General features: G+C 64.1%; 55 protein-coding genes (2 of these 55 running past the window's edge). 28 read left to right on the top strand and 27 right to left on the bottom strand.

Annotation, left to right across the window (positions count from 1 at the left end; translation table 11 throughout):
- Positions 1–1853: the 3' portion of a MutS-related protein gene (locus tag BDK88_RS03805; protein WP_130499228.1), read on the top strand. The gene continues 133 nt to the left of window position 1, outside the view; the window shows 1853 of its 1986 coding nt (coding positions 134–1986); the start codon falls outside the window, past its left edge; the stop codon is at positions 1851–1853.
- Between the two features lie 24 nt (positions 1854–1877).
- Here BDK88_RS03805 and BDK88_RS03800 read toward each other — a convergent pair whose 3' ends face one another.
- The 6 genes from BDK88_RS03800 to BDK88_RS03775 form a co-directional block, all read right to left on the bottom strand.
- Entirely contained in the window at positions 1878–2132 is a 255-nt protein-coding gene (locus tag BDK88_RS03800; protein WP_130499227.1) for a hypothetical protein, read from the bottom strand.
- 65 nt (positions 2133–2197) lie between these two features.
- A complete protein-coding gene (locus tag BDK88_RS03795; RefSeq protein WP_130499226.1) occupies positions 2198–3121 on the bottom strand; it encodes a methyltransferase in 924 nt (307 codons plus the stop codon).
- Between the two features lie 43 nt (positions 3122–3164).
- The gene (locus tag BDK88_RS03790) at positions 3165–4253 is read right to left on the bottom strand and encodes a glycosyltransferase family 4 protein (RefSeq protein WP_242611607.1); all 1089 of its coding nucleotides are present in this window, start codon (positions 4251–4253) and stop codon (positions 3165–3167) included.
- 4 nt (positions 4254–4257) lie between these two features.
- Entirely contained in the window at positions 4258–4635 is a 378-nt protein-coding gene (locus BDK88_RS03785; RefSeq protein WP_130499225.1) for a 6-pyruvoyl trahydropterin synthase family protein, read from the bottom strand.
- A 70-nt stretch (positions 4636–4705) separates the two neighbouring features.
- Positions 4706–5770: a zinc-binding dehydrogenase gene (locus BDK88_RS03780; protein ID WP_130499794.1), complete on the bottom strand. Its 1065-nt coding sequence runs from the start codon at positions 5768–5770 to the stop codon at positions 4706–4708.
- A 4-nt stretch (positions 5771–5774) separates the two neighbouring features.
- Positions 5775–6545: a GTP cyclohydrolase IIa gene (locus BDK88_RS03775; RefSeq protein WP_165396901.1), complete on the bottom strand. Its 771-nt coding sequence runs from the start codon at positions 6543–6545 to the stop codon at positions 5775–5777.
- A gap of 151 nt (positions 6546–6696) precedes the next feature.
- On the opposite strand from BDK88_RS03775, the gene BDK88_RS03770 reads away from it, so the two are divergent.
- The gene (locus BDK88_RS03770) at positions 6697–7392 is read left to right on the top strand and encodes a hypothetical protein (protein WP_130499224.1); all 696 of its coding nucleotides are present in this window, start codon (positions 6697–6699) and stop codon (positions 7390–7392) included.
- A gap of 156 nt (positions 7393–7548) precedes the next feature.
- On the opposite strand, the gene BDK88_RS03765 is transcribed toward BDK88_RS03770, so the two are convergent.
- Positions 7549–7863: a hypothetical protein gene (locus tag BDK88_RS03765; protein ID WP_242611606.1), complete on the bottom strand. Its 315-nt coding sequence runs from the start codon at positions 7861–7863 to the stop codon at positions 7549–7551.
- A gap of 131 nt (positions 7864–7994) precedes the next feature.
- On the opposite strand from BDK88_RS03765, the gene BDK88_RS03760 reads away from it, so the two are divergent.
- Positions 7995–9125 (top strand): ORC1-type DNA replication protein, encoded by a 1131-nt coding sequence (locus BDK88_RS03760; RefSeq protein ID WP_130499223.1) that lies wholly within the window; start codon positions 7995–7997, stop codon positions 9123–9125.
- A 65-nt stretch (positions 9126–9190) separates the two neighbouring features.
- On the opposite strand, the gene BDK88_RS03755 is transcribed toward BDK88_RS03760, so the two are convergent.
- Positions 9191–9463: a DUF7553 family protein gene (locus tag BDK88_RS03755; RefSeq protein ID WP_130499222.1), complete on the bottom strand. Its 273-nt coding sequence runs from the start codon at positions 9461–9463 to the stop codon at positions 9191–9193.
- A gap of 276 nt (positions 9464–9739) precedes the next feature.
- Between BDK88_RS03755 and BDK88_RS03750 the strand changes: the two genes are divergently transcribed.
- A complete protein-coding gene (locus BDK88_RS03750) occupies positions 9740–10456 on the top strand; it encodes a DUF4397 domain-containing protein (RefSeq protein WP_130499792.1) in 717 nt (238 codons plus the stop codon).
- Between the two features lie 98 nt (positions 10457–10554).
- Positions 10555–12615: an excinuclease ABC subunit UvrB gene (gene uvrB / locus BDK88_RS03745; RefSeq protein WP_130499221.1), complete on the top strand. Its 2061-nt coding sequence runs from the start codon at positions 10555–10557 to the stop codon at positions 12613–12615.
- 34 nt (positions 12616–12649) lie between these two features.
- Here the strand turns inward: uvrB and BDK88_RS03740 are convergent, their stop codons facing one another.
- From BDK88_RS03740 to BDK88_RS03720, 5 genes are all read right to left on the bottom strand, one after another.
- Entirely contained in the window at positions 12650–13105 is a 456-nt protein-coding gene (locus BDK88_RS03740) for a phage tail protein (RefSeq protein WP_130499220.1), read from the bottom strand.
- A 51-nt stretch (positions 13106–13156) separates the two neighbouring features.
- Positions 13157–13420: a DUF6760 family protein gene (locus BDK88_RS03735; RefSeq protein ID WP_242611619.1), complete on the bottom strand. Its 264-nt coding sequence runs from the start codon at positions 13418–13420 to the stop codon at positions 13157–13159.
- A complete protein-coding gene (locus tag BDK88_RS03730; RefSeq protein WP_130499219.1) occupies positions 13417–13977 on the bottom strand; it encodes a hypothetical protein in 561 nt (186 codons plus the stop codon). Before BDK88_RS03730 ends, BDK88_RS03735 begins: the two co-directional genes overlap by 4 nt.
- 157 nt (positions 13978–14134) lie before the next feature.
- Entirely contained in the window at positions 14135–14593 is a 459-nt protein-coding gene (locus tag BDK88_RS03725; RefSeq protein ID WP_092931988.1) for a phage tail protein, read from the bottom strand.
- 53 nt (positions 14594–14646) lie between these two features.
- A complete protein-coding gene (locus BDK88_RS03720) occupies positions 14647–16368 on the bottom strand; it encodes a phage tail sheath family protein (RefSeq protein WP_130499218.1) in 1722 nt (573 codons plus the stop codon).
- Between the two features lie 399 nt (positions 16369–16767).
- Here BDK88_RS03720 and BDK88_RS03715 point away from each other — a divergent pair, with 399 nt between their 5' ends.
- The gene (locus BDK88_RS03715; RefSeq protein ID WP_130499217.1) at positions 16768–18021 is read left to right on the top strand and encodes a hypothetical protein; all 1254 of its coding nucleotides are present in this window, start codon (positions 16768–16770) and stop codon (positions 18019–18021) included.
- A 37-nt stretch (positions 18022–18058) separates the two neighbouring features.
- On the opposite strand, the gene BDK88_RS03710 is transcribed toward BDK88_RS03715, so the two are convergent.
- From BDK88_RS03710 to lipA, 4 genes are all read right to left on the bottom strand, one after another.
- On the bottom strand, positions 18059–19618 hold the full coding sequence (locus BDK88_RS03710) for a 2-oxo acid dehydrogenase subunit E2 (RefSeq protein ID WP_130499216.1): 1560 nt from the start codon (positions 19616–19618) through the stop codon (positions 18059–18061).
- Between the two features lies 1 nt (position 19619).
- The gene (locus tag BDK88_RS03705) at positions 19620–20615 is read right to left on the bottom strand and encodes an alpha-ketoacid dehydrogenase subunit beta (protein WP_130499215.1); all 996 of its coding nucleotides are present in this window, start codon (positions 20613–20615) and stop codon (positions 19620–19622) included.
- A 4-nt stretch (positions 20616–20619) separates the two neighbouring features.
- Positions 20620–21726, bottom strand: a complete 1107-nt coding sequence (pdhA, locus tag BDK88_RS03700) for a pyruvate dehydrogenase (acetyl-transferring) E1 component subunit alpha (protein ID WP_130499214.1) — start codon at positions 21724–21726, stop codon at positions 20620–20622.
- A gap of 223 nt (positions 21727–21949) precedes the next feature.
- On the bottom strand, positions 21950–22915 hold the full coding sequence (gene lipA / locus BDK88_RS03695) for a lipoyl synthase (protein ID WP_130499213.1): 966 nt from the start codon (positions 22913–22915) through the stop codon (positions 21950–21952).
- Between the two features lie 209 nt (positions 22916–23124).
- Here lipA and BDK88_RS03690 point away from each other — a divergent pair, with 209 nt between their 5' ends.
- The 3 genes from BDK88_RS03690 to BDK88_RS03680 all read left to right on the top strand — a co-directional run bounded on the left by BDK88_RS03690 (position 23125) and on the right by BDK88_RS03680 (position 26723).
- Entirely contained in the window at positions 23125–23640 is a 516-nt protein-coding gene (locus tag BDK88_RS03690; protein WP_130499212.1) for a PH domain-containing protein, read from the top strand.
- 75 nt (positions 23641–23715) lie between these two features.
- Positions 23716–24315, top strand: coding sequence for a hypothetical protein (locus BDK88_RS03685; protein ID WP_130499211.1), 600 nt, complete (start codon positions 23716–23718; stop codon positions 24313–24315).
- Positions 24316–24368: 53 nt separating this feature from the next.
- Positions 24369–26723, top strand: coding sequence for a DEAD/DEAH box helicase (locus BDK88_RS03680; protein ID WP_130499210.1), 2355 nt, complete (start codon positions 24369–24371; stop codon positions 26721–26723).
- A gap of 119 nt (positions 26724–26842) precedes the next feature.
- On the opposite strand, the gene BDK88_RS03675 is transcribed toward BDK88_RS03680, so the two are convergent.
- Both BDK88_RS03675 and BDK88_RS03670 read right to left on the bottom strand, forming a co-directional pair.
- The gene (locus BDK88_RS03675) at positions 26843–27649 is read right to left on the bottom strand and encodes an alpha/beta fold hydrolase (protein ID WP_130499209.1); all 807 of its coding nucleotides are present in this window, start codon (positions 27647–27649) and stop codon (positions 26843–26845) included.
- 77 nt (positions 27650–27726) lie between these two features.
- A complete protein-coding gene (locus tag BDK88_RS03670; RefSeq protein WP_130499208.1) occupies positions 27727–28383 on the bottom strand; it encodes an HAD family hydrolase in 657 nt (218 codons plus the stop codon).
- 359 nt (positions 28384–28742) lie between these two features.
- Here BDK88_RS03670 and BDK88_RS03665 point away from each other — a divergent pair, with 359 nt between their 5' ends.
- The 12 genes from BDK88_RS03665 (at position 28743) to pheT (ending at position 42418) form a co-directional block, all read left to right on the top strand.
- Positions 28743–29411, top strand: coding sequence for a hypothetical protein (locus BDK88_RS03665; RefSeq protein ID WP_130499207.1), 669 nt, complete (start codon positions 28743–28745; stop codon positions 29409–29411).
- Positions 29412–29421: 10 nt separating this feature from the next.
- Entirely contained in the window at positions 29422–29793 is a 372-nt protein-coding gene (locus tag BDK88_RS03660) for a hypothetical protein (RefSeq protein WP_130499206.1), read from the top strand.
- 316 nt (positions 29794–30109) lie between these two features.
- Positions 30110–31237, top strand: coding sequence for a helix-turn-helix transcriptional regulator (locus tag BDK88_RS03655; RefSeq protein WP_130499205.1), 1128 nt, complete (start codon positions 30110–30112; stop codon positions 31235–31237).
- A 162-nt stretch (positions 31238–31399) separates the two neighbouring features.
- Entirely contained in the window at positions 31400–32086 is a 687-nt protein-coding gene (locus BDK88_RS03650; RefSeq protein WP_130499204.1) for a hypothetical protein, read from the top strand.
- Between the two features lie 65 nt (positions 32087–32151).
- Complete coding sequence (locus BDK88_RS03645; protein ID WP_092932016.1) at positions 32152–32382, top strand: Lrp/AsnC ligand binding domain-containing protein; 231 nt, start codon at positions 32152–32154, stop codon at positions 32380–32382.
- A 46-nt stretch (positions 32383–32428) separates the two neighbouring features.
- The gene (locus BDK88_RS03640; protein WP_130499203.1) at positions 32429–33205 is read left to right on the top strand and encodes a DUF91 domain-containing protein; all 777 of its coding nucleotides are present in this window, start codon (positions 32429–32431) and stop codon (positions 33203–33205) included.
- Positions 33206–33488: 283 nt separating this feature from the next.
- Positions 33489–34556, top strand: coding sequence for a tRNA-intron lyase (gene endA, locus BDK88_RS03635; protein ID WP_130499202.1), 1068 nt, complete (start codon positions 33489–33491; stop codon positions 34554–34556).
- A 115-nt stretch (positions 34557–34671) separates the two neighbouring features.
- The gene (locus BDK88_RS03630; RefSeq protein WP_130499790.1) at positions 34672–35820 is read left to right on the top strand and encodes an FtsZ/tubulin family protein; all 1149 of its coding nucleotides are present in this window, start codon (positions 34672–34674) and stop codon (positions 35818–35820) included.
- A 65-nt stretch (positions 35821–35885) separates the two neighbouring features.
- Positions 35886–37466, top strand: coding sequence for a tryptophan--tRNA ligase (locus BDK88_RS03625; protein ID WP_130499201.1), 1581 nt, complete (start codon positions 35886–35888; stop codon positions 37464–37466).
- A 138-nt stretch (positions 37467–37604) separates the two neighbouring features.
- Positions 37605–38855 (top strand): hypothetical protein, encoded by a 1251-nt coding sequence (locus tag BDK88_RS03620; RefSeq protein WP_130499200.1) that lies wholly within the window; start codon positions 37605–37607, stop codon positions 38853–38855.
- A gap of 324 nt (positions 38856–39179) precedes the next feature.
- Positions 39180–40706 carry a phenylalanine--tRNA ligase subunit alpha gene (pheS, locus tag BDK88_RS03615; protein ID WP_130499199.1) on the top strand — a complete coding sequence of 509 codons (1527 nt, stop codon included), beginning with the start codon at positions 39180–39182 and terminating at the stop codon, positions 40704–40706.
- Positions 40706–42418 (top strand): phenylalanine--tRNA ligase subunit beta, encoded by a 1713-nt coding sequence (gene pheT / locus BDK88_RS03610; protein ID WP_130499198.1) that lies wholly within the window; start codon positions 40706–40708, stop codon positions 42416–42418. The genes pheS and pheT overlap by 1 nt, the downstream gene beginning before the upstream one ends.
- A 163-nt stretch (positions 42419–42581) precedes the next feature.
- Here the strand turns inward: pheT and BDK88_RS03605 are convergent, their stop codons facing one another.
- Positions 42582–42779, bottom strand: a complete 198-nt coding sequence (locus tag BDK88_RS03605) for a hypothetical protein (protein ID WP_008013187.1) — start codon at positions 42777–42779, stop codon at positions 42582–42584.
- A 193-nt stretch (positions 42780–42972) separates the two neighbouring features.
- On the opposite strand from BDK88_RS03605, the gene BDK88_RS03600 reads away from it, so the two are divergent.
- Together BDK88_RS03600 and pheA are read left to right on the top strand one after the other, a co-directional pair.
- Complete coding sequence (locus BDK88_RS03600; RefSeq protein ID WP_008013186.1) at positions 42973–43281, top strand: non-histone chromosomal MC1 family protein; 309 nt, start codon at positions 42973–42975, stop codon at positions 43279–43281.
- 181 nt (positions 43282–43462) lie between these two features.
- Positions 43463–44278 (top strand): prephenate dehydratase, encoded by an 816-nt coding sequence (gene pheA, locus BDK88_RS03595; RefSeq protein WP_130499197.1) that lies wholly within the window; start codon positions 43463–43465, stop codon positions 44276–44278.
- Between the two features lie 31 nt (positions 44279–44309).
- Here the strand turns inward: pheA and BDK88_RS21035 are convergent, their stop codons facing one another.
- A complete protein-coding gene (locus BDK88_RS21035) occupies positions 44310–44468 on the bottom strand; it encodes a hypothetical protein (protein WP_165396900.1) in 159 nt (52 codons plus the stop codon).
- Between the two features lie 141 nt (positions 44469–44609).
- Here BDK88_RS21035 and BDK88_RS03590 point away from each other — a divergent pair, with 141 nt between their 5' ends.
- From BDK88_RS03590 to BDK88_RS03575, 4 genes are all read left to right on the top strand, one after another.
- Entirely contained in the window at positions 44610–45065 is a 456-nt protein-coding gene (locus tag BDK88_RS03590; protein WP_130499196.1) for a peroxiredoxin, read from the top strand.
- A gap of 62 nt (positions 45066–45127) precedes the next feature.
- The gene (locus tag BDK88_RS03585) at positions 45128–45547 is read left to right on the top strand and encodes an Hsp20/alpha crystallin family protein (RefSeq protein ID WP_130499195.1); all 420 of its coding nucleotides are present in this window, start codon (positions 45128–45130) and stop codon (positions 45545–45547) included.
- 186 nt (positions 45548–45733) lie between these two features.
- A complete protein-coding gene (gene leuS, locus BDK88_RS03580) occupies positions 45734–48391 on the top strand; it encodes a leucine--tRNA ligase (RefSeq protein WP_130499194.1) in 2658 nt (885 codons plus the stop codon).
- Positions 48392–48586: 195 nt separating this feature from the next.
- On the top strand, positions 48587–49348 hold the full coding sequence (locus BDK88_RS03575) for a YqjF family protein (protein ID WP_130499193.1): 762 nt from the start codon (positions 48587–48589) through the stop codon (positions 49346–49348).
- An 11-nt stretch (positions 49349–49359) separates the two neighbouring features.
- Here BDK88_RS03575 and BDK88_RS03570 read toward each other — a convergent pair whose 3' ends face one another.
- The 5 genes from BDK88_RS03570 to BDK88_RS03550 all read right to left on the bottom strand — a co-directional run bounded on the left by BDK88_RS03570 (position 49360) and on the right by BDK88_RS03550 (position 55527).
- Positions 49360–50352: an ornithine cyclodeaminase family protein gene (locus BDK88_RS03570; RefSeq protein ID WP_130499192.1), complete on the bottom strand. Its 993-nt coding sequence runs from the start codon at positions 50350–50352 to the stop codon at positions 49360–49362.
- A gap of 71 nt (positions 50353–50423) precedes the next feature.
- On the bottom strand, positions 50424–51191 hold the full coding sequence (locus tag BDK88_RS03565) for a class I SAM-dependent methyltransferase (RefSeq protein ID WP_130499191.1): 768 nt from the start codon (positions 51189–51191) through the stop codon (positions 50424–50426).
- A gap of 421 nt (positions 51192–51612) precedes the next feature.
- Positions 51613–53274: a thermosome subunit alpha gene (thsA, locus tag BDK88_RS03560; protein ID WP_130499789.1), complete on the bottom strand. Its 1662-nt coding sequence runs from the start codon at positions 53272–53274 to the stop codon at positions 51613–51615.
- 350 nt (positions 53275–53624) lie between these two features.
- Positions 53625–54182 carry a KH domain-containing protein gene (locus BDK88_RS03555; protein ID WP_130499190.1) on the bottom strand — a complete coding sequence of 186 codons (558 nt, stop codon included), beginning with the start codon at positions 54180–54182 and terminating at the stop codon, positions 53625–53627.
- A 124-nt stretch (positions 54183–54306) separates the two neighbouring features.
- Positions 54307–55527 carry a tryptophan--tRNA ligase gene (locus tag BDK88_RS03550; RefSeq protein WP_130499189.1) on the bottom strand — a complete coding sequence of 407 codons (1221 nt, stop codon included), beginning with the start codon at positions 55525–55527 and terminating at the stop codon, positions 54307–54309.
- Positions 55528–55536: 9 nt separating this feature from the next.
- Here BDK88_RS03550 and BDK88_RS03545 point away from each other — a divergent pair, with 9 nt between their 5' ends.
- On the top strand, positions 55537–55722 hold the full coding sequence (locus BDK88_RS03545) for a hypothetical protein (protein WP_130499188.1): 186 nt from the start codon (positions 55537–55539) through the stop codon (positions 55720–55722).
- A 34-nt stretch (positions 55723–55756) separates the two neighbouring features.
- On the opposite strand, the gene rio1 is transcribed toward BDK88_RS03545, so the two are convergent.
- Positions 55757–56325, bottom strand: the 3' portion of a protein-coding gene (gene rio1, locus BDK88_RS03540) for a serine/threonine-protein kinase Rio1 (protein WP_130499187.1). The gene runs 307 nt beyond the window's last position; 569 of the gene's 876 nt are visible here — the last part of the coding sequence; its start codon lies off the right edge, out of view; it ends in the stop codon at positions 55757–55759.

Below are 56325 nucleotides of genomic sequence, written 5' to 3'. Positions count from 1 at the left end.
GGGCCGCCCGCATCGCACGGGGGGCGATCCGGCTCGAGCACGATGATCCGGGTGGCTTCCTCGCGACCGACCGCGCCCGCGAGATCTACCGCGAGGTCCTCGGCCTGCTCAAAGACCGCACTGTTACCGATTACGCCGCCCAGCGACTCGAGACGCTCTATCCGAGCCCGCGGCGCTCGCGTATCGACGAGGTGCAGGCGTTCGCTCGGGAGGCACTCGAGCGCGACCCCGACCCCGACGTCCTCGAGGCACTCGAGGGCGTCGAACTCCTTCGCGACCCCGGCGACGTGCGGGTCCGCGAGCGCTGTCTGGCGACGACCGACGCCGAACGCTACAGCGAGGCCCGCGAGGCGATCCCGGAGCTCTCCGTCGAGGTCGTCGAGGACACACAGGGGCTGGCGGAACTTGCACGTGGCTACGCGACAGTGATCGCCCTCGACGAGTCCTTTGCCGGCGTCGCACTTGATGGAGACGTGCAGGTCCGTCCCGACGCGCTCGAGAACCCGGCCGAGGTCGTCCCCGAACGGCCGCTTGCGTTCTTTGCGCGCAACCGCGATCGGCTCCAGGCTGCCATCGCGGTCCACCGCGCCGCGGATCTCGAGGCCCCCTGCGATCTCGCGGCGCTCGAGGATGGGCTCTCGCGGCTGGCCGAGGACGGCACGGTCGCGGGCGATGACGAACTCGATCGGTTGACGACGGCAGTCGACGATCTGGACGCGGCCGCGAGTGCAGCCGAGAGCGTCGCCAACGACCAGCTCCGGGAGGCGATCCGCGAACAGGACGTCACCATCGAGGGGTCGGACCTCCTCTCGTTGGTCGAGCGCGGGGCCGGCGTCGACTCACTGCTGTCTCGCGAACTCGCGGACGAGTACGCTGTGGCAGTCGATGCGGCCCGCGAGCACCTTATCGATGCCCTCGATCTCGAGGCCGGTGAGGCCGAGATCGCCCGTCGTGCGTTCGGCGACGAGCCCACGTTTCCAGTCGAGCGCGACGAGGACGTCGTCGGTCGGCTGCGCGAGGAACTCACGGCGGCCAAGGAGCGCCGCGCGGGACGGCTCAAACGCGAGCTCGCGGCCGACTTGGCCGACCAGCGCGAGGGAGCCCGCCAGCTCGTCCGTGACGCCCTCGAGCTGGACGTCGAACTCGCAATTGCCCGGTTTGCCGATGACTTCGACTGCGTGATGCCGGCGTTCGTCGACTCGGCCGACGCTGTCGGCTTCGACATCGTGGGCGGTCGCTCCCCGCTGCTCGACGAACCGCTCGAGCGCATCGATCCCGTCGACTACGCTGTCTCGGGCGTTGCCCTGCTCTCGGGGGTCAACAGCGGCGGAAAGACCTCCACGCTTGATCTGGTCGCGAGCGTGGTCGTGTTGGCCCACATGGGACTGCCCGTCCCCGCCGAGCGCGTGCGCCTGCGGCGGTTTGACGACCTTCACTACCACGCCAAGACCCAGGGAACGCTGGATGCGGGCGCGTTCGAGTCGACCGTTCGCGAGTTCGCCGACCTCGCACAGGGCGGCGAGGGCTCGCTCGTGTTAGTCGACGAACTCGAGAGTATCACTGAGCCCGGCGCGTCGGCGAAGATCATCGCCGGTATCTTGGAGGCGCTTTCTGAGAACGGTGCGACGGCGGTATTCGTCTCACACCTCGCGGGCGAGATCCGCGAGATGGCCGCCTTCGACGTGACCGTCGACGGCATCGAAGCCGTCGGCCTCGTCGATGGCGAACTCGAGGTCAATCGCTCGCCGGTCAAAGACCATCTGGCGCGGTCGACACCGGAGCTGATCGTCGAGAAGCTGGCGGGTGAACACGACAGCGCGTTCTACGGGGACTTGTTGGAGAAGTTCGAGTAGCGTTCGCGTCTCCTCCCCGGACGGCTACAGGTCCTCCAGCGGATGGTGACTCTCTTCGAGCACGTCGAGCGCCTGCTCGAAGGCGGCCTCGACGTCCCCGAACTCGCCCTCCTGTGTCCATTCCCCGTCGGGAGTGGCGGTGTAGACGTCGAACCCCCCACCGCGGTACTCGTGGGTCTCGACGTACAGTTCCTCGTCGACCGTGCCGTCGTCGTCGACGAGGAGCCAGACACCCAGTTCTTTTCCACCCTCGAGGTCGCGTCGGCGTTTCCAGTGCATGGCTCGAGCTACGAGGGCGAGCGACGTATAACCGGACGGGGGCCGCTGTCGGAACGGTTCGTCGGCTACGCTGACCCCGGCCACCGGGTGAGGACGTCTAGCTGGTGGGCGAGGTAGACGAGTTCCCCCGCTTCGATCTGTTCGTGGCGGGCCGCCGCCCACGCGCGCAACTGCCCGGCGTCTATCGTCCCGTCGGCCGCGAGTGCGGACTCGATGGTGTCGACGATGTGATGGAGGAAGTACGCTTCGTCGCCCTCGTAGCCGCCGTCGGTTGGCCGGACCACCCAGTCGGAGCCGCCGGCCGCGATGACCCGGCCGCCAGTCGCCGGGACCGCAGTGAGGAGGTGGCGGCCGGCGGTACTGTCGCCCGTCTCGCCGCCGACTTTCTCGGTCGTATCCATCCGGCGGTGAAATCGCCGTTCAATGTGGCTCTCGAGTTCAGCGTCGACCGGCGGTAACAGCGACGTCACGCCATCGAACGTGATCGGGAAGTAGGCGACGCCGCCCGGGCGAAGCCCGTCCGCGACCGTCTCTAGCGCCGCCCGCACGTCCGTCAGATCGAGGAAGGCCTGGGCGACGACGACGTCGTACGTCTCTTTGTGGGCCGCCAGGTGTGCGAGCGCGTCCTCGGCGCGGAACTCGACTTCGAACGGAGTCTCGTCGCGGCCGATGCGGAGCACCCCGTCCGAGCGGTCCGGATCGTGGCCCCGGTCCGCGACGCGGTCTGCGACCCCCTCCGTGGCGGCCTCGACGAGGGTCGGGTCGGCGTCGATGGCCGTGTACCGGACCTCCGTGTCGGCCGTCCACTCGAGGATCGTTTCGACCATCGCGCCCGTCCCAGCTCCGACCTCGCAGAGGTCGACGGGCTCGTCGACCCCCTCGAGTCCCCGGCGGAACGCGTCCGCGACGCGTCGGTTCCGAGCGCGCCGGTCGACGGTCCGCTTGGCATCGAGGTAGCGACGGAACGAGTAGTGATCGGGTTCTGTCACGCCTCTATCGGCCCGTCAACTCCTGGCGGGTTAAGTCCGGCCGTCACGGGAACGGTTCTGCGGGCTTGCAGAGAGTCGCCGTAAACGACGCGACGCGGTCGACGGTGTCGCTCCAGGTCGGGTGGGCGTCGTAGGCGTCCCGAGCGGCAACTCCCATCTCGGCAAGGCGTTCGCGGTCGGCCGCGAGCGAACCCACCGCCTCGGTGACGGCCGGCGGTTCGTCCGGCGGCACCAGCACCCCCGTCTCCCCGTCGGTTACGACCTCGCTTGCGCCGCCGGCGGTCGAGGCGAGCGCCGGCAGTCCGAATCCCATCCCCTCGAGGTAGACGATGCCGAACCCCTCGTAGCCAGAGGGCACGGCGAGGAGGTGTCCCTCCCGGAGCGTCGACGACAGCGCCGCATCGCGTAGGCGGCCCGCAATCGTCACCGACTCCTCGACGCCCAGGGTGTCGACAAGCCGGTCGATCCGGCGGACGTACTCCGGATCGACCGTCGGGTCGCCGACGACGGTCAGGGTCCATTCGCCGGCCGGACGGGCGGCCAGTCCTCGGAGCAGCGTGTGGAGCCCCTTCCGTTCGATGAGCGTGCCCACGAAGACGATTCGAAGCGGTCCCGGTTCGTGAGCACGCGTGCGGATCCTCGTCCGCGTGATTCCCGGATCAACGTGGTCACCGCCGGGTGGCGCGACGACGCCCGTCGTCGGACCGACGAGTTCCTCGACGGTCTCCCGGGTCGTCTCGCTATTGTACACGAAGGCATCGACGGTCTCGAGATAGCGCTGCTCGATCGCCCTGTAGAACGCGTTTTGCCATGCTGCCCGCGGCTCCTGACACCGGAGGTGGTGGACGATGGCGACCACCGGCGTGGCGTCGTCGCGCCGGCGGTTGTGCCGGATGAGCGACGGGTGACAGAGCTCGTCTTGTAACAGCACGTCGACCTCGAGGGCAGCCAGGTCGGCGGCGACCGTTGGAGAGAGGTTGGCGAGCAGGTTCCGGCCGTACCTCTCCCGCGGGATCGAGACGACTGCGACCTCGTGGCCCCGCTCGCGGAGCCCCGTTACGAGCCGTCGATCGTAGCGATAGCCGCCGGACGTTCCCTCGAGCCCGTCGTAGACGACCAGCCCCAGCCGCATCGAATCAGACGGTCGTGGCGTAGGAGGCGGCCGCTGCGTCTTCTTCCCACATCGTCACCTCGATGGCGTCGAGACGGTCGGTTTCGATCCCGTCCGCGACCCGCTCGGCGAAGAATCGCGAGAAGTGTTCCACGCTCGGATTGAGCCCCTCGAATTCCGGGAGGTCGTTGAGCGTCGCGTCCCGGTACCGGTCGACCAGCGCGTCGACGACCGTCTTGAGGTCGTCGATGTCGACGAGGTAGCCGTATTCCCCGACCTGGCTGCCCTCTACCTCGACTTCTACCGTCAGGTGATGGGAGTGGAGCTCTCCTTCGGGGCCGGGGTCGGGGACCGTGAGCCAGTGTTGGGCGACGAAATCGCGGGTGACTGTCACCGTGTACATACCCCGTCGGACCACATGTACGAACTAAAATCTGGGGTGGCATGAACCGACCGGCGGCCACAGGAGGCGATCAGTACGTCAACATTACCTGAACCGTCTCGTCCGGGCGCTCGTCCAGCAGTTCGTAGGCCTCCGGGGCGTTCGCGACCGGGACGCGGTGGGTTACCAGGCGGCCGGTCTCGACGTCCTCGAGGCGCCGCCACGCGGTCGCCAGCCGGCGTGCCACGGTCCAGCGCCCGCGCCGTTCCGGGGCGATGGTGCTCACCTGACTGCTGATCAGGCGGATTCGGCTTCGGTGGTATCGTCCGTCGAGCGATAGCTCGGCCGTTTTGGTCCCGTACCACGACCCAACGACGACGCGGCCCCCGTACCCGGTCGCGTCGACGGCGGCGTCGAGTGCCGCCGGGTTGCCCGAGAGTTCGTAGGTCAGATCCGCCCGGCGTGGGAGCTGCTCCCGTTCGGTCCGTCCGGACGGCGACCCCGGACGGTCGGGCGGCCCCAACTGCTTGTGGACCGCCGCGACCGGGTCTGTTTCGGTGGGTTCGAGGCTCCGGTCGGCTCCGAACGCCGTCGAGAGCTGTCGTCGCTGCTCGTAGCGGTCGACGGTCACGAGCGACGAGAGCGGCGTCTCGGCCAGCAGTGCCGTCGTCAGCAGCCCCACGACGCCCTGGCCGAACACGATCGCTCGCTCGCCGATGCGAGGCTCCCCGTCGAGGATCAAGTTGACCGCCGTCTCGACGTTCGGGAGAAACGCTGCCACCGCGGGTGGAACGTCGGCCGGCACGACGCTCACCTCGTCGACCCCGACGACGAACTCGCTGGCGTGCGGATGGAACGCGAGCACCGTCTCGCCGTGCCACGCCGGATCGACGTCCGCGCCGACGGCGGTCACCGTCCCGACGACCGCGTAGCCGTACGGGAACGGGTAGGAGAACGATCCCGAGAGTGTCTCCAGCGTCTCGTCCGCCGTGATCTCGGGGTTCATTTCGCCCCGATAGAGTAACAGTTCCGTCCCGGAACTGATGGCAGATACCGTCGCCGCCACTTTGAGTTCGTCCGGGCCGGGGTCGGGGACGGCCGTCTCCCGAACCTCGACTTCGCGAGGACCCGTGAAGTACACTGACTGGGCCGGCATCGGGTTACGCCCTCCCTGCGCTCTCACCGGCGCCAACCTCGACACGCGTCCCCTGCTCCCGGCAGCGTTCGAGCGCCTCCTTGGCCGCCATTCCGGCGTCGACGGCCCTCAGATCGTGGCCGACGCCGACCTTGAGCTCGATCCCCGCTGTCTCCTCGACGTGATCGATCGCCTCATCGAATGCTGGCCGGTCGAGCCCGGCGGTCACCGAGATGACGTTGTCGCCGCCGATGAAAAACGACAGCGAGTCGTGGGCGTCGTACATGTACTCGAGCAGCGCCGAATATCCCCGGTCGATGTGCCGGAACACCTCGAACGCGTTGAGTTCGTCAGTGTACTGGCTGGTCGCGTCGTTGACGTCGAAGTGGGCAATCTGGACGGCCCCTTCCCCGCACAACGGATCGCCGCGCAGGATTTCGGTCCGCTCACCGTCCTGGGCACTCCCGGCTGCCTGGAGGTTCGCCGTCGCCTCACCGACTGCCTCCCGCGGCGAGGTCCCCGTGGCGACACCGAGGCTGACCGTCACGGGATAGCGGTTGCTGATGGCGTCCTGAATGCGCCGGTGTCCCGCCAGGTCGATCCCGTTTGTGACGGCGATCATGTTGTCGAACCGTGTGGAAAACACGTAGCCGTCGTGATGCGCGACGAGTTGTGAGAGGTCCGCGTACAGCCGGGACTGGAGCAGTTGCAGGTCCGGCTCCCGTTTCGGTGATGGCGCCACCGTCCACGGCCCGTAGTTGTCGATCTGGATCAACGTTACCTGCGTTTCAGTCACGGTCACTCCCCCCCGTACCATGTCCACTGGTATAATTTGTGGGCGCTAGCGGACTGCCATTCTCGGTAACGTGTCTGTTCCGGAGAGATAACGGTCCCGTCCCCAGATATATGTTAGTCACTACGGTAGGGGTTGTCCAGAACGCCGGCCCATGTCTCGAACAGACGCCTCGAGCGGCACCAGCTCCCCGCAGTCGCCGCCACCGGAGCACCGACCGCCTGTCCAGGTCCCCGAGGAGCGCGTCCTCCGGGCGTGGCTCGCCCACGAGATCGAGCACGACGCGGCTGCCATCGATTCGGAAATGGTTTCGACGAATACGGCAGCTGTGCTCGACGCGCTCCTCTCGGCGAAGCCGGGAGCGGCTGCGTTCGTCTGGCGCGAGCAACCGATCCGGTGGTACCGGCTCGTCCTCGAGTGGGACCAGTTCGTTGACCTCCGGCCGGTGGACGGGCCGGACGACCTCCTGTGGCGAGACGTCTCCACGGATGGCACCCTCTTCGGTGTGGCCGAACGGGTCACCGAGGAGGGGTTCGGTCCGCTCGAGGACGCAGGAATCGATGCTGGAGCGATCCGAACCTACCGCGACGACCTCGCCGCCGGAACGCAGTTCGACCCGCTGATCGTCCGGACCAGACGCGGCGCAACCCCGTGGTTCGTCGCCGACGGGAACCACCGGGCGACGGCGGCGGCGTTTCACGCCATCGAAACCGGCCGGTACGACCCTTTGCCGGCCTACGTCGCCGTGACCGCGAATCCGATTCTCGAGCCGATTCTCGTCCGGATTCGGGGCCTGTTCCAGCGACTGGCAGGACGATCGATCGGCCATCGCGGGAGTCGAGGCCCCTGACCCAACTCGCCGGGCGAACGGCGGGAGCGGAACATGCAGGTCCGATGCGTTTGTCCTTCTCGCCCGGCTGTCTTGGTATACAATCCCAGTTCGAGTACTCGACGGGAAGCTGTCAGTTCGCTCGTGTTCGTCGGTCCGTGGTCCCGTCGTCGTTACTCATGCCATTCCAGAATCCCTGGTGCCCCCATGACTCTTCGTCGTCGCTCGAGCCGCCGTGATCTCCCGCAGTGAATCGGCGTCGCGCTCCTCTAGGAACGCCGCGAGTTCGTCGGCGTAGTCGCCGATCGCCGCGCGCGTTTCGTCGTCCTGGAGCGCGAACGCTTCTTTTATTGTATCGGGCATCTCGTCAGGTGCAATATACGTTTCTTTCCGCGCGTAGTCACCGGTACCCCGCAGCGTCTCCGCAGAGAGATCGTCGAACTGTTCGAGCAGGAAGTCTGGAATCGCGTCTGAGGGTTCCGGGACCGTCATTGCTGTCACCTCTATTGATATAATGCTCATCAAGGATTGTGGTCATGTCAAAAACCAACAGGCGTCATGGGTCCTGTCTGTAATGTGGACTCACCGAAGGGTTAAGATGCTGCGGAAGCAGGGTGAAAGTGATGGCAGACGACCCCGACGAGGGGATGTTGTCGTGGGACGAATCCGTGTTCAAAAACGAGCACGTCTTCGAGATCGACTACGTCCCCGAGACGTTCAAGCACCGCGAGGGCCAGACCCAGAGCCTGACGTATGCGCTGCGCCCGGCGGTGCGGGGGTCGCGCCCGCTCAACGTCGTGGTGCGGGGCCCACCTGGCACGGGGAAGACAACGGCAGTCCAGAAGTTGTTCGACGAGATCGGGACGCAGACGAGCGATGTCCGGACGATTCGCGTCAACTGTCAGGTCAACGCGACGCGGTACTCGGTCTTTTCGCGGCTGTTCGAGGGCACGTTCGACTACGAGCCACCCTCCTCGGGCATCTCGTTCAAGAAGCTGTTCGGCCAGATCGCCGAGAAGCTCGTCGAAGAAGACAAGGTCCTCATCGTCGCACTCGATGACGTCAACTACCTCTTCTACGAGAACGAGGCCAGCGACACCCTTTACTCGCTGCTGCGAGCTCACGAGGAGTACCCCGGCGCGAAGATCGGCGTCATCGTCGTCTCCTCCGACCCCGCCTTGGACGTCATCGACGAACTCGACTCTCGAGTCCAGAGCGTCTTCCGCCCCGAAGACGTCTACTTCCCGGTCTACGACCAGCCCGAGATCGTCGACATCCTCGCCGAACGCGTCACACGTGGCTTCCACGACGGGGTTATCTCACGAGATACTCTCGAGTACGTCGCCGACCTCACCGCCGAAAGCGGCGATCTTCGGGTCGGAATCGACCTGCTTCGCCGGGCCGGGCTCAACGCCGAGATGCGAGCCAGCCGCACTGTCGAGCGCCAGGACGTCGAGGACGCCTACGAGAAATCCAAGTATATCAACCTCACCCGGTCGCTGTCGGGACTCAGCGAGACCGAACAAGCGTTGCTCGAGGTGATCGCCACCCACGACGGCGAGCAGGCCGGCGCAGTCTACGAGGCGTTTCACGAACGGACCGAGTTGGGCTATACGCGCTACTCCGAGATCGTCAACAAACTCGACCAGCTCGGCCTGATCGATGCCGACTACACCGATGTCGATGGGCGCGGTCGCTCGCGGTCGCTGTCGCTATCCTACGACAAAGCGGCGGTGTTAGAACGCCTCGAGTAAGTGCCGGCTGCCTCGCTCCCGACGGTGGCTTGCGCACTCGGCCGTGAGCCGTCTCCAACGGCGATCTATCGGTCTTGATAGCTGGATTCGCGGTAGTCTTCGACTCCCTCGATGGCCGAGTTTATTTTGCTCTCGGTGGTCCCGTCGGCCCGTGTGCGGGCCTGCCGGAGCGTGTTTAGCTGCTCGTCGAGGATGGCGTGGTCGGGCTGGCGGTCGCCTCGTATGTAGTCCGCGAACACGTCCGTTGTATCGTGGATATCTTCGCGGACGTCGTCGCTGTCCGCTGAATTCGCTGCTTTTTCGAGTTCGTCGCGAGCCTGTTGGAGTCTCTCGGACATAGCTGCGGCCACCACGAGCCGTTGTATAACGGTTGGGCGAGCAGTGGCCACGTCCCAGCGTCTCCGAATGGGCCGGGGTGTTCGCAGCCGCTACTCGTGTTGGCGTTCCTTACTCGCCTGTGTATGGGTGGCCTTCAGACGGCAGGCTCCTCATACACGAGCAGCGCCTCGAGAAACGTCAAAACTACCTGTGATACTGACTGGGCGCTTTTTTCTCGTCGCGTTCTCCCAATCACGTGCATCATGCCAGTATCACGACGCACGGCTCTGAGATCGATGGGCATCGCAGGTGGGTTGACTGCAGCGAGTGGCACTGTTTTGGCCGGCGGCGAATACGAACACGACCAGCGCTCGAGCGACGCGGACTCGGTCGAGACGTCGAAAGAGATGTCGGGTGCAGCCGTCCGGGTCGCACACTTCTCTCCGGACGCACCGAACGTCGACGTCTACGTCAACGATGAGCAGGTACTCGCAGACGTCGCCTACGGTGACGTCTCGCCGTACTTAGAGCTCAAGCCGGGCACCTACACGGTGACGATCACGGCCGCCGGCGACCCGAAGACGGTCGCCTTCGAGGGCGACGTGACCTTCGGTGCCGCGTACTACACCGTCGCCGCGATCGGCGAACTCGGGGCCGGGACCTTCGAACCAGCGGTGCTCGTGGACGCGGGCTCGGCGCTCGCCCGACTCGTTCACGCCGCGCCCGACGCGCCGGCGGTCGACGTCTACGCCGACGGCGAACTACTCTTCGAGAACGTCGCGTTTACCGACGCGACCGACTACGTCCCGGTCCCCGCCGGGTCGTACACGCTCTCGGTCCGGCCAGCCGGCGATCCCGAGACGACCGTTGCCTCGTTCGACGTCACGCTCGAGCGGGGGATGGCCTACACCGGCTACGCGATCGGCTACCTCGAGCCGCCACAGGGTGTGATGGACCGAGAGTTCACCGTCGAGTTGACGGTCGACGGGCCGACGACTGACGACGACATGTAGCCGATTGGTGCGGCGAGACGCCTTTTTTAGACAACTCGCCATCCCTATCCGGCCGGGTATGCGAGCGGGTCAAGTGGCTCGAGGCCCTGATCTCGACAATGAGCGACGCGCAAGGCCCGCTGCAGCCGGACCGTCCTGATGTCGACCGACCGTTCGAAGTCGACGCCCCCTTCGAGCCCGCGGGCGACCAGCCCGAGGCGATCGAGGAGTTGGCTGAGGGTTTTCAGTCCGGGATGGACAAACAGACCCTGCTCGGGGTGACCGGCTCCGGGAAGACCAACACCGTCTCGTGGGTGATCGAGGAGATTCAGAAGCCGACCCTCGTTATCGCCCACAACAAGACGCTGGCAGCCCAGCTCTACGAGGAGTTCCGCAATCTGTTCCCCGAGAACGCCGTCGAATACTTCGTCTCCTACTACGACTACTACCAGCCCGAGGCCTACGTCGAGCAGACCGACACCTACATCGATAAAGACGCCTCGATCAATGACGAGATCGACCGTCTCCGACACAGCGCGACCCGGTCGCTGCTGACCCGCGAAGACGTCATTGTCGTCGCCTCCGTCTCCGCCATCTACGGGCTCGGTGATCCGCGCAACTACATCGACATGTCGCTTCGCCTCGAGGTCGGCGAGGAGATCGGTCGTGACGACCTGCTGGCCCAACTCGTGGACTTAAACTACGAGCGCAACGATGTCGACTTCACGCAGGGCACCTTCCGGGTTCGGGGCGACACCATCGAGATCTACCCGATGTACGGCCGGTACGCCGTCCGCGTCGAACTCTGGGGTGACGAGATCGACCGCATGATCAAGGTCGACCCCCTCGAGGGCGAGACCAAAGGCGAGCAACAGGCCGTGTTGATCCACCCCGCAGAGCACTACTCGATTCCGGAGACGAAACTCGAGCGTGCGATGGACGAGATCCGCGACGATCTGGATTCGCGCATCTCCTATTTCGAGCGCCAGGGCGATCTGGTCGCCGCCCAGCGCATCGAGGAGCGAACGACGTTCGACCTCGAGATGATGGCCGAGACCGGCTACTGTTCCGGCATCGAGAACTACTCGGTCTATCTCTCCGATCGTGACTCCGGCGACGCGCCGTACACCCTGCTCGATTACTTCCCCGATGACTTCCTGACCGTCGTCGACGAATCCCACGTCACGCTGCCCCAGATCCGCGGGCAGTACGCCGGCGACAAGTCCCGCAAGGACTCGCTGGTCGAGAACGGTTTTCGGCTGCCGACGGCCTACGACAACCGCCCGCTAACCTTCGAGGAGTTCGAGGAGAAAACGGACCAGACGCTGTACGTCTCGGCGACGCCGGGCGACTACGAAACCGAACACAGCGACCAGATCGTCGAACAGATCGTTCGCCCCACCCACCTCGTCGACCCACAGGTCGAGGTCGCGGACGCGACCGGGCAGGTCGACGATCTCATGGATCGCATCGACGAGCGTATCGACCGCGACGAGCGCACCCTCGTGACGACGCTGACCAAACGGATGGCCGAGGACCTGACCGAGTATCTCGAGGAAGCGGGCGTCGACGTCGCCTACATGCACGACGAGACCGACACGCTCGAGCGCCACGAGATCATTCGCTCGCTGCGATTGGGTGAGATCGATGTCCTCGTCGGCATCAATCTCCTGCGGGAGGGTCTGGACATCCCCGAGGTTTCGCTGGTAGCGATCCTAGACGCCGATCAGGAAGGGTTCCTTCGCTCGGAGACGACGCTCGTCCAGACGATGGGCCGGGCCGCCCGAAACGTCAACGGCGAGGTCGTCCTCTACGCCGACGAGCCCTCGAGCGCCATGGCATCTGCGATCGAAGAGACCCAGCGCCGCCGGCAGATTCAACAGGAGTACAACGAGGACCACGGCCTCGAGCCGACCACGATCGACAAGGAAATCGGCGAAACCAACCTCCCCGGGTCGAAGACCGACACCAGCGAAGTCTCCGGTCGTGAACTCGAGGACGAAGATGATGCGGCACGATACATCGACGACCTCGAGGCTCAGATGCAGGAGGCTGCGAATAACCTCGAGTTCGAGTTGGCGGCCGATATCAGAGATCGGATTCGGGAACTTCGAGACGAGTTCGATCTCGATGGTGGTGACGAGGACGAGGGAATCGCGCCGCCGGCCGAGGAATTCTGAAAGGACGCGGGGACAGCTCCACCAGTTGTGACCGCTAGCCCGGCATCCCTGACAGCGTCGAGAAGCGCTCGTAGGCCAACTCGATCGACTCGATTGCCATCCCTCGGTCGGTACTCACGAGGTCCGGCCCAGACCACTTCGTCGGATACGCACCGGCGAACTCCCACCCCCATTGACTCTCGCCGCGAAAGCCGTCTTTCACCGTGACGACGATGTTTTTTCTGGTGAGCGTCCCACTCATGACCGTCTGGATCCACTCCCAGAAGGTCGTGTTTTTCGTCAGTCCGCGTTGGAGGACGAGGTTCGCGTGTGCGAACTGGCCAGGTAACTGATGGACGTGATCGTTGACGCCACCCTCTCGGTACGGAACGGTTTCCAGTTCCATCGTTATCCCGGCGACCTCGGCGAATCCGGCAACCGCCTCGCCGTCTACCTCGACCTCGAAATTATACTGTGCGTAGGGATCGGTTTCGTGCGTGTCTGTTGCCATCTCTTCGGTACTGCGCGGTGGTATCTGCACCCCAGATACCGTGGTTCGTCGTTAGCCGGACTCCGGCGGGTTACGGAGGACGACCCCACCGCCAGCGTCGTCACGTCTGCGGCCGCGACCGCCACCGCCACGATGGCCATGGCCCCGGTCCGACGGTGTCTCGTTCATTCGATCGTTGATCTCGCTGATCTCCGTACACCAGCGCTGGCGTTCCCAGTGGGGCATGTTCAACACCGCCTCGTGGCTCCACCCGAAGTGGTAGGCCACGAACGCGACCTCCTCGTAGAGGCGATCCGGTTCGTACAACCGGATTATTCCACTGGATTTCCCGGCGTTGATTCCTCACCGTCGTTCGATTCGACGCTGGCCGCTTGCATCTCGGTGGCCTCGAGTCCGGACGAGTCGATCGCACCGATTCCACCGAGATCACCACCGACACCGGTCGCGCCGGCGTCCCTTCCAGCCTGAGCCATGGGACTGCTTGCACCGTCCGTCGTGAGGTGGGCACCGCTTTCGGCGTCGATCTCGAATCGCTCGCCACACTCGGGACAGGCCGTCTCGACGGCGTTTACGCCCTGATTGTTGATCCGCTCGTACAGCGCCTGGAGATACTCGAGATCCGAGACGAACAGGTCCTCGATGACGCTGACGTCGATCGTCTCGAGGTCGCCGAGTTCGGTCACGACCCGCGAGAGCAAGACGAGCGTGAGATACGAGGAGTTCGACTGGACGCGAGGGGTTTGGAGCGGCTCGATCTCGTCGGCTGCCGTCGCGAGGCGCATACGTCCCTCCTTGTGGAGCGTTCCCTCGTCATCGACGTACCCCTGCGGAAGGGTGAATTCGAACTCGGTCTGGAGCGTGCCGCCGGTCATGATCGATCACCCCGACGGTCACAGGCGACGACGACGTGCCCGGCGAACGGAGCTGACCGACCGGTGTGAACTACACCCTCATCGTCAACTCGCCAGTCCGAATCGACTCGGGTGGGCGGAACGGCAACCGTATCCAGAGACTGGTTGGCTGGCCGTCTCATACGTTCTTGCGCTCCATCTCGTCGAACGTGACGACGTAGGATTCGGTCGCGAGGTTACCCTGCCCGCCCCCGCCGTGGGCGTTGAGCGTCGGTGGTCGATACTCTTTGATCCACGCCTTCGTGAACTCGAACCGAAGCACCGAGTCGCCGACTTCGTTCATGATGATCACGGCGATGTTCTTCCGGCCGCCGTCGTCCATCTTCCCTTGGTCGACGGCTTTTCGCCACTTGTAGAGCGCCTCGTTTTTCTCGTTTGCACCGCGAACGAGAACGAGGTCGTCGTACTGGGTGTCTCCCCAGAGCTTTCGGTTGTGTGACGGGTCGTTACCTTCGCGGTATTCGACCTGTTGGGTTCGCATCGCTGGCAGTTCGACCTCGACGAATCCGGGGACGCCGACGCCGTCGAGTTCGACCTTGAATTCGGTTTGTCTGAGTGGTCCGTGTGAATCTGGCATTGTCGTGGTAGTTGCGTATTGGTTTTGGAGCTGTCAGCTATGGGTGGGCAGCGCTATGTGTCGCTGGTATCCTGACTGATCCTGAAGACGACGAACTCGGCCGGTTTGACGGGCGCAATGCCGATCTCGACGATGAGTCGGCCGTTGTCGATGTCGTCTTGCGTCATCGTTTCCTCGCCGCATTTGACGTAGAACGCCTCGTCGGCGGTGCTACCTTGTAGCCCGCCGTCTCGCCAGATCGTCGTCAGGAAGTTCTCCGCGGACTGGCGGACGCGGGCCCACAGGTCCTCGTCGTTGGGCTCGAAGACCGCCCACTGGGTCCCCTCGTCGATCGACTGCTCGATGTAGAGGAACAGTCGCCGCACGTTCACGTATTTCCAGGACGGATCGCTGGACGTTGTTCGGGCACCCCAGAGGCGGATGCCACGACCCTGGAAGCTCCGAATGCAGTTGACGCCCTTCGGATTCAGCACGTCTTGTTCGCCCTTGGTGATCGTATGTTGTGTGCCGAGGATGCCCCGAACGACTTCGTTTGCGGGTGCCTTGTGGACGCCGTGTTCGACGTCGCTTCGCGCGAAGATCCCGGCGATGTGGCCGCCAGGCGGGACGAGACGCTTTCGGTTGGTCAGCGGATCCGTCGCCTCGACCCACGGATAGTAATAGGCCGCATACGAGGAATCAACCGGCGTCTCGAGCTCCGAGATCGCACCCGCGTTCTGCGGTGCCTGCAAGATCGCGAACCGCTCACCCATGTTCTCACAGTGAGCGACGAGCGCCTCAGTCAGCCCCTCGATCTCGTTTTCGTCAGGGACACACATGAGTGAGACGTCGTCGAGTTCCCTGAACGCCGCAAGACCGGTTCGCATCCCGGGCTTGTCGATACCTTCGTAGTCACTCAGCGACACGGCTTCTGTCTCGGGCACCGCTGAGAGATCGGAGACGACGTCGACGTCGACCGTCATTTCGCCGGCACGGATCTCCTCGAGAGCAGCCTGCAACTCCTCTTGAGACTGGGATGCATCAATGTCGAACGGTTTGGCGATCCCCTGTAACTCGGTGTACGCTCGTTCCTCGAGATCGTCAGGGATGTAGGCAGCAGTCTCCGACTCGTCGCCGACTTCGATTAGCCCACCGTCGGCGTACTCCTCGGGGACGTCCCGAGACAGCCAGGAGAGCCCCTCTGCAGGGCAGCCCGCAGCTTGCTGTTCGAGGTCGACGAGCACCGATCCCGGGATCTGTTTCTCGTAGAACTGGCTGGATTCGGGATCTGCCGACATGTCTTCGTAGACCTCTTCGATGTCGGGCGCGGGCTCGGGCTGATCGGATGCAGGTTTGCTGACCGCCTCGAGATCACACGACCAGTATCGGAGCGTGAGGGTGAAATAGTCGTTCTCGCTGTCCTCGACGATCGCGGCGATCGAACGTCCCCATGCACCCGGTCCGATCGCTTTGACGGTGATGACGTCGTTTCGGTCCTCGTCGACGAGGGTCGTCGTCGCGACGTCCGTCGGCTCGGCGGCCGCGACGCGCCCGACGTAGCAGCGACTCCCGCCGTTCTTGAAGAACCCGTCGACAGCCACGTCGAGGTCAGATGACTGTGGACTCGAGCCGAACGTGCGTTTGAAGTCAGAAAAACTCGTTACGAGTGTCGGTTCGACAGGACCGCGCTCCGTTTCACCGAGGAAGCCGGCAGTGCTGGTGCTGACACCTTCGACGGATTTGGTGCCGCTGTCGACTTCTTCGACGTATACGCCTGGTGAGAGGTATTCTGGCATTTGTGTCACTCCTCCAATCAGTGGTGTGGCGATACTATATTCATACACATAGGATATAAAACTTACTTCTTTAAAATAGTTGGAAATAATGCCTGATGCCGTAATTTACAGACATTTCGTGGACGTTTTCATTTACAAAATGCTGTGGCTAATGCAGTGAAATGAAGAGGGGTGATCGGATGCGACTACAGTAACAACTGAACCGAGAGAGGGTGAACCGCCACTGGCCGACAGCAGACCGTATGATACACCGATCCATCGTCCGCGATTCTCGCTTTCGGCACTCGGACCGACCACAGTCCGTTGGCTACCGTCGGTCCTATATATTTCAGTATGAACGCTCGCTCATTTCTATGCTTCCGCCATGATTAAATACACACGAAACGCTACCTGATCGACATGAATCGCGATACGGGCCACGGTACTGGAGAACGAGGTCGTCTCTCTCAGTTTCGGAAGAACCGCTTCTTTAGCGGGAAACTGATGACTCCCCGCGATATGGAAGCAGAACAGGAGTACCACGCCGAGCGGTTGCACACGCTTGCCCGGTTCGTGGCCGGACGTGGTGTCGTCCACGGACTCGAGGTGCAATCGATCAGCGAGACCGACGACGGACTCGAGGTGACGATCGAGCCCGGCATCGCGCTGGATGGAAACGGCCGACCGATCGTCGTTGATCAGGTAACGACGGCGTCGCTTCCCCACCCCTCTGGAAACGAACTCTCACTCTACATTCGGTACGACGAGATCGAACTGGAACCTGTCCCGGTTCCAAACACTGACGATGCCATCGGCGACGAATCGACGGCGAACCGGACGCTCGAAAGCTTCGAACTGACGTATCGAGAGGGGACGAGTGATGACCGAACGCAACGGCTGTCCGTCGAGATCCCGGCCATCGAGACGGACGGTGTCGACACGGCATCGTTCTCTCAGCGCTTCCTCGAGCGATACCACGACCAGTACCGGTCGTCGATTCCGTCCGACTCGGAGACGGGCGTGTTTCTCGGCTCGTTCGAGCGGACGCCCGACGGTGGCTGGACGGACTCGGAGGCGTCGGCACCTCGGGAGTTCGTCTACGATCACGAACTGCTCTTTGGGACGATCATCGACCATATCACGGACACCGACAACCCCCATCGAACGCCGGTCGAACGGGAGCCGCCCGACATCCCGGACGATATCACGGCGGTTTCAGACCGACTCGACGCCCTCGAGGCCGAACTCGAGCGTGTCACACGAAAGCAGGCGACGCTGAGCCGATATATCATGCGCAAGACGCTCACAGAGCGGGCGCGCGTGTTCGACGCCCTCGCCGAGCGGTTAGAACGGCGGATGAGCGAGGGCGACGCCAGTCGACTCGCTCGTGAGATCGCGACGGTCGCTCGCACAGCCAGCGGACAGGTGTCTGAGAGCGAAGATGCCTACCGCAGTCACGTCCGGCAGGTCCTCGAGCAACTGATCGAACTCGGTGACCGACTCGAGGGAGCGACGACCGAAGCCAGTCTCGAGCGCTATCTCAGATCGGTCTCCGACCTTCAGGAGGCGCTCGAGGACGACGGCTCGATTCTCGCCGTGGCAGAAACACAGGATCGCGTCTGCGAGGCCGCGGACGCACTCGACGTGCTCGTGGATATCGTTCCGGACGAGTGACGACAGACCGTCAGTATTGCGCTGGCGGACACGCGAGTCACTCGAGTAAGAGGAGGTGTGGGTTCTCGAGGTACTCCATCACGGTGTTTGTAAACTGAGCGCCGACGGCACCGTCGATCAGCCGGTGGTCGAACGACAGCGAGAGCGTTAGCACCGAGCGGGGTTCGATCGATTCCGCGCCGTCTTCGTCGGTGACGACGCGTGGCTTGCGCTTGATTTCGCCGATCGCGAGGATGCCTGCTTCGGGGTAGTTGATGATGGGCGTGGCGTACTCGCCACCGATGCCACCGACGTTGGTGATCGTAAACGTTGACCCGCGGAGCTCGTCGGGGCTGATCGTTCGGTCGCGGGCCTTCTGGACGAGTTCGTTCAGCTCCGAGGACAGTTGGAGGAGTCCTTTCCGGTCGGCGTCCTCGACGACCGGCACCATCAGTCCGACGTCAGTCGCGGTCGCGACGCCGATGTTGTAGTAGTCACGGTAGACGATCTCTTCGGCGTCCTCGTCGATGACGGCGTTCATCTCGGGGTGTTCTTTCAGCGCCGCCACGACGGCTTTCATGAGAAACGGCATGTAAGTCAGCCGGATGCCTCGGTCCTCGGCGCGAGGAGTGAGTTCCTCGCGTGCGTCGACGAGTGCGGTCACGTCGACCTCGTCGTGGTGGGTGACGTGAGGTGCGCTGTATTTGGATTCGACCATCGCCTCGGCGATCGTCTTGCGAACGCCGCGGAACGGTTCGCGGCGTTCGCGTTCGCCGGGTTCAAATTCGGCTCCCTTCGTTCCGACCGGTTCGCCCGCTTCGACCGCCTCGCGATCCGCTTCTTGTGCCTGCCGCTGTGCCTCGGCGTATTCCCGAACCGCCTCGGGCGTGACGAACGCCTCGCCGTCGCGCTCTTCGGTCGCCGGAACGGCGTCGATATCGACGCCTTCCTCCTCGGCGAGCCGACGGGTCGCGGGTGCTGCCAGGGTCGTCTCGCGATCGGCGGCCTCGAGTCGCGCCGATGCTGTGGCTCGATCGGGTGCTGTCGACGCGGCCTCGTCGGCCGTCGCGGTGTCGCCCTCGCTCGTATCAGCAGTCGCGGGTTCGGTATCGGCTACAGGTTCTTGGGAGCGGGATCGCTCCTGTCCCGTCTCGGCGGCGCTGGCGGTTGCCCGTACGTCGGCCGTCGTAATCCGACCGCCCGGACCGCTTCCCTGGATGCTCGAGAGATCGAGTCCTGCCTCGCGGGCCAGCCGACGCACGCGCGGCGGTGCGAAGATCCGTTCGTCGTACGCCTCGCCCTCGTCCCTCTCGGCTCCAGTCGCGCCGGGGCTTTCGGCAGTGTCGGCGGCCGTTTCGGTCGGTTCGGCCGCGCCGTCCTCCGCGACATCGAACGAGATGATCACGGTTCCGACCGGGACGACCTCCCCTTCTTCGGCGTGTAACTCCCGGACGGTGCCGTCGACCGGCGCGGGCACCTCCACGAGTGCCTTGTCCGTCTCGACTTCCGCAACCGGCTGATCCTCCGCGACCTCGTCACCCGGATCGACCAGCCACGAGACCAGCTCCCCCTCGGCGACGCCTTCGCCAACGTCGGGAAGTTCGAACTCTCGGACCATGTCAGAACCCCACGGCGTCCCGAATGCCGTCCTCGATGCGCGCTGGCTCTGGCAGGTAGTAGTCCTCGAGTGCGTACAGCGGGAACGGCGTATCGAAGCCGGTGATGCGTTCGACAGGCGCTTCCTGGTAGAGTAGCGCTTCCTCTTGGAGGGTCGCGGTGATCTCGGCACCCAACCCACCGGTCTTGGGTGCCTCGTGGACGACCGCGGCGCGGCCGGTCTTTTTGAACGAGTCGACGATCGTCTCCTCGTCTAACGGCGAGAGCGTCCGCAGGTCGATGACTTCCGCGTCGATTCCCTCATCGGCGAGATTCTCGGCTGCCTCGAGCGTCGGCCGAGTCATCGCGCCCCACGTGTAGACCGAAATATCGGATCCCTCGCGGCGGACTGCGGCCTCGCCGAGTGGCACCTCGTACGATTCGTCGGGAACCTCCTCGCGGAAGGCCCGGTAGATGAGCTTCGGTTCGAGGAATATCACCGGATCTGGACTTCGGATGGCGCTGGTCAGCAGTCCCTTGGTGTCGGCGGGGGTCGAGGGGATAACGACCTTGAGCCCGGGCTGGTGGACGAACATCGCCTCGGTCGACTCTGAGTGGTGCTCGGGTGCGCGGATACCGCCGCCGTAGGGAGCGCGGATGACCATCGGACACGTATATCGGCCGCGCGAGCGCGTCCGCAGGCGCGCCGCGTGCGAGACGATTTGATCAAATGCAGGGTAGATGAATCCCATGAACTGGATCTCAGGAACTGGCCGCTTGCCGTAGGCTGCCATTCCGATCGCCGTGCCGACGATCCCCGATTCCGCAAGCGGCGTATCGATCACCCGGTTCTCGCCGAACGCCTCGTAGAGGCCGTCGGTCGCGCGGAAGACGCCGCCGTTCTCGCCGACGTCTTCGCCCATGACGATGACGTCGTCGTCGCGTTCCATCTCCGTGTGCAGTCCATCCCGGACCGCCTCGACCAGCGTGAGGTTCTCAGTTTGTGATTGTGTGGCCATCGTGTCACTCCAGGAGCGCGTCGTCGCCGTGTTGCTCGCGGATCGATTCGAAGTACTCGAGTTGCCGTTGCAGTCGCCGAGGCATTCCCTCGTAGACGTGTGCGAAGATCTCCTCGGGCTCGGGTCGTTCGAACGATTCGGCCGCGTCGATCGCGTCCGCGACGTCGTCTTCGATCCGGGTTTCGATCGCGTCGACCTGCTCGTCGTCGAGCATCCCATTCGATCGCAGGTACGTCTCGAGGCGCGGGATGGGATCTTTCTGTTTCCAGCGTTCGACTTCCTCGTCGTTCCGGTAGACCGACGGATCGTCGGCGGTGGTGTGAGCGCCAAAGCGGTACTGAACGGCCTCGATGAGCGTCGGTCGGGGCTCGTCCTCGTCGGGATTTTTCGCCTTCTCGACGGCCTCGCGGGTAACCTTGTATACTGCCAGTGGATCCATCCCGTCGACCTGGACGCCGTCGAAGCCGTAGGCGGTGGCTTTCTGCGCTAAGGTTGCGCTTGCCGTCTGGCGCTCGCGGGGGACCGAGATAGCCCACTGGTTGTTGTTACAGAAGAAGACGGTTGGCGTATCGAAGACGCCGGCGAAGTTCAACCCCTCGTGGAAGTCACCTTCCGAGGTGGCCCCGTCGCCGAAATAACAGATGAAGGCTTTCTCCTCGCCGTCGAGTTTCGACGCCCAGGACGCCCCTGTCGCGTGGGGGATCTGGGTGGCGATGGGGACTGCGACCGAGAAGATGTTGACGTCCTCGGGCATGTAGTTCCCCCGCTCGTGGCCCATCCAATAGAGCAGCGTTCGCTCGAGAGAGAGCCCACGAACGAGGCCGACGCCGTGTTCGCGGTAGCTGGGGAAGACCCAGTCCTCGGTGTCTAAGGCGTGAGCACTGGCGACCTGTGCGCCTTCCTGACCGGACAGCGGCGGATACGTCCCCATCCGTCCCTGACGCTGGAGGCTGACGGCCCGCTCGTCGAAGCGGCGCACGAGCCGCATCTGCTCGTACATCTCGACGAGTTCGTCCTCGGTGAGGTCGGGGACGTCGGCACCCTCTCGGACCCGGCCCGCATCGTCGAGTATCTGGACTCGCTCGCGGGGATCGCGCTGTATCGTACTCACGGGAGAACCCACCTATACATACCCTAGCACACGACCGCTCAGGGTAAAGGAGTTTCCCAAAATAGTTTACTATCAGAGGGATTCTTGCCAGCGGCTCACAGAATTATCACACTCATCCGGGCGATCCTGAACGGAACTGGACGAAAGTGGCTATTTATTGCCAATTGTCGAACTGCGGGCACAGGACGGACCGAGACTGGACAAAACAGCGTCCGATCGCCACTCAGGTCTCGGTCTGCTGTGGGTGTGTCTGGCGTGCATCAGCTCTCGCTTCCGCGACGCTCTTGCCCTCGCGCAGAACCGCATCGACGAACAGCTCGCCCGCTTTGTACGACGACCGCACCATCGGGCCGCTTGCACAGTAGAGAAAGCCCAGTTCCTCTTCGGCGACGCGACGCCACGTCTCGTACTTGTCCGGGTGGTCGTAGCGCTGGACCTCGAGGTGGTTTCGCGAGGGTCGCAGATACTGCCCGAGCGTGACGATGTCGACGCCACGCTCGCGCAGGTCCGCTAAGGTCTGGTAGACCTCATGGTCGTACTCGCCGTGGCCGAGCATGATCGAGGTCTTGGTATAAATGTCCGATTCGCGCTCGACGCACTCGAGCACGCTCAGACTCTGTTCGTAGCCCGCACGCCGGTCGCGAACGGGGAACTGGAGCCGTTCGACGGTTTCGACGTTGTGGGCGATCACGTCCGGTTCGGCGTCGATAATCTTTCGGACGAGATGTTCTTCGCCCTGGAAATCGGGGATCAGTACCTCGACTAAGATACCCGGATGGCGGGCTTTGATCTCGCGGATCGTCTCCGCGAAGTGGCCCGCGCCCTGATCGGGGAGGTCGTCGCGGTCGACGCTCGTGAGCACGACATAATCGAGGCCGATCTCGGCAATGGCGCTCGCGACGTTTTCGGGCTCGTCGGGGTCGAGTGGCTCCATCCCGCCCGTCTGAACGTCACAGAAGTTACAGGCTCGAGAGCAGCGATCACCCATCAGCATGAACGTCGCCGTGCCACCGCGGTCCTGACTGTCGGCCTTGGAGCGTCCGGACCAGCACTCACCGAGGTTCGGACAGTTGGCCTCTTCGCAGACAGTGTGAAGCCCGTGGTCCCGCAGCGTCTCCCGGATGCCGGCGAACTCCCGTCCCGACGGCGGGCGGCTCTTCAGCCAGTCAGGTTTTCGCGCGCGGCTCATAGTGTGTCATGGGACCGCGTGGTGAAAAACCATGTCGGTCACAGGTCCGGTTCGTCACCCGGTATCTGACAGGTATCAGTATGGCGGCTGCCAGCCGGCGAGCGGATCGCTCTGTATGGTGTCCCAAATCCGCTTAATGAGGGGAAAGAGCCGGTAAGCGGCCCATTCTCCCGACAGCTTTACGGGCGACAACGGACTATCCGGAACGGATGGTCTTCGGCTCGACACCCGACTGGTTTCACATCAGCGAGGACGAGGACATCGTCTGGGAGAGCCGGCCCCATCCGATTACGATGGGGGCCAGACTGCCAGTCGGGATTGGACTCGCGCTTGCGGGCCTGCTCGTCGCGGGCTGGAGCGTGATCGACGGCCCTAGCCCTCTGATGCTTCTCGGGTTCGGCCTACTCGTCGTCGGCGTGGCCGTCGTGTTCGGCCGCTATCTCGTCTGGACGAACACCCGCTACGTCATCACCTCCGCGGAACTCTACACGAAACGCGGGGTCGTCTCGAGAGACGTCACCCAGTTTCGCCTCGAGCGCGTCCAGAACACCAGTCTCAGTCAGAGCGGGCTCGGTCGCCTGCTGGGATACGGCGACCTGACGGTCTACACTGCCGGCTCCGGCGATCCAGAGCTGACCTTCGAACGCGTCCCAAACCCGGAGGTAGCCAGCAGCCGGCTTAGTGACCAACTCGAGGCCGTCGCGACCGACGAATCGGCGCTCTGATCGGCACGCGGTCGGAACCGGTCGCTCGAGAAACCACAAGACCCATTAGCTGACTCGGCTTCGAGAACCGGTACGATGTCCCCCCAATCAGTCCCTTCCGAAGAGCCCACGGTCTCGCGTCGCTCGAGCGTCGCAGCGAGTGCGGGGGTCGGTGTCTTCGCCGCCACGATCGGCTATCTCCTGACGTATCTACTGGTCGCCAGTCAGGTCCGTGAGGCTGCCGGCGACACCGTCGCCGAGTGGAAAGCCGTCGCCTGGTTCTTCTACGAGGCGCACCTGGTCGATATCGAGGTCAGCGGTCAAATCGGCTCGTTTGCCGGGATGAGTACTCTCGATCTCATCGCACAATCGGACGCCGCGAGCGCGACCTTGCTGTACGTGGTGCCGCCGCTCGTGTTGCTCGCAGCCGGTGCGGTGCTGGCCCTGCGGTGGAACGTGACCGATCTCGGCGATGCCGTCGTCGCCGGCGCGCCGGTAGCGATCGGCTATGCTGTCGTCATGGGCCTCGGAGCCGTCGTCACTGAATCGACCACTGAAACGTCCGCGCTCGGCATCGAAGCGAGCAGTTCGATCGCACCGGCGCTCCTGCCAGCGATCGTCCTCGGCGGCGTCTTGTACCCATTGGTGTTCGCGACTGCCGGAGCCGCGATCGCCGCTGCCGTCGGCACGCGGTAGGGAACGCGACTCGAAGGAAACGCCTTTGACCTGTCACACCTCGTTTCTGTGTGATGGAGGTCGCCGAGGTTCTCCCGGAGTTCGCCGATGCGTTCGCGTTCGAGGAGTTCAACCGGATGCAACGTGAGGCCCTGCCCGCATTGCTCGAGTCCGACGAGAACGTGGTCGCGAGCGCGCCGACCGCCTCGGGAAAGACGGCACTCGCGGAGCTGGCGATCTGTAAGGCACTCGCCGACGGCGGTACCGCGCTGTTTATCGCGCCGATGCGAGCGCTGACGAACGAGAAGGAAGACGACTGGGACCGGTTCGAGGAACTGGATTACTCGGTGTACGTCGTCACCGGCGAGCGCGACCTAAATCCTCGCCGCGCGCGCCGGGCTGACATCCTCGTGATGACCCCCGAAAAGCTCGACTCGGCGACCCGGAAACACGACTCCCGGCGGTACGACTTCGTCACCGACATCGACGTCTGCGTGATCGACGAGGTTCATCTGCTGGACGCGGATCGTCGGGGCTCCGTGCTCGAGGTAACGATCTCGCGGCTGCGCCGGCTCTGTGGGCCCCGTATCGTTGCGCTCTCGGCGACGATGCCCAATGTCGGCGATGTCGCGGCGTGGCTCGACGCGCCCGAGGAGTGTACCTTCGAGTTCGGCGAGGAGTATCGCCCCGTCGACCTCAACGCCGGTGTCAAGACCTACACGCACGGCGAGAACTCCTTTGCGGACAAGTACCGCCGGCTGTATCGCGCGCTCGATCTCGCGGAGCCACATCTCCGGGAGGACGGGCAGTCGCTCGTGTTCGTCTCCTCCCGTCAGGACACCGTCCAGGCCGCCAAGAAGGCCAGAGACGAGATCGCCGAACGCGACATTCCGATGGGTGCACGCGGCGACTACGACTTTCATACCGAATCGAAGGCTCTCGAGAACGAAACCCTGAGAAACTCAGTCTTAGACGGTGTGGCCTTCCACCACGCCGGCCTCTCGAAGAACGACCGCGACCTCGTCGAGGAGTGGTTCAAGGCGGGTCACGTCGAACTCCTCTTTTCGACGTCGACGCTGGCCTGGGGGGTGAACCTGCCGGCCCGCTGTGTCGTGATTCGCGATACGAAACTGCACGACCCCCTCGAGGGCGAGATCGACATGAGCCCCCTTGACGTGCTCCAGATGCTCGGGCGCGCGGGTCGGCCGGGCTACGATGATATCGGCTACGGCTGGGTCGTCTGTGATACGGCGGAGGCGGACAAGTACCGCCGCCTCCTGCGTGACGGCAAGGAGATCGAGTCCCGGCTCGCGGAGAGTCTGGCGACCCACCTCAACGCCGAGATCGCGATGGGCACGATCACCGATCTCGAGGACGTAATGGACTGGCTCGAGACGACCTTCTACTACGTCCGCGGGCAGTCCAAGCCCGACGACTACGACTTCCCGAATCTGCGCCAGCGTGTCCGGGACTGTCTCGAGGGGCTGGTCGACCGTGGCTTCGTCGAGACCGGCGAGGACCTTTCGATCGAGGCGACACCCCGGGGCGTGTTGACCTCGAAGTACTATCTCCGACTCGATACGGCGGCCCGCTTTGCGGCGCTGTGTGACCGTGTCGATGACGGGGGTGAGTTGACGACCAGTGATGTCCTCGAGACGATTGCGACCGCCGAGGAGTTCGACTCCGTCTCGGCCCGTCAGGACGAACGCGATGCGATCAACGCAGTGTTGGTCGGTCAGGAGACGGACGATCTCGAGGCGGGCGAACGCAAGGTGCTCGCGATTCTCCGCGGCGCGGCAAGCGGCTCGACGCCCGCGGAACTGCGCAGCGACGCCTGGGTCATCCGACAAAACGCCACGCGGCTCGTCTCGGCGCTCGAGGCGTTCCTCGATCGGTTCGTCGGCCCCCATGCCGCCAACCTCGCGCGTCGAGTCGAGGCTCGCATCGAGAACGGCGTCGCCGAGGACGCGGTCGGACTCACTGCTATCGATGGCGTCGGCCCGGGTCGTGCGAGCAAGTTAGCGACAGAGGGGCTGTCGACTCCCGGCGATGTCGTCGACGCGAGCGTCGCGGGCCTCGTCGACGCCGGCCTCACAGAGGGCGTCGCCGAGGGCGTCTACGAGGGTGCTCAGTCGCTGCCCGCGGTCGACCTCGAGTGGGGGCAGTTCCCCGACGCCATCGCGACCGGCGAAAACGAGGTCTGCGAGGTCACGGTCCGCAACGTCGGCGAGCCCGCCCGTGCCGGCATCCGCGTGACGGTCAATGGAGTCGAAATGACGAGCGCGAACACCTACCTGCGCGACGCAGAAACCGTGCCGGTGGGCGTCTTCGGTGCCGACGCCGACGTTCTCGAGTTTACCGTCAGCGTCGCCTTCCCCGAGGAACCGCTGGTGCCGCTCGAGGCGACCCGGACAGTCGAAGTCCAGTAACGACGATTCCCCGCGGCGGTGTCATAGAAGCACTCGCCTACCCCTGGTGTAGCGATATGACGAACGGTGGGTACAGAGGGTGTCTCGATCATAGGGACTGCTGAATCGGAACGACCGGTTCAGAGCGATTCAATAAATTCCGTTAGTTCACGATCGAACTGATCAGGCTCTTCTATCATCGGACAGTGACCGCTTTCTTCGAACAGTGTGAACTCCGCGTTCGGTATCAAGCCGGCCACGTTTTCGATGGGTGCGATAGGCATATACGATTCGTCAGCACCGGCGCAGACGAGCGTGTCCAGATCTAATTCTTTCAAGACGCTTCGATAGTCTCGCATGATTTGATCGAAAATAATCGCGCTTTTGACCGGTGGCGGACACCGGGAAAACTCGTCGTAAACGAGCCGTCGGATCTCTTCTGAGAGTGACGACGGCTCTTTGAATATTGCCTCACTGGCAAGTTCGTTGAGGCTCTCATGATCGGTTTGAGCCATCTCCATGAGTTGTTTGAGTCCGTCGAGATCGGTATCCGCATGTTCGTTGTCTTCCCAAGCGAACTCGGCCGCCGGTTGATCGACGACCACAAGACCTCCGAGTTGGTCCGTCCCGAACTGCTTGACGAAATCCCAGGCAACGGAGGCCCCCATCGAGTGTCCTACGATGATGATATCGTCAAGCGATTGCACCTCCAGAAAGGCCTCCAGGTCCCGAGCATACTGCGGTAGAAGGTGCCCTGCCTCCGGGTTGGCTGAACGACCGTGTCCACGGAAATCCAGAGCCATCGGTCGATAGTTCCCCTCGAGGGAGTTCAGTTGCTTGATGAAAAACCGACTTCCCGCCATCATTCCATGCAGGAACAGAATCGGTGTTCCCTCACCGCGTTCCTCGTACCACAGTTCCGCCCCATTCAATTGGCAGGTTGACATAAACCAGCAGACGGGAGAATATGTAATGAATCCTTTCTAGCTTATGTAACCAGTAAAATAACTTCGATGATGCCCTTTTATTGCTGTACCGTCACCTCGAGCACCCGCTCGCGAAGCGCCGCGGGCGAATCGACGATCACGTCCGCAGCCGAGCGATCGATGTCGCCGTGGGCCTCGATCCGGTAGGCGACGACGGTCATGTCCGCTCGAGCGGCTGCCGTAATTCCGTTTGCCGAGTCCTCGACGGCGACGCAGTCGGCGGCGGGAACGCCGAGCTCGCCAGCCGCGTACTCGAAGACGTCCGGTTCGGGCTTGCTCGCGGCGTCGATATCGTCGGCGCTGATGACGCGATCGAACGAGTCCTCGAGATCAAATTGCTCGAGGACCATGCCGATCCAGTCGTGGGGTGATGACGAGACGAGCGCCGTCGGCACGTCGCGAGCATCCAGCTCGTCGAGGAGGTCGTGGAAGCCATCGAGGAGAGCAGCGCGCTCGGTGTAGATCTCCTCAGCGGCCGCGTTGAATCGCTGGATGAACTCCTCGCGGGAGATGGCGGTCCCGTACTCGGCCTCGAGGTAGTCGTAGATCTCGCGAAAGTTCATGCCACTCGTCTCGGTGACGGAGACGTCCGTGTCAGGGACTGTCGCCGGTAGGATCTCTTCGCGCTGGAAATCGACCCAGAAATCTTCGCTGTTGACGACGACGCCGTCCATATCGAACAACACAGCGGTCATGTACGCCGGGGATAGTCGATCGGCCCGTATAGCCGTTTGGCACGCAGCAGTGGGGGCGACGGCCACGTGCCTCGGTGCCCGGACGGGAATCACGCCGACGCGAAGGCTGCGATTCTGTGAGGGTGGTGCTCGAGGGACGCGTGTTCGTACTGCGACGACGCGCGCTTCCGGCGCGGTCGGCAAGGTATTGGAGCCGAATCGAGGTCTCCTGTCCGCCGTCGACTCGCCCTCGTTCGATCCACGTTGAATGGGTCACAAACCCCCGAAAACGTCGGTTAAATGGTCGTAAACGGATGCAAACCGCGTTCACCACGATCCCCCTTCAAGTCCATCAGACCACCGAGCATCGGGTGCAAGCTATGAACCGAACGACGCTCATCGCTGCCGTGTTCGCAGCACTGATCGTAGCGAGCGGGGTCGCCGCCGCGGCACCCGGAAACGCACCCGTCGATGTCGACACGGGCGCGGATCGTCTCGACGACCACGCAGAGAGCAACGCACAGGATGCAGCCGACAACGCGAATCGAAGCGAGAACAGCACCGCTGCCGACGAGCGGAGTGCGAACAGTGCCGCGTCGGACAACCGCACCCAGAACGGTGCTGCTGCCGACAACGCGAATCGAAGCGAGAACAGCGCTGCTGCCGACACTGACAACGGCAACGGACAGGGGCCGGCCGTCGACCTCCCTGCGCAGGTTCCGGATCACGTCTCCACGATCCACGACAAGATTTCGACGTTCCTGAGTGGTGACCTCGGGAGCCGGCTTGGTGAGGCGATCAGCGTAGTGACGCCGGGCGACGACACTGACAAGACCGACGCGACTGACACCGCCAACGAAGCGCAGCCGACCGACACCGACAGCGCCGATAACACCGACGAGCAGTCTCAGGAGACCGACGATGAACAGCCCCAGTCGGACGACACGCAGCCTGACAGCGAACAGCGTCAGTCGAGCGACGAGCAGACTGCCGACACACAGCCCGACGACGACCAGACAGCATCGGACGACACGCAGACCAGCGCCTAACTGACATCCCATGACACCAGCGCCGCCGGCCTCGGTCGGCATCGAAGATCGGTTGCTGACGTTCGCCGTGAGCCTGCTCGTAGGCGGCGGTGCCCTCCACGTCGGCACACACGTCGTCTCGGACGCACAGGACTACGCCCACGCGGTGCTGACTGCACTGCTCGGTGCGTTGGTCTGGGCCGTCCTCGAGCCGGTGCCGCTGCTCGGCGAGTTGCTGGCGATAGCCGCGTGGATCGGCATCGTCAGGTGGCGCTACCAACTCGGCTGGTGGCACTCGGCCGGCGTCGCCGTCGTCGCCTGGATGGCCGCGGTCGTCATCCTCGCGGCACTCGAGTTGCTCGGTATCGGCCAAATCTCTGCACTCGGCGTGCCGGGGGCTTGATACGGACGACTGTCAGTCAGTGCCGGCGTATCCGCGACCCGTCCTGCGGAGACGCCGGGACATCGGTACAGCAGACCGTATGAAGGATCCCTGCTGACGCTCCCTCTCCACCCCGCTGGCGCTTTTTTCGCTGCCGACTGCTGGCGGTTCGAACAGACTGAATCGGTTCGCTCTAAAGCATCTGGAATCGGCCAAATAATATGATTACTATAGTATATTTTTCTGCAGTATCGGACGAATAGGGCAGATAGGGTGCAGTGAGCACGCTCTTTCTTACTTTCGCATGTTTTAACTAAGGTGGCAAGAACCGACGTATATGAACAGTCGCGTCGGCGTGACGATCATGGTCGTCGCACTGCTTGTGACCGGCTCGGGGCCGGTTGCGGCCGCGACCGGGGCGACGGACCCCAGCCGCACGCAGTCAAACCCGTTCGAGCTGCAGGACACGCAACTCGATGCGGACGAGGTCCGAATGGACGTGGCGCTCCAGCCGAACGGGACCGCCGAGTGGACCCTCGAGTTCTGGGTCCGGCTCGACGACACCGAGAGCACGACGGCATTCGAATCGCTCCGGGATGACATCCAGGACGATCCCGGGAATTACACGCAGTCGTTCGCCGATCGGATGACCGAGACGGTCGCTGCGGCACAGAACGCGACGGGCCGCGAGATGTCCGCCGACGGATTCGCCGTCGAGACCGAGCGCCAGTCGTTCGCCCGCGAGTACGGCGTCGTCAGATACACGTTTCGCTGGCATGGGTTCGCCGCTGTCGATGGCAATGAACTCCGGGCGGGCGACGCCATCGAGGGGATCTACCTCGATGACGGGACGCGACTGCTGTTCGAGTGGCCCGACGGCTACAAGCAAACGTCGGTCACGCCTGATCCGGACGAGAACCGTGAGACCGTCGTGATCTGGCGCGGCGAATCGACCGATTTCATCTCCGGCGAGCCTCGAGTCGTCGTCACGTCGGGCGGCCCGTTCAGCACGGCGACGGTCGTCGGGGCTGCAGTCGTCGTGGTCGCCCTCGGTGTTGTCGGCGCGTGGTGGTACCGCAACCGCGCGTCGACGGCGGGGCTGGCGGTCGGCAACCGGAGTGATCCCGACCCTGCAGCCGAGTCCAAACCGGAGTCACAGTCGGCGGTGACAGCGGACGACAGCGCGGCGACCGACAGCGCAGCAAGCGCAACCGGAACGCCGGCGACGGAGCTCCTCAGTAACGAAGAACAGGTCCTTCGACTTGTGAGGGACAACGGCGGCCGGATGAAACAGCAGGCGGTCGTCGAGGAACTGGGCTGGACCGACGCAAAGACCAGCAAGGTGGTCAGTGGCTTACGCGAGGAAGAGGACCTCGAGTCGTTCCGCCTCGGCCGTGAGAACGTGCTCTCGCTGCCCGAGGCCGATGAGCTCACGATGGAAACCGATAGTGACAGCGAACAATGACCCGATCTCACTGCGCGAACCGACCGGCGAGTGCGCCACGGCAAAACTCGTCGAAACCGACGGACAGCACCGGATCGAAAACGGCGTTGAACGGCGTTAACCGTCGTTGAACCCAGGACATCGTCTCGAACGTATATCACCATACAGATACGATAGCCACCAATGAACCGATCTCTCTCGATTGCACTGGCAGCGATCCTCGTCGTCGCGACGGTCGCAGTGCCGGTCGCAGCGGCGAACGTCGTTTCGAGTGCCACTGTCCAGGACGATCCCGAATCGAACGCGGAGACCGACTCGATCAAACCCGGCGCACGCTTCGCTGCGGCCGTCGGCGTCCAACACGCCGAACTCGAGGGTGATGTCTCGACGCGGGCCATCGATATCAGGCTTGCAAACGCCGAGACCAACGCGACGAAAGCATCCTTGATCGCGGATCACCTCGAGACGAGCGAACGGCGGCTGGCGGACCTCGAAGCCAGACTCGAGTGGCTGAACGAGTCTCGCGAGGCCGGCGAGCTAAGCGAGGGTCGCTACCGTGCAGAAGTCGCACAGACTGCAGCCGAGATGCGGACGATCGAGCGCCGGGCCGCAATCGCCGCGTCGACAGCAGCCGACCTCCCTGCTGACGTGCGCGACGAACGTGGCATCGATATCGAATCGATCCGAACGCTGCGCGATCGTGCGGCCGAGCTCGGCGGGCCCGACACCGCGTCGGTCGCGCGCTCGATCGCCGGCGACGACGTCGGCCGGTCGATCGGCGACGGCCGAGAACCGCGTGGGTCCCAGCGGAGTGCCACCGAGTCGCCGGGCGGCCAGAACGGAACTGCCGCTCCGCCGAACGAGAACTGACACCGTCGACTCGCGAGTGCGACTGCACTCGTGTTTTTTGATCCCTGAGACCGTAGTTCGGCGGGATGGTCGACGCGTATGCGATGCTCGATACCGCGGCCGGAACCGAAAACGACGTGTGTCAGGCCCTGCGTGATGCGGAGGGCATCGCGGGGGTATACGCCATCGCGGGCGATTTCGACGTCATCGTCGAGTTGACGGGTGACGACCCCCGCGATCTCCTCGAGACGGTCACCGACACGATCCGGCCGCTCGAGGGCGTCGGGACGACACGAACGTACGTCTGTATTGACTGAGGCTGCTGTCCGCGGGTTTACATACGAAGCCGCGGCCAGCCCGCCCATGATCGACGATGCGATCCGCGTCCTCGCGGGTGACTGTACCGTCATCGCCGAGGCTGACGACCGCCAGGAGTACCGCGGCCGGGTGACGACGATCGTCAAACCCGACAACACCGTCCTCGTCCACGACATCGACGGCTACCAGCCCGTCGCGTGGCTGACTCGCGCCGATAGCGTCTCGAGCGACCGCCGAGATGGCTTCACGCTCGTCGCGAAAAAGGACACCCAGACGCTGCGGATCGCCGCCCACGAGCAAGACGGATTCGCACACTATCCGTCGTCGGCGGCCGGCACGCCCGTGGGGACGTGTCCGGACTGTGGCAGTGCGCTCATCCGCTCGAACGACGTCCACTGTGTGGGCTGTGGCGACCGGTATGGCGTGCCCGCCGATGCGACGATCCGGGACGACCAGTGTGATTGTGACTGTGGGCTCCCGAAGATGCGCGTCGAGCGCGGGCGTGCGTTCAACGTTTGTCTCGACCGGAACTGTGAATCCCTCGACGCGGCAGTCAAGGAAGCGTTCGACCGCGAGTGGGCCTGTCCGGAACTCGACTGTGACGGCGACCTCCAGATCCTCCGGCGCGGCGGTCTCATCGCCGGCTGTGAGCACTATCCCGACTGTGATACCGGCTTTGCCGTCCCCGCCGGCGTCGTCGACGGCGAGTGTGGCTGTGGCCTGCCCACCTTCGAGACCGCAAGCGGCATCCGGTGTCTCGACGCGACCTGTGAGCGCGCGCTCGAGGGGACGGTCACGGCCGACTCTATGGCTGACGACTAATCAATCAGCCGACACCGACAGTGGACCAGCCACCATGCGATAGCCCCCGGCCAGCCGCCACTGCGGTGGGTGGGACTGAAAGGGGCTGGCGCGCTCGGCGAACCCCGACGACGCAAGGACCGCAGTGAGCGAGCATCGCGAGCGAACGAGGACCACAGCGAGTCGTGGGAGCCGAGCGCGACAGGGGCTTTCGGAGTGGCTGTACCAGAGACAGATGTTCGGTCGTAATTTACTGACGAGAATCGATCCGCAGCCCCTTAGTCGCGGCCGCCCAACACCCGCTATGACACTCGAGGGGCGGTTCGACGACGGCGTCGTCCATGTCGGCGGCGACGCACGTCAGCGGTATCACGATTCGCGGGGGTATGGCTATCCACTCGAGGGCAACGAGATCGCCCTCGCACCCGTCGAGGCAGCCCACCTGCTGTATCGGGGCGATCTCGAGGCGGTGGTCGACGAACGTGGCGAGCGACTCTCCTTTCGGGAGTTCGTCGCGCGCGAGCCCGGCGAGAACTTCGACGTGCGGTTTCTGGTCTATGCGGACCTGCGCTCGCGTGGCTTCTATCTCTCGCCGGCTGCCGAGCCGTGGGTTCCGAACCCACCCGGTGGTGCGGCCGACTTCGCGGTCTTCCCGCGCGGCAAGGGGCCACGTGACGGCGAGATCGAGTACGCGCTGCGAGTCATCGGCGAGCGAACGGACGTTCCCGCCAGCGAGCTTCAGGGAGGCGTCTTAGCGGTCGTCGACGAAGAGAGTGAGATCACCTATTTCGAGGTGGATCGTCGAGATCCAACCGGGACCTCCGGCACCGACGCGACGTTGCCCGACAACTGCGGGGCCGACCTGCTGGCCGATCGGGTCGTCGTCTGGGAGCCCCCCTTGGACCTCTACGAGCGAACGTTCTACGGCCAGCCGCTCGAGGGCCGGGAGTACGACGAACCGACGCTGCAGTGTTCGCTGCTCGAGGCGGCGTATCTGGCCGAACGGGGTGCGATCGACCTCGATCCCGCGACGGTTCGCGAGCGAGGCCGCGAGGTCGAAGGCGAGCGGTTCGACCGACGGCTGACGGTCTACACCGAACTCCGAGAGCGCGATGTCGTCCCCAAGACGGGCTACAAGTTCGGTGCTGATTTCCGGACCTATGCCGACATGGAATCGGTCGAAAACCTGGGTCACTCCGAGTTGCTCGTCCGGGTCCATCCGGCCGAGTACGTCTTCGAACCGCGCGATCTGGCACTGGACGTCCGACTCGCCCACGGCGTCCGGAAGACGATGGTGTTCGCACTGGTCGACGACGACGCCGATAGCAGCGACGGAATCGAGTGGTGGTCGCTCGAGCGACTGACGCCCTAATACTGTCTGTTGGCTGTCAGTAGCGGGTGTCTGGCCCGACCACATCTCGAGTGCGACCAGCGTGTGAACCGTGGCGTCCGACAGTATGAAAGCCCCGACGGACGAGGATCGCACCATGCAACTCGAGGTACTCGGCGTCGGCGGCGCGGGCTGTCGGATCGCTGACGCGATCCGTGCGGCGGAGCCGGCAGAGCACTCGTTTCTCACCGACGTCACGGTTTTCGACACCGACGAAGCGGCCCTGAACCGAACCGTCATCCCCGAGTCACACTGCGTCCAGTACGGCCTACCCGACAGCGACGGGGGCCTCGAAGGCGACCTTAAGCGAGGCCTACCGCTCGGCCGAGAGCACGCAGACGACCTTCTCGAGCGGCGCGATCGAGATATCCCGACGGCCGACGCGATTCTCGTTGCGGTCGGCCTCGGCGGAGCGACTGGCGGCGGAACGGCCCCCGCACTCGTCGCGGCGCTCCAACAGCGCTACGACGTGCCGGTCTACGTCCTCGCGACGTTGCCGGCCGACCGCGAGTTCGATGCCACGGCCGACACGTCGGGGTCGGGCCCGGGACGCCACACACGCGATCCGACCGCCGAGACACCACCACGACCGAACGCAGCGACGAACGCGGTCGCCACCCTCGAGCGACTCGATGGGGTCGCAAGCGCCATCATCTGTTTCGACAACGAGGCGTGGCTCCACCCCGTCGAATCGCTCGCTGACGCTCGCGACCGCTGTAACCGCGAACTGGCGACGCGAGTCGAGGCTGTCTTCGCTGCCGGCGAGCGATCGGATGGCGCGGTCGCCCAGACCGTCATCGACGCGAGCGACGTTCGGCGGATCGTCGGCGACCAGTCGGCCATCGTCACGCTCGGCTACGACGACTTGACTGTCGAAACGGGCGGGTCGCGCTTTGGTCTCGGACTCTTCTCGTCGCCGCCTGACGTCGAGACGAGCGAGGCAGTCAGCGCCATCGAGACCGTGATCCGAAAGGGGATCCGCGGCAAGCTCACCCTCGAGTGTGACCCCGAAACGGCCGCACGCGGCCTGTTGATCGTTGGCGGGCCGCCGGCGTGGCTCAACCGCCAGGCGATCGCCGAGGGGCGACAAACCCTCGAGTCGGCACTCGACGGGGCGGGCGTCCTCGGCGGTGACGCACCACGACCCGACGGCGAGTCCGTCTTCGCGGGGGTTGTCCTCGCTGGCGTCGAGTCGGACCGGCTCGCGGCGTTGCGGGCGGTCGCCGAGCGGCCGCCCGAGCCGTAAGTCCGCGCCGCATCGTCAGGGCCGAAGCCGAAGGCTTTTGCGCGCTGCCGAGCCAAACCCGGGTAATGACCGGAGACGACCCACTCGAGGAGTCCGAGTCAGGGGAACCGCTGACTGACGGAGGGGCTGCAGGTGCCGACGACGTTGCGCTTGACCCCTGGGGGTCCTCGAGCGTCTCCGACTACCGCAAGCTGTTCGAGGAGTTCGGCATCGAGGAGTTCGATGAGGTACTCGAGGAGGTACCCAATCCGCACTACCTGATGCGCCGCGGCGTCATCTTCGGCCACCGGGACTATCGCCCGGTCGCCGAGGCGCTGCAAAACGACGAGCCCGCAGCCGTCCTCTCGGGCTTTATGCCCACCGGCGACCCCCACATCGGCCACAAGCTGGTCTTCGACGAGATCATCTGGCACCAGCAACAGGGGGCCGACGCCTACGCCCTGATCGCCGACCTCGAGGCCAACTCCGCCCGCGGGATGAGCTGGGAGGAAATCGACGAGCACGCACGCGACTACCTGCTCTCGCTGCTTGCGCTCGGCTTCGACCCCGAGGAGGGGACGCTCTATCGCCAGTCCGAAAACCGCGAGCTGCAGGACCTGGCGTTCGAACTCGGCGCGGAGGCCAACTTCTCGGAGTTGCAGGCGATCTATGGCTTCGACGGCGAGACCGACGTCTCGCACATGCAATCAGTCGTCACCCAGATGGCCGACATCCTCTACCCGCAACTCGAGGAGCCCAAACCCACCGTCATCCCCGTCGGTCCCGATCAGGACCCTCACGTCCGGCTCGCCCGCGACCTGGCCGAACGGATGCGCTTTTTCAAGGTGAGCGAGGCCTACGCCAGCTTCGAGCTCGAGCCTGACGAACGGGATCTGGTCGCCGACTTCTACGAGCGACTCGAGCCCGCCGAGTTCGACGACGACACGCTCCGGTGTGTCCACGTCGCCGAAGCGGTAGAGGAGACGCCGCTGTCGGATCTCGAGGCCGACGCCGACACGCTGAGTTCGGTCCTGACGAAGCTGAACGAGGCCGGCATGGAACCGATCCGGCCGCGAACCCGATTTTCCGACCGGCGGGCGACCGACGAGGCGTTCGACGCGCTGATCGACGCCATCGAGGGCGAAAAGCGGGTCTACGAGAACCACGTCGACGCCTTCGAGATCGATCTCGCCGAGGCCGAGGAACTCGCCCGTCAGGTCGAAGTCGACACTGGCGGCCACGGCTTCCAGCCACCGTCGTCGATCTACCACCGATTCATGACTGGCCTGACTGGCGGGAAAATGTCCTCTTCGATTCCGGCCTCTCACATCTCGCTCCTCGACGATCCCGAGGACGGCTACAACAAGGTGAAGGCGGCGACGACCGGCGGCCGCGAAACCGCCGAGGAACAACGCGAGAAAGGCGGCAAGGCCGACGAGTGTCCCGTCTACGAACTCTACGCCTATCTGCTCTCCGGCGACGACGACGAGTTCGCCAAGCGCGTCTACGACGAGTGTGTCGGCGGCGAACGTCTCTGTGGCGACTGCAAGGAGCAAGCAGCACAGCTGATGCGGGAGTTCCTCGAGGAACACCAGGAGAAACGCGACGAAGTCGAGGACCTGCTCGAAGACGTCGATATCGAACTCGAGTCACCGCGTCGTCGCTAGCAGGCCGATCCACACGCGGTTTCCGTCCGGTCGTGGCACCGCCTAACGTCCGTGCGACCGAGTTTCGGGCGCGAACGAGGACGGGACTTGATGTCTGACGAAGCTATATACGGTTGTTCGTGAAACGAAGCAGTACTGATGGGTCGGTCCCTCCGCCCGTCGGACGACGACCTCTGGGTCTCCGCTGACGTTCTCGGTGCGTTCGGCGTCACACCGGCGGACCTCGAGCATGCACCGGCCAGCGATAGCTCTCTCGAGGCGGCGCTTGCCGACACGCTCGCGGCAGGTGTCGACCGAACGACGGTGTTGCGCCGGACTATCACCCGAAGCGACCGCGGGCTCGCCTGCTCGGCCCGGTACGCAGCAGCCGACCTCGAGTCGGAACTCGTCGCCGTCTTCGAGGCCATCGGCTGGTCGCTGTCCGTCTCTCACACGCGTGACGGGCTGGACATCACTGCGGCCGATCACCACGACCGACAGCGTGAGACGACCGTCACGTATCCCGACACGCCGCTTGGAACCGACAACCTCCCGGCCGTCCTGTGGGCGATCAACGACGCCGTCCTCGACGGAACCGACGCACGGTTCGTCCTTCTCTCGACTGGTGTTGACCGCTGGCGGGCTGCCCTCATCGACGAAGCCGAGCTCGAGCGGCTCCGCGATCGCTACGGCCCGCGAATCGACGCCGTCGAGCAGCCGCTGTGTCCCGAATATGGGCTCGCGGCGTACGTTCCCGATGCAACGGCCAACGACGTGATCGGGGCGGCAACCGGCGAGCCGTGGCCGCCGTGGGCGCTCGAGTGTGACACTCGTGGGAGAGAAACGGGCACTCAAAACGAGAGCGACAGTGTCGACTCGCTCATCGACGAAGCGGAGCCGTCGACGCGTTCGGATACAGCGTCGATGTCGGACGGCTCGAGCGAGACCGACGGTTTCGAACTGCGAGGGACGCCCGCACGCTCGCGACACCGGGACGACGCCGACGGCAAATTGGAGGACGGCTCCACACCGGCGTGGTCAGAGACCTCGAGTCGGAACAGTCGATCGACGGACACCGACGATTTCGGCACGCTCTCGGGATCCAGCCAGACGACACGTGTCACGAACGACTCGTTCGGGACGGACGTCGACTGCGGGTCCGACGACGACCGGTATCGTGCGCTCGGGGCCGCGCTCGACGCCGGCGGGACCGTCTCGGTGCGGGGATTGCTCGAGGACGACGACTTCCTGCCCGAACTGCCCGCCACCGAATCCGAGGCGGTCCGCATCGAGTTTACCGAGGAGTTCGACCCCGCGGCGATCCCTGAAGCGACGGCGACTGCCGAGGAGGAAGGGTTCGAATGGGTCGATTCGGGCTCGCTCGAGACGACGCGCGTGCCGAACGGGTGACGATCTGTGAGTGGCCGCGGCCGGCGGACGGATGCCGAACGGTATGCTGACGCGTATCACAACGTTTTTAGCCCGCTCGCGAATCATCCTGGATATGGCACTCGAATCCCGCGAACGGCGTGCGTGTTCCGGTGTCGGCGAGCAGCCACAGCGGCCACACACGGGATTCGACTTCTTTTTCACCCGGTGAGCCGGGCCGGTGGATCCGCGTGTGTCCATACCGGACGCGTGCGGCGAAACCGACCGTTCGACGCCGCTGCCGGGACCGCCTCGGGCAGTATCGGAACCGCTAACTGACCGACACGCAGCCATCCAAACAAGCGAATGCAACTTCCAGCACAACAGGTCGCGGTCTTAGAGGCCGCAAGTGCGGACGAGGCAACGTCCGTCGACGCCCTCGCCGCGGCGACCGAGGTCCCCCCCGAAACCGTCACCGGGGCCGTCTTCGAACTCGAGGACGAGGGACTGGTCGCCGTCAGCGAACGCGTCGACGAAACGGTCGCGCTCACCGACGAGGGACGCGAGTACGCCGGTGACGCCCTCCCCGAGGTCCGGCTCTACGAGGCGGCGCTCGAGGCTGGGGCCGATGACGAGCCGGTCTCGATGGGCCAGGTCATCGGCGCGTCTGGGCTCGAGGGCGGTGCGGTCGATATCGCACTCTCGAACTACGCGCGCAAGGGCTACGGCGTCATCGACAGCGGCGCGATCACGGCCGACTCCGACGCCGATCCGGCGGCCGACACAGAGGCGAACGCGCTCGCGGAACTCGCCGATGTCGACGCTGCGCCGGTCGACAGCGTCGATATTGACTCGGACACGTTGGATCAACTCGAGCGCCGCGGTCTCCTCGAGCGCCGCGAGTCGACGGTCCGTGAGGTAACGCTGACCGAACTCGCCGTCACGGAGCTGATGGCGGGGATCGAGACCGCCGAGACGGTCGGCCAGGTCACCCCCGAACTGCTCACCAGCGGCGAGTGGGAAGACGTCGAGTTCGCCGAGTACAACGTCGAGGCCGACGCCGAACAGTTCGAGGGCGGCAAGGTTCACATCCTGCGCCAGACCGCCGAACGCGTCAAGGACGTCCTCGTGGGGATGGGCTTCCAGGAGATGGAAGGCCCCCACGTCGACGCGGACTTCTGGATCAACGACTGCCTGTTCATGCCCCAGGATCACCCGGCGCGGACTCACTGGGACCGGTTCGCTCTGGAGCAGCCGACCCACATCGACGAGTTGCCCGAAGATCTCGTCGATCGCGTCGAGCGCGCCCACAAGGAGGGCGTCGGCCCGGACGGCGAGGGCTATCACTCCCCGTGGGACGAGGACTTCGCGCGGGCGCTGGCCCTGCGCGGCCACACCACCTCGCTGTCGACCCGATATCTCTCCGGCGAGGAGATCGGTGAGCTCGAGCCGCCACAGCGCTATTTCAGCGTCGAGAAAGTCTATCGTAACGACACGCTCGATCCGACCCACCTGCTGGAGTTCTTCCAGATCGAGGGCTGGGTGATGGCCGAGGACCTCTCGGTGCGCGATCTGATGGGCACCTTCGAGGAGTTCTACTCCCAGTTCGGCATCACGGACATCCAGTTCAAGCCCCACTACAACCCTTACACGGAACCCAGCTTCGAGCTGTTCGGCACCCACCCGACGACCGGCGAACTCGTCGAGATCGGCAACTCGGGTATCTTCCGCGAGGAAATGCTCGAGCCGCTGGGCGTCGAGTGTGACGTGATGGCCTGGGGACTGGCCCTCGAGAGACTGCTCATGCTGATGTACGGCTTCGAGGACATCCGGGACATCCACGGAACGCTGTGTGACCTGGAACTGCTGCGCGAGACGGAGGTGACCTACTGATGCCCACGGTCGATATCGACCCCGACGAACTGCGTGACCTGACTGGCCACGAGGAGAAAGGCGACGAAGAGTTGAAGGAGGACCTGTTCGGCCTCGGCCTCGAGTTCGAGGGCCGCACCGAAGACGGCGCGTTCGAACTCGAGTTCGCGCCGGACCGACTCGACCGGCTCTCGGTCGAGGGTGTCGCCCGTTCGATGCGCTACCAGTATGGCGACGCGCGAGGGATTCACGTTCCCTCGCCAAACTCCCCGGACTGGACGATCGAAGTCGCGGAGTCGGTTCCAGACGAGCGCCCCTACGTCACGGGAGCGGTGGTCCGCGACGTCGATCTCGACGAGGAGGCTCTCGAGTCGCTCATCCAACTCCAGGAGAAACTCCACGCGACGATGGGCCGCAAGCGCGCGAAGGGCGCGATCGGGATTCACGACCTGACGATGCTCAAGGGCAGCGCCGCGACGGAGGGCAACCCCACGATCGAGTACGTCGGTGTCGAACCCGACGGCGACCGGTTCGTTCCCCTCGATTCCGACGCGGAGATGACGCCCGCGGAGGTACTCGAGCACCACCAGACCGGTCAGACCTATGCTGATCTGGTCAGCGAGTACGAACGCTACCCCGCGATCTACGACGACATCGGGCTGTTTTCGTTCCCACCGGTGATCAACGGTCGCCGGAGCGAGGTCTCGACGGACTCGCGGGACCTGTTCGTCGAGATGACCGGCACCGACCAGTGGACGATCGACAAGATGCTCAACATCGTCTGCTACGCGCTTGCGGCACGCGGGGCCACGCTCGAAGAGGTAACGGTCGAGTATCCGGACAGCGAACTCGTCCGCCCCGATCTCTCGACGAAGACGAAGACGGTCGCCCACGATCGAATCGAGACCATCCTCGGGATCGGGTTCGACCCCGACGAGGTAATCGATCTCGCCGAGCGGTCGGGACTCGAGGCCGAAAAGGAAGAAAACGAGGATGGCGAGCTGGTCTATGAGGTGACGATTCCGCCCTACCGCGTCGACGTCCTTCACCCGCTCGACATTATCGACGATCTGGGGCGCGCCTACGGCTTCAACGATCTCGAGCCCCGCTATCCCGACGTGGGAACTGTCGGCGGCCGCCACGAGCGCTCCCGCCTCGAGCGCGCGGTCCGCGAGTCACTCGTCGGGCTGGGCTTTGAGGACCTCCTGAACTTCCACATGATCAGCGAGGAGGAAAACTACGATCGACTCGATATCGAGTCGGGCGCGGACGCCTACGGTGCCGGCGAGCCGGCAACGATCAAAGAGCCCTACAGCGAGGACTTCACGATGCTGCGGACCTGGGTCATGCCCTCGCTGTTGATGGTCTTAGAGCGCAATACTCACCGCGCGTACCCGCAGGACCTCGCCGAGATCGGCTTCGCAGCCGAGGTCGACGAGGACGAAAACACCGGCGTCACGGAGGGTCGCCGCATTGGGGCCGTCCTCGCCAGCCACGATGCTGGCTACGAGGACGCCAAGGCCCGCCTGCAGGCGCTCGCGCGCAACTTCGACGTCGAGGTTGAGACGCCTCCGACCGACCACCCGACCTTCATTTCGGGTCGAACTGCAGCAGTCGTCATCGACGGCGAGGAAGTCGGCGTGATCGGCGAAGTCCACCCGAAGGTGCTCGTCGAACACGACCTCGAGGTGCCGGTCTCAGCCTTCGAGTTCGACCTCGAGGCGCTGCGCTGAGGAGAAGCAGTTTTTCTCTAGTCCGGCGTTGCCATGTCGGTGCGGTTCAGTGTGTTGTACCGCGAGCGAATGGAGTGAGCGAGCGGCTCTTTTTGGTCCAGATTTTTGCGCCGAGCGGTTCGCTCGCGGAGCGAGCGAATCCCGAGGCGTAAAAAGGTGGGTTCTAGAACTCGTGTTCGACGTCGTCCTCGTCTGCTTTCTGAATGATGATTTTACCGTCCCGGACCCGGACGAAGACCTCGTCGCCGATATCCATGCCCGCGACTGCGAGTTCATCCTCGTGGAGATTGAGGTGGACGTTGTGATAGTTGCCGTCGTCGTCTTTCGCACCGCTTGGACTCAGCTTCTTTTTCCGTACCATCGCGGGATTCTATTCCGAACTTCGCCGTAGGATATACTTAAGTGTTTTCGACGCCCAGGCGAATGACGCCGATTGCGGATCCTGCAGACGAGTGGCGTCAGCGCTGTACTTAAAGATACCGACGCAGTCGGTCGGTTTCCGGGGATATCTTTATGTCTGGTCGTGTGCTCGTTTGACACGGAGGCGATAAATCATGGTACGCGAAGACGGTAAACGAAACTTTGCCCTGCGTGAATCGGGCGGTGACGAATCGAGTGTCTTTTCTGGCAATACACCCCGTCAGGCCGCGCTCAAGGCGGCGCGACGGCTCGAGCCCGGCCCGAGCGAAGCGGAGGCCGAGCGCGTCGAACTCAAACTGCGAGAGAAGGGAACGGACAAGGTACACATCTATGAGGGCTGGGCTTGGGAGGAGACGGCTCCAAGCGACAAGCCCGACTGGATGCCAGACGAGATCACGGAAGCAAACGTCTCGAAGAAAGGAATTGATCACTTAGACGAGTAGTCCGTCTGCTTTGTTGTTTTCTCTCGTCTGACCGGCCGATAGCGATGCCGTCGTCCAGCGCGTGTGGCACGTACCAGCCCTGACAGCCAACCCGCGGTTGCCTCGAGTGCGACTGTAAGTATTGTCGATCGAACTGGAAGACCCGACGGTCTTTTGACCCAGACCGCATTATCGGCCCGTAATGGCTGCAGTTACGCTGGGTCCCGAAGGAACCTATTCACACCGGGCGACGAGTGCGATCGCCGACAACGGCGAGATCGACTTCCGCCAGTCGGTGACGGCGATCGTCGACGCCGTCGCCGCCGGCGAGTACGACCGGGGCGTCATCCCTATCGAAAACAGTATCGAGGGCTCCGTGACGGAGAGTCTCGACGCGATCGCCGACTACGACGTCGCCGTCGTCCGCGAGATCGTTACCCCGATCCGTCACGCCCTGCTCGCACAGGGGCCGGAGTTCGACACCATCGCCAGCCACTCCCAGGCGCTGGCGCAGTGTCGGTCCTATCTCGAGCGCGAGTATCCCGACGCGACCCTCGAGGCCGTCGCGAGTACGGCCCAAGGTGTCGAGTTCGCCCGCGAGGATCCGTCGGTCGCTGGCATCGGTCATCCGGCGAACGCCGACGGCGACGGTCTCGAGGTACTGGCAGAGGACATCCAGGATCAGGACTCGAACGCGACGCGGTTTTTCGCGCTTGCACCCGCCGACGAGCGCTCGACCGGCGGCGGCAAGACCTCGCTGGTCGTCTATCCGAACGCGAACTACCCCGGGCTGTTGCTCGAGTTGCTCGAGCCCTTTGCGGATCGGGATATCAACCTGACTCGCGTCGAGTCACGGCCGAGCGGCCAGCGACTGGGCGATTACGTCTTCCACATCGACTTCGAGGCCGGCCTCTACGAGTCGCGCACACAGGAGGCGATCGCGGACGTCGAGGACCTCGCCGAGAACGGCTGGGTCCGGCGACTCGGCTCGTACGACACCGAACACGTCGTCGAGTGACGCTCGCAGACGGCTCGAGAGATGCAAAAAGCTACTCAGTGGCCGTGCTTTCCGTCGGGCTGATCCAGTCTCGGACGCGGTCAGCATAGGTCATCACGCCCAGTCCCGCCACGAACGACAGGAAGGCTGGCACGAGGATCCACAGGAGGTCGGGATGCGCAGAACCGGTATGAAGGAAGGTATCGATCATTGGCAATCCTAGGCGAGCAGCCGTGCATAATTCGACCGACGAGGGCAGAATTGACCGTTACCGAACGGGTACAGTATCGCCCCGGGTAGTGTCGTGTTACCTGACCACAAACTGTTTTTCAGGTCCCGCGCTACCACAGGTATGCCACTCGCTTCAGGTGACGACGCGCCGACCGTGACCGCACTGAATCAAGACGGTGAGGACGTTACCCTTGCGTTCGCGGAACCGACGGTGCTCTATTTTTATCCCAGAGACGACACACCCGGCTGTACCATCGAGACCACCCAGTTCCAGCGCGAGCGCGAAACCTATCAGGACGCCGGTGTCTCCGTCTACGGCGTCTCGACTGACGATGTCGACTCGCACCAGTCCTTTTGTGCGTCAGAAGGACTCGAGTTCGAGCTGCTCGCAGATCCCGACGCCGAGATCGCCGACACCTTCGACGTCGAACTGCGAAACGGCGCGGCCGCGCGGACGACGTTCCTGCTGGCCGATGGCGAGGTGAAAGCGGTCTACGAAGCCGTCGACCCCGACGGCCACGCGCGCGAGGTTCTGCTGGATGCGCTCGAGGACGGCATCGTCACCCTCCCGGAGTGACACCGGGTTTTGTCGCCATATCGCGGGCAGAATTTATCTCGGCCGGTCTCCTACACGCAAGTATGCGACGCAATCCGTTCACCGAGATCGAGGAACTGCTCGACCGCCTGAGCCAACAGGTCGAAGAGGGAATGGCCGCTGGCGGCCTCCAGGTACCGGGAGCGGTCGCAGTCGACGTCGCCGACACGGACGGCGAATACGTCGTTACGGCCGACCTTCCCGGCTACGAGTCCGATGATATCGACCTGACGCTCACAGACGGCACGCTGCGTCTCGAGGCCACCCGGCGCGATCACGCTGCGTTCGACGACGAACGATATCTTCGGCGCGAACGGACAACGAAATCGGCGAGTCGGCGGATCCGCCTCCCCGAGCAGGTCGACGAGGATGGGGTGGCTGCCGGCTTCGAGAACGGTGTTTTGACAGTTCGACTCCCAAAAGAGTCGAGCGACGAGGACACCAAGCGGATCGACATCGAGTGACTGCGCCACGACGACAAGCCTTGTCTTGCGTCGAGTGTTCTGCGAGCAGACACTGGCTGTTTGTCGACAGTAGCAGTAACGCGGTCGCTCGATCCGTTCTGGGACGGCCGACAACATCGGTGTTCGGCTGACTGTCGGGCAATGTATGGAAAGGTATAGGGAGGCCTCTTTCCCATATATAAGCAAATGAGTGACGAGGGATACGACCACGCGACGGTCGAACGGCGCTGGCAGGAGGCGTGGGACGACGCGGACGTCTACCGGACGCCAGACGACGTTGACGATCCGACGTACGTCCTGGGGATGTACCCGTATCCGTCCGGCAAACTCCACATGGGCCACGTCCGAAATTACACGATTACGGACGCGTACGCCCGCTACCGCCGGATGCAAGGCGACGACGTGCTCCATCCGATGGGCTGGGACGCCTTCGGGCTCCCTGCGGAGAACGCGGCCAAGGAACGCGATACGAACCCGCGTGACTGGACGTTCGACTGCATCGAGACGATGACCGACCAGATGGAGGCGATGGGCTTTGGCTACGACTGGGAGCGTGAAATCACCACCTGCACGCCCGACTACTACCAGTGGAATCAGTGGCTCTTCGCCCGGTTCCACGAGGAAGGACTGGTCGAACGCCGCGACGCCGAGGTCAACTGGTGTCCCGAATGTGAGACCGTCCTGGCCGACGAACAGGTCGAGGGCGAAGAAGAGCTGTGTTGGCGCTGTGATACGCCCGTCGAACAGCGCGAACTCGAGCAGTGGTTCCTCAAAATCACCGAGTACGCAGACGAATTGCTCGAGGCCATCGACGACTTAGAGGGGTGGCCCAACTCGGTGCGCCAGATGCAGCGCAACTGGATCGGTCGCCAGTATGGGACGGAACTGGACTTCGAGATTGAGGACTACGGTCCCGTCGAGGCCTTCACCACCCGCGTCGACACGATCCACGGCGCGACGTTCTTCGCGCTCGCGCCCGATCATCCGATCAGCGGGGACCTGGCCGAAGCGGACGACGACGTTCGACACTTCATCGAGCACGAAGCCGATCCCGAGGGCGACGAACCGAACGGCGTCGAGACCGGCCTGACGGCGACCAATCCCGTTACCGGCGACGAGATTCCCGTCTACGTCGCCGACTTCGTCCTCTCGGATGTCGGAACGGGTGCGCTGATGGCCGTTCCCGGCCACGACGAGCGCGACCACGCCTTCGCCGAGAAGATGGGAATCGAGATCAAGCCGGTCATCGCCCCCGAGCCCGACGACTGGGACGGCGAGACGGTGCCCGACGCACCAGACGTCAGCGAGGACGCGTTCACCGACGACGGCGTCCTGATCAATTCCGGCGAGTACAGCGGCCTCGACAGCGAGACGGCCCGCGAGCGCCTGACCGAGGACATCGACAGCGCCGAGAAGGCGACCCAGTATCAGCTGCGTGACTGGGGTATTTCCCGTCAGCGTTACTGGGGCACGCCGATCCCGGTCATCCACTGTGACGACTGTGGCCCGGTCATGGTCCCCGAGGAGGATCTGCCGGTCGAACTGCCGGAGTTCATCAACACCACCGGCAACCCCCTTGACGCCGCCGAGGAGTGGAAGCAGACGACCTGTCCCGAATGTGGCGGTGACGCGACCCGTGAGACCGACACGATGGACACCTTCGTCGACTCCTCGTGGTACTTCCTGCGATACGTCTCGCCGGACCTCGAGGACGCGCCGTTCGATCTCGAGCGTGCCAACGACTGGATGCCCGTCGACCAGTACGTCGGTGGCATCGAACACGCCGTCATGCACCTGCTCTATTCGCGCTTCTTTACGAAGGTGCTTGCAGACCACGAGGGCTTAGAGCACCGCGAGCCCTTCACGAATTTGCTGGCACAGGGAATGGTGCAACTCGAGGGCGAGAAGATGTCGAAATCGAAGGGCAACGTCGTCTCGCCCCAGCGGATCGTCGAGGAGTACGGCGCGGACACGGCGCGGCTGTTCATGATGCAGGCCGCCCAACCCGAGCGTGACTTCGACTGGAGCGAGGAAGGTGTGCAGTCGACCTATGCGTTCCTCACCCGACTCCAGGGGATGGTCGAGGACTACGTCGCGGATCAGCCCGACGGCGACGACGATGCGATCGCCAGCTACGTCGATGCGGAGATCGACGCGACGATCGCCATCGCCAGCGACGAGTACGACGACCTAACGTTCAACAAGGCGCTGCGGGAAACGCAGGATCTGACGCGGACGCTGCGCCAGTACGCCGACTACACCGAGCCCCACGCCGAGACCTACGAGCGTGGGCTGTCGGCCGTCGTCCGACTGCTCGCACCGGTCGCACCACACCTCGCAGAAGCGCTCTACGACGAACTCGGCGGCGATGGGTTCGTCGCCGAGGCCGACTGGCCGACCGCGAAGATCGACCGCGATCGCGTCGCCAAGCGCCGTCGGCTGGTCGAGAACACCCGCGAGGACATCCGCGACATCGTCGAGGTCGCAGGTATCGACGATCCGCAGGCCATCGACGTCGTCATCGCCCCTGACTGGAAGTACGACGCCTTAGAGATCGCCATCGAGAGCGACGCTGACAACCTGATCGGAGAACTCATGCAGCAGTCGCACATCCGCGAGCAGGGCGATGCCGCTGCCGACTACGGCCAAGACCTCCAGGCCGAACGCGAGGCACTGACGACGAGCCTCGAGCCCGACGCAGAATATGAGGCACTCGAGGCGGCCGCGTGGCTGATCGAACGCGAGTTCGATGCCCAGGTCGATGTCGTCCGTGCTGACGAGGCAGCTGACAGCGTCCTCAAAAACGCCGAACCTGGCCGGCCGGCGATCGAGATCGAGGACTGAGACGGGGCTGCTGTTCCGAGTGACTGGCACGACCGTGGATAGCTCGCGGTCGCGCTGCCATTGACGTACAGCAGTCTGTCTGACCGGCCACACCGACAGCGGCGACACCCGAACCACCATCGGACCTGACAACAGAGTATCTAGTTTATACACTGGCCTGCTGTAGAGGCGTGACAGCACCGGTTGGTTCTGAGGATGACCGAACAACGCACAGCGCCGTTTCGATGGCCGTTCACAGGCGGGTCGTCACTGAACGCACCACACGTAACCACGATGACCCTTCGTAATGGGTTGTTCGCCCACTGGCCGGTCGACCCGGACGAACTTCGACCGCACGTTCCCAGCCAGTTGGCACTCGAGACGCGGGACGGCCGCGCCTGGGTGAGCGTGCTCCCGTTCGTCCTTACGAACGTCGGTCTCCGGGGAACGCCGTCGATCGCACGGCTCGCTTTTGGTGACCTCACCGTCCGGACCTACGTCCGATATCGGGGCACGCCCGGCCTGTTTTTCTTCAGCATCGACATCGGGCGGTCGCTGATCGCGACGACTGTCGGCCGAACGACCGGGTTGCCCGTCTCCAGCGCAACCATGCGGGTCGGTGCGACCGACGAAAACCGCGTGGCCTTTCGGAGCCGGCGGCGGAAGACAGGGCGTGATATACCCGCCTGCTTCGCTGCGACCTACCGCCCGACCGGAGCGGTCTCTCCTGCTCCGCCGGACACGCTCGAGTACTGGCTCACTGCTCGCCGACGGTTCTACGCGCCGACCGCACGCGGCATCGTGACCGGCGACATCGCACACGATCCGTGGCCGCTCCAGCCTGCCACGGTGACGATCTCCGAAAACACGATGTTCGAGGCTGATGGCCTGCCGTCACCGACCGGCGAGCCGGTCGTCCACTACGTTGATGACGTGTCGATGACTGGGTCGATTCCGTGGCTGCTACGCGGTCGGTGACGGCTCGCTTCTTATCCGTCGACACCGACCAGATCGAGCCCGTAGCCCGCCCCATCGGCTGACGCCTGCTCGTAGACCACGTGCGCGGCCGCCACGTCCTGGATCGCGAGCCCGGTCGAGTCGAAGACCGTGATGCCAGTCTCGTCGACTCGTCCGTCTTTCGACCCGACGACGAGTTCGCCGATCTCGCCGTAGATATCTGCGTCCGTCAGCACCCCCTCGCCGTAGGGGACGTTGATCTCACCCGAGTGGGTACACTGTTCGTGGTCGTCGATGACGATCCGAGCCGCCTCGAGCACCGCGTCGGCCAGTTCGTGTTTCCCCTCGGCGTCGGCACCGATGGCGTTGATGTGGGTGTGTTCGCCGACGTCCTCGAGACCGACGATCGGGTCTTCGACCGGTGTTACCGTTGAGAGCACGTCACAGCCCCCGGCCTCCGAAATCGAGCCACCGCGGACGTCGAACTGGTCGTCGTAGGTCTCGACGAACTGCTCGACGCGCTCTTCGTCGGGGTCCGAGACGACGACCTCTTCGATCGGGCGAACCTCGCTGATCGCCTCGAGTTGCATATAGGACTGGACGCCGGCCCCGACGAGCCCGAGACTCGAGGCGTCCTCGACGGCAAGGTAGTCAGTGGCGACGGCCGCCGCCGCACCGGTGCGTTTCATGGTGAGTGTCGTCCCGTCCATGATCGCAAGCGGGAAGGCGGTCTCGGGGTCGGAGTAGATCATCGTTCCCAGGACCGTCGGCAGGTCGTGGTCCTCGGGATTGTCGGGGTGGACGTTGACCCACTTGAGTCCAGCAGCGTCCCACTCGCCGGTATCGAGGTAGGCCGGCATCGACCGGAAGTCGCCGTTGTACTGCGGGAGGTCGATGTAGGACTTCGCAGGCATCTGCGTGTCACCACGCTCGAAGGCCCCGAAGGCACCCTCGACGGCGTCGATGACGTCGGCGAGGCGTGCGTACTCGTTGACATCGTCGCTGTCCAGAACCAGCGTGTTCATACTGGTGACTATTGGTGGTGACTACTTATATGTCGCCAGTAGCTACCGACAGCACGCACTACTGCGTGTTGTCAGCCCGTCGCGTGGAGCAACACGACGCCGGTCCGATACGACGCGAGCCGGTCGCCGTCGCCCTCGTACTGAAACTCGAACGCCTCCGCGAGGTCTGCCGGCGCGTCGGATAGCAACGATCGAATCCGCTGGCGGTCTTCCTCGGGGACGGCCATCCGATCGAGCCAGGCGTCGACCGCGAGTTCTCGGCTCGTCTCATAGACCGTGTCGACCGTCAGGTCTGTCTCTGCGAGCCAGTCGACCCACTGCGCTCGAGAGTAGGTCTCGACGTGCCCCGAATCGCGCAGTCGCTCGATCCGGTTGATGTAGGCTGCCAGCTCGGGATCGGCCGGCACGCAGAGATCCTCGAACGCGAACACACCACCCGGTTCGAGGACGCGCTCGACTTCAGCGAGGAACGCCTCGGGGTCCGGAAAGTGGTGGGCTGCGAACCGACAGGTGACCGCATCGAACTGATCCGCGGGAAACGGGAGCCGTTCGGCGTCGACCGCCACGCCCTCGAGTCCGTCGTACTCGGTCGTCGCCGTCTGAACCATTGCCGGCGAGAGGTCCGACGCGATGACCCTCGAGACGCCCTGGTCTGCAAGCGCCCCAGCAACGTGGCCAGCACCAGTCGCCACGTCCAGTGCACACGTTGCGTCACTGCACCAGTCGACGAGTTGCTCGAGGTCCGCGCCGTGCTTGAGGACGCTCCCGTCCAGATAGCCGTCCGTCGCGTCGCTGAAGGACGCCCCGATGTCGCGTTTTCTGCCGGTATTGTTCGTCACTGCCACTACTTATATTGAAAACTACATGATTGTTTCGTGTGGTGTGTTGACGAACGATTGGCTGCTCGCGGTTCCGAGAGACAGGACGTCAGGATTGGATTTGAGAATAAGGCGAAATGACAGCAAAAGATGGGCCGACTCGAAACGGGAGAGACGGTGATGCAAGCGGTACTGACTCCCACCGCGAGTGGCGGGGCTCGAGTCTACTGTCGGCGAGCGAGCGGTTCAGCGAACCCGAGCGACGCCGTTCGCCGAGCGAAGCGCGGTTCGGAGCCCGAAGGGCGAGAACCGCGGAAGCGAACGGGCGAAGCCCGTGAGTGCGGAGCGCTCGGGCCGACGAGCGACCAACGGAAGCGAGGAGGCTTTTATACTAAATTTTGCCGAGGGCCGCCTTCGGCGGCCCGCAGAGCAAAATTTAGTTTCACATCATGCCGCCCATGCCACCGCCCATACCGCCCATGCCGCCCATGCCACCGCCGCCTGGCGGCATCTCGTCGCCCTCGTCGTCGTCGTGGGAGACGGCGAGGTCGCCAGCGGCGATGACGTCGTCGATGCGAAGCAGCATAACGGCCGCTTCGGTGGCGGATTCGATGGCCTGGGTCTTCACGCGCAGCGGCTCGTAGACGCCCTCGGCGTCCATGTCGATGGTGTCGCCGGTGTAGGCGTCGAGGCCAGCGCCGGTGTCGCCACCGTCGTGGGCGCTGCGCAGTTCGACCAGCGAGTCGATGGGGTCCAGCCCGGCGTTCTCGGCCAGCGTGCGCGGGATGACCTCGAGTGCGTCGGCGAAGGCCTCGACGGCGAGCTGCTCGCGGCCGCCGACGGAGTCGGCGTAGTCGCGCAGGGCAAGCGAGAGGTCGATCTCGGGTGCGCCGCCGCCGGCGAGGACTTTGCCGTCCTCGATGGTCGTGCGCACGACACCGAGGGAGTCCTCGATGGCGCGGTCGATCTCGTCGATGACGTGCTCGGTGCCACCGCGGAGGATGAGGGTGACGGCCTGGGCGTCGTCGACGTCCTCGACGAAGATGCGCTGGTCGCCGGCGATCTCCTTCTGGGCGACGCTGCCGGCGACGCCGAGGTCGTCCTCGGTCAGGTCGTCGACACTCGAGACGGGCGTCGCGCCGGTCGCGCGGGCGAGCTGGCTCTGGTCGCTGGATTTGACGCGGCGGACGGCGATGATGCCCTCTTTCGCGAGGTAGTGCTGGGCCATGTCGTCGATGCCGCCGTCGACGAAGACGACGTCGGCCCCGGCGTCAGCGACCTGCTCGGCCATCTCGCGCAGCTGGGCCTCTTCCTGTTCTAAGAACTGCTCGAGCTGGTCGGGGTCGGTGACGTTGACCTCGGCGTCGATCTCGGTCTCTTTGATTTCGAGGTCGCCGTCGACGATCGCGACGTTGGCGTCCTCGGCGAAGTAGGGCATGTTCTCGGAGACGCGCTCCTTGTCGACGATGACGCCCTCGACGAGTTCGGAGTTCTCGATCGAGCCGCCGACGACCTTCTCGACTTTGATGTTGTCCGTGTCGACGCCGTCGTCGTCAGCGACCGCGCGGACGGCATCGACGACGAGTTCCGAGAGAAGATCTTTGGCGCTTTCGGCACCCTTGCCGGTCATCGCCGTCGCGGCGATCTGCTCGAGAACGTCGGTGTCGTCCTCGTCGACGTCGATGGCGATCTCTTCGAGCGCGTCGATCGCTTCCTCGGCGGCCTCTCGATACCCTTGCGCGAGGGTGGTCGCGTGAATATCCTGATCGAGCAGGTCCTCGGCCTGACTGAGGAGCTCGCCGGAGATGACGACGGCGCTTGTCGTGCCGTCGCCGACTTCCTCTTCCTGGGTCTCGGCGACTTCGACGATCATGTCGGCCGCGGGATGGTCGATCTCCATCTCCGAGAGCAGGGTGACACCGTCGTTCGTGACGATGACGTTGCCTGAGGAGTCGACGAGCATCTTGTCCATCCCCTTCGGGCCGAGCGTCGTCCGAACCGATTCGGCGACGGCTTTTCCGGCCTGGACGTTCATGGACTGTGCGTCCTCGCCGGAGGTGCGCTGGCTGTCCTCCGAAAGTACGATGAGGGGCTGGTTGCCCATCTGCTGTTGAGCCATAGTCACCCGAACGATTGATTGCTATTCTATATAAACCTTTTGCTACCTGCTAAATAGGAACTCTCAATCACCCCTTCGTCTGTCGTTTTCGAATTACTGGTTGTCGGGTATTTATACCGCTAATTCTCGAGAACGACCGATCGACTGATACGGACTCCGATCAGTCAGGCCGGCGCACCCGCGACCCGTCCTGCGGGTGCGCCGGTACCCAGTGATAGCAGACCGTATGACGCGTCGCTGGCGACGCCAGTCCCAGTCAGAAGCGGTGGAAGACGACTAGCCGGTCACGTGTCACCAGGCCGAGTGGCCACCGGAAACGGGTGGGAAGGGGAAAATCAGGACTGGCCACCGGGGAATCGGTGGTATTCCAGTCCCTGATGTTTCATCTCGTTGTGTTTCTCCTCGAGGAAGGAGTAGACTGCGCCGTGGGGCGCGCCGTCGAGCAGCATCTCGGCAGCGCTGCGGACGGCGTCGACTTCCTGTGGGGCACCGATGATTCCGAGTGTCGAGCCGTAGATGACGACGTCGGCACCGGTCAGCTCTTCCATCAGTTCGCGGGTTCGGCCACCTTCGCCGATGAGCCGGCCCTTCTTGCGTTTCATGTCGTTTTTGTTGCGCGCGGCGGCGTCGATATCGACGACGTCGAATAACATCATATCGTTCTCGAGGAGCCGTAGGGCGTCCTCGGGTGCAAAGCCGCGGCCGATCGCACGAACGATATCGGGACCTTTGAGGCCGAGCACGGGATCGCCGACGGTCTCGACAGCGACGGAGCCGTTCTCCGAGTCGATGTCGAGTCGTACTTCCGCTTCCGCCTCGATCTCGCGCATCGTCTCGCCTCCTTCGCCAATAAGAACGCCGATGCGGTCCTGCGGAATCTTCACGTGCTGCATACAGTCTGTTACTGGCTGGGTGAGGTTAAGACCTTGGTCCGCGAACGCTGAAGACTGTAAGACTGTTCGTCTCGACCACACGCAGGCGTCTCTGGCGGTAAACTGGCGGTAGCCAACGGCAAAGCTACTCGAGTACCGATGGGACGCCGGCTCGCTCGAGTGCTTGCTGTCGTTCCGCGTCGGTGAGTCGATACGGCTGGATCTCGGCCGCGAGTTCGCCCAGCGCAGCGCGCCGGCGCTGGTGTGCCGCGAGAAATGTAGTGATTCGATCGATCGCGATTTCTTTCAGTTCGCCACTGAGCAGGTCGCCCGACCGATAGTCGGCCGCGATGCGCTCGAGTTCGGCGTCGTCGGGCTCGAAGAAAAAGCGGAGATACTGGAAGGGGACGTCGACGGACGGATCGCCACCCTTCTCGCGATGTTCCTCGAGGGTTGCCCGGCCGCCAGTGTAGGCGTGCGTCCGGATCGTCTCGGCGACCGTTTCCGGATCGGCAGTAAGCTCGATCGAGGGGGCATCGGCGGAGGAACTCATCTTTCCCGGCCCCTCGAGACTCGGAAGGAATCGGCCGAGGAGGGCCCCCGGTTTCTCGACGGGGAGTGCCTCCTTAGCGGCGATATCACGACAGACGCGAACGTGTGGATCCTGATCGACGGCGATGGGGACGAGCGTCGGCTGTCGACCGCCGACGAGTTGCGGAAGCAGGAGGTGTGTCGCCTGAACGGCAGGATAGAACTGGAGGCCGACAGTGTCTTGCTCACCGTAGACGGCCTCGACTGTGGCCGGCGTGAGATGCGTTGCGAGTCGCACAGCGAGGGGGTAGATCACGTCTGCATCGACGGTATCGATGACGAGCCTCGTCCTGTCGGGATCGAAGCCGACAGCGAGGATATCGCGGAGGTTCTCGCGGGTATGGTGTCCGATTTCCGCGAAGGACTGTGCTTTCGCGAGGAACTTTTCGTCGTCGGAAAGCGGGATATAGATCATCGCTCCTGTCTCCTGCTGGAGCCGCTTGGCGAGATACAGCGGGAGAACGTGACCGAGATGCATCGGCCCCGACGGCCCTCGTCCGGTGACGATCGCGTGCGGCACGTCGGCTTCGGCAGCCTCGAGGTATTCGTCGATGTCCCGGCCCGCATAGAACGTTCGGCGACGGAGCAGCGGATGGTCGGGAAAGCGAGCGAGCTGGCCGTCGGTGAGCCGATCGGCCCCGAACCGGTCGATGAGTTTCTCGTAGTCGATCTCTCCGTCGACGGCATACGGGGTAACGGTGAAGTCGTCAGTGGCAGTGGCGGTACGTGTCTCGGTCGCGTCGATATCGGTTTCGGTGTGGTCAGTGGGTGACATTCACAGTGGATGGCGACGGCAACAGCTGGCAGTCGGTTCCAGCAAAAACGAACGGAGGGAGCGATCGCCGCCGCAGCCGCCGGGTTAGGCCGCGTCGCCCGCCGCGACGACACTGTCCGCTCTCGAGGGCGCGTGCCATCGCCACTGCCAGCCGAGAGCAGACATCAGTACAACTACATTTCGTGCCGACAATAAAGAGAATTTCGAACCTGACTGACAGGAGTCCGTCTCAGTCTCGAGACGGGTCCGGCTCTGGACTCGTGACGAACGCGAGCAACTCGTCGGCGGTCACATCGAGTCCCTGCCGAGAGAAAAACGAGGCGACGTTTCGACAGTCACGTTCTAGGAAGTCGCGGCTGTTGGGGTGGTGGACGGTGACGGCTTGTCCGAGATCGATGAACACGAGTTGGCCCTCGGCCTCGTCGAAGACGACGTTGTATTCGCTTAAATCGCCGTGGATCAGCCCGGCCGAGTAGAGCCGGCGCATGTACTCGCGCATGACCTCGTAGGCGGTCTGTGGGTTCTCGATGTGGACCTCGCCGAGGCGTTTCGCGCGGCCGTCCTCGGTGCCGATGTACTCCATGACGAGGACGTTGCGCTCGGTGGCGATCGGCTCCGGAACGCGGACGCCGGCCGCTTTCGCCCGCTGTAAGTTCGCCAGTTCCTTTTTCGTCCACGCGAGGACGACGTCTTTCTTCTGGCCGCCCAGTCCCTCAAAGCGCGGGTCGCCCTCGAGATAGTCGCGCATCTGCCGGAAGTTCGAGGCGTTGATCCGGTAGATCTTGACCGCGACCTCGC

The organism is Natrinema hispanicum (assembly GCF_004217335.1).
GTDB lineage: Archaea > Halobacteriota > Halobacteria > Halobacteriales > Natrialbaceae > Natrinema > Natrinema hispanicum.
This window is presented reverse-complemented; position numbering and strand designations above follow the sequence as displayed.

Bases quoted from the DNA above. Each gene is read 5' to 3' on its own strand.
- BDK88_RS03800 (WP_130499227.1), bottom strand. From the start codon at position 2,132: ATGCACTGGAAACGCCGACGCGACCTCGAGGGTGGAAAAGAACTGGGT.
- BDK88_RS03790 (WP_242611607.1), bottom strand. From the start codon at position 4,253: ATGCGGCTGGGGCTGGTCGTCTACGACGGGCTCGAGGGAACGTCCGGC.
- BDK88_RS03785 (WP_130499225.1), bottom strand. From the start codon at position 4,635: ATGTACACGGTGACAGTCACCCGCGATTTCGTCGCCCAACACTGGCTC.
- BDK88_RS03780 (WP_130499794.1), bottom strand. From the start codon at position 5,770: ATGCCGGCCCAGTCAGTGTACTTCACGGGTCCTCGCGAAGTCGAGGTT.
- BDK88_RS03770 (WP_130499224.1), top strand. From the start codon at position 6,697: ATGTCTCGAACAGACGCCTCGAGCGGCACCAGCTCCCCGCAGTCGCCG.
- BDK88_RS03765 (WP_242611606.1), bottom strand. From the start codon at position 7,863: ATGACGGTCCCGGAACCCTCAGACGCGATTCCAGACTTCCTGCTCGAA.
- BDK88_RS03760 (WP_130499223.1), top strand. From the start codon at position 7,995: ATGGCAGACGACCCCGACGAGGGGATGTTGTCGTGGGACGAATCCGTG.
- BDK88_RS03755 (WP_130499222.1), bottom strand. From the start codon at position 9,463: ATGTCCGAGAGACTCCAACAGGCTCGCGACGAACTCGAAAAAGCAGCG.
- BDK88_RS03750 (WP_130499792.1), top strand. From the start codon at position 9,740: ATGGGCATCGCAGGTGGGTTGACTGCAGCGAGTGGCACTGTTTTGGCC.
- uvrB (WP_130499221.1), top strand. From the start codon at position 10,555: ATGAGCGACGCGCAAGGCCCGCTGCAGCCGGACCGTCCTGATGTCGAC.
- BDK88_RS03740 (WP_130499220.1), bottom strand. From the start codon at position 13,105: ATGGCAACAGACACGCACGAAACCGATCCCTACGCACAGTATAATTTC.
- BDK88_RS03730 (WP_130499219.1), bottom strand. From the start codon at position 13,977: ATGACCGGCGGCACGCTCCAGACCGAGTTCGAATTCACCCTTCCGCAG.
- BDK88_RS03725 (WP_092931988.1), bottom strand. From the start codon at position 14,593: ATGCCAGATTCACACGGACCACTCAGACAAACCGAATTCAAGGTCGAA.
- BDK88_RS03720 (WP_130499218.1), bottom strand. From the start codon at position 16,368: ATGCCAGAATACCTCTCACCAGGCGTATACGTCGAAGAAGTCGACAGC.
- BDK88_RS03715 (WP_130499217.1), top strand. From the start codon at position 16,768: ATGAATCGCGATACGGGCCACGGTACTGGAGAACGAGGTCGTCTCTCT.
- BDK88_RS03710 (WP_130499216.1), bottom strand. From the start codon at position 19,618: ATGGTCCGAGAGTTCGAACTTCCCGACGTTGGCGAAGGCGTCGCCGAG.
- BDK88_RS03705 (WP_130499215.1), bottom strand. From the start codon at position 20,615: ATGGCCACACAATCACAAACTGAGAACCTCACGCTGGTCGAGGCGGTC.
- lipA (WP_130499213.1), bottom strand. From the start codon at position 22,915: ATGAGCCGCGCGCGAAAACCTGACTGGCTGAAGAGCCGCCCGCCGTCG.
- BDK88_RS03690 (WP_130499212.1), top strand. From the start codon at position 23,125: ATGGTCTTCGGCTCGACACCCGACTGGTTTCACATCAGCGAGGACGAG.
- BDK88_RS03685 (WP_130499211.1), top strand. From the start codon at position 23,716: ATGTCCCCCCAATCAGTCCCTTCCGAAGAGCCCACGGTCTCGCGTCGC.
- BDK88_RS03680 (WP_130499210.1), top strand. From the start codon at position 24,369: ATGGAGGTCGCCGAGGTTCTCCCGGAGTTCGCCGATGCGTTCGCGTTC.
- BDK88_RS03675 (WP_130499209.1), bottom strand. From the start codon at position 27,649: ATGTCAACCTGCCAATTGAATGGGGCGGAACTGTGGTACGAGGAACGC.
- BDK88_RS03670 (WP_130499208.1), bottom strand. From the start codon at position 28,383: ATGACCGCTGTGTTGTTCGATATGGACGGCGTCGTCGTCAACAGCGAA.
- BDK88_RS03665 (WP_130499207.1), top strand. From the start codon at position 28,743: ATGAACCGAACGACGCTCATCGCTGCCGTGTTCGCAGCACTGATCGTA.
- BDK88_RS03660 (WP_130499206.1), top strand. From the start codon at position 29,422: ATGACACCAGCGCCGCCGGCCTCGGTCGGCATCGAAGATCGGTTGCTG.
- BDK88_RS03655 (WP_130499205.1), top strand. From the start codon at position 30,110: ATGAACAGTCGCGTCGGCGTGACGATCATGGTCGTCGCACTGCTTGTG.
- BDK88_RS03650 (WP_130499204.1), top strand. From the start codon at position 31,400: ATGAACCGATCTCTCTCGATTGCACTGGCAGCGATCCTCGTCGTCGCG.
- BDK88_RS03645 (WP_092932016.1), top strand. From the start codon at position 32,152: ATGGTCGACGCGTATGCGATGCTCGATACCGCGGCCGGAACCGAAAAC.
- BDK88_RS03640 (WP_130499203.1), top strand. From the start codon at position 32,429: ATGATCGACGATGCGATCCGCGTCCTCGCGGGTGACTGTACCGTCATC.
- endA (WP_130499202.1), top strand. From the start codon at position 33,489: ATGACACTCGAGGGGCGGTTCGACGACGGCGTCGTCCATGTCGGCGGC.
- BDK88_RS03630 (WP_130499790.1), top strand. From the start codon at position 34,672: ATGCAACTCGAGGTACTCGGCGTCGGCGGCGCGGGCTGTCGGATCGCT.
- BDK88_RS03625 (WP_130499201.1), top strand. From the start codon at position 35,886: ATGACCGGAGACGACCCACTCGAGGAGTCCGAGTCAGGGGAACCGCTG.
- BDK88_RS03620 (WP_130499200.1), top strand. From the start codon at position 37,605: ATGGGTCGGTCCCTCCGCCCGTCGGACGACGACCTCTGGGTCTCCGCT.
- pheS (WP_130499199.1), top strand. From the start codon at position 39,180: ATGCAACTTCCAGCACAACAGGTCGCGGTCTTAGAGGCCGCAAGTGCG.
- pheT (WP_130499198.1), top strand. From the start codon at position 40,706: ATGCCCACGGTCGATATCGACCCCGACGAACTGCGTGACCTGACTGGC.
- BDK88_RS03605 (WP_008013187.1), bottom strand. From the start codon at position 42,779: ATGGTACGGAAAAAGAAGCTGAGTCCAAGCGGTGCGAAAGACGACGAC.
- BDK88_RS03600 (WP_008013186.1), top strand. From the start codon at position 42,973: ATGGTACGCGAAGACGGTAAACGAAACTTTGCCCTGCGTGAATCGGGC.
- pheA (WP_130499197.1), top strand. From the start codon at position 43,463: ATGGCTGCAGTTACGCTGGGTCCCGAAGGAACCTATTCACACCGGGCG.
- BDK88_RS21035 (WP_165396900.1), bottom strand. From the start codon at position 44,468: ATGATCGATACCTTCCTTCATACCGGTTCTGCGCATCCCGACCTCCTG.
- BDK88_RS03590 (WP_130499196.1), top strand. From the start codon at position 44,610: ATGCCACTCGCTTCAGGTGACGACGCGCCGACCGTGACCGCACTGAAT.
- BDK88_RS03585 (WP_130499195.1), top strand. From the start codon at position 45,128: ATGCGACGCAATCCGTTCACCGAGATCGAGGAACTGCTCGACCGCCTG.
- leuS (WP_130499194.1), top strand. From the start codon at position 45,734: ATGAGTGACGAGGGATACGACCACGCGACGGTCGAACGGCGCTGGCAG.
- BDK88_RS03575 (WP_130499193.1), top strand. From the start codon at position 48,587: ATGACCGAACAACGCACAGCGCCGTTTCGATGGCCGTTCACAGGCGGG.
- BDK88_RS03570 (WP_130499192.1), bottom strand. From the start codon at position 50,352: ATGAACACGCTGGTTCTGGACAGCGACGATGTCAACGAGTACGCACGC.
- thsA (WP_130499789.1), bottom strand. From the start codon at position 53,274: ATGGGCAACCAGCCCCTCATCGTACTTTCGGAGGACAGCCAGCGCACC.
- BDK88_RS03555 (WP_130499190.1), bottom strand. From the start codon at position 54,182: ATGCAGCACGTGAAGATTCCGCAGGACCGCATCGGCGTTCTTATTGGC.
- BDK88_RS03550 (WP_130499189.1), bottom strand. From the start codon at position 55,527: ATGTCACCCACTGACCACACCGAAACCGATATCGACGCGACCGAGACA.
- BDK88_RS03545 (WP_130499188.1), top strand. From the start codon at position 55,537: ATGGCGACGGCAACAGCTGGCAGTCGGTTCCAGCAAAAACGAACGGAG.